Annotated in this window: 43 protein-coding genes (1 of these 43 running past the window's edge); 23 read left to right on the top strand and 20 right to left on the bottom strand. The window is 70.2% G+C overall.

Translation table 11 applies throughout. The features are described from left to right. Positions 1-144: 144 nt before the first annotated feature. From AB0F61_RS28475 to AB0F61_RS28505, 7 genes are all read right to left on the bottom strand, one after another. Positions 145-1,371, bottom strand: a complete 1,227-nt coding sequence (locus tag AB0F61_RS28475) for an iron-containing alcohol dehydrogenase (protein ID WP_357815712.1) — start codon at positions 1,369-1,371, stop codon at positions 145-147. Positions 1,372-1,428: 57 nt separating this feature from the next. Continuing rightward, a complete protein-coding gene (locus AB0F61_RS28480) occupies positions 1,429-2,889 on the bottom strand; it encodes an NAD-dependent succinate-semialdehyde dehydrogenase (protein ID WP_357815715.1) in 1,461 nt (486 codons plus the stop codon). A gap of 243 nt (positions 2,890-3,132) precedes the next feature. After that, entirely contained in the window at positions 3,133-4,209 is a 1,077-nt protein-coding gene (locus tag AB0F61_RS28485; RefSeq protein ID WP_357815717.1) for an ABC transporter ATP-binding protein, read from the bottom strand. Beyond that, complete coding sequence (locus AB0F61_RS28490; RefSeq protein ID WP_357815720.1) at positions 4,209-5,276, bottom strand: ATP-binding cassette domain-containing protein; 1,068 nt, start codon at positions 5,274-5,276, stop codon at positions 4,209-4,211. The genes AB0F61_RS28485 and AB0F61_RS28490 overlap by 1 nt, the downstream gene beginning before the upstream one ends. Continuing rightward, entirely contained in the window at positions 5,276-6,187 is a 912-nt protein-coding gene (locus tag AB0F61_RS28495; protein WP_357815723.1) for a carbohydrate ABC transporter permease, read from the bottom strand. Before AB0F61_RS28495 ends, AB0F61_RS28490 begins: the two co-directional genes overlap by 1 nt. Next, entirely contained in the window at positions 6,187-7,032 is an 846-nt protein-coding gene (locus AB0F61_RS28500; protein WP_357815726.1) for a sugar ABC transporter permease, read from the bottom strand. The genes AB0F61_RS28495 and AB0F61_RS28500 overlap by 1 nt, the downstream gene beginning before the upstream one ends. Before the next feature lie 101 nt (positions 7,033-7,133). Beyond that, on the bottom strand, positions 7,134-8,519 hold the full coding sequence (locus AB0F61_RS28505) for an extracellular solute-binding protein (RefSeq protein WP_357815729.1): 1,386 nt from the start codon (positions 8,517-8,519) through the stop codon (positions 7,134-7,136). A 436-nt stretch (positions 8,520-8,955) separates the two neighbouring features. On the opposite strand from AB0F61_RS28505, the gene AB0F61_RS28510 reads away from it, so the two are divergent. The 3 genes from AB0F61_RS28510 to AB0F61_RS28520 all read left to right on the top strand — a co-directional run bounded on the left by AB0F61_RS28510 (position 8,956) and on the right by AB0F61_RS28520 (position 11,189). Further along, a complete protein-coding gene (locus AB0F61_RS28510) occupies positions 8,956-9,699 on the top strand; it encodes a GntR family transcriptional regulator (RefSeq protein WP_357815732.1) in 744 nt (247 codons plus the stop codon). An 85-nt stretch (positions 9,700-9,784) separates the two neighbouring features. Next, complete coding sequence (locus tag AB0F61_RS28515; RefSeq protein WP_357815735.1) at positions 9,785-10,348, top strand: DJ-1/PfpI family protein; 564 nt, start codon at positions 9,785-9,787, stop codon at positions 10,346-10,348. Between the two features lie 19 nt (positions 10,349-10,367). Continuing rightward, positions 10,368-11,189 carry an alpha/beta hydrolase gene (locus AB0F61_RS28520; protein WP_357815737.1) on the top strand — a complete coding sequence of 274 codons (822 nt, stop codon included), beginning with the start codon at positions 10,368-10,370 and terminating at the stop codon, positions 11,187-11,189. A 52-nt stretch (positions 11,190-11,241) separates the two neighbouring features. On the opposite strand, the gene AB0F61_RS28525 is transcribed toward AB0F61_RS28520, so the two are convergent. From AB0F61_RS28525 to AB0F61_RS28535, 3 genes are all read right to left on the bottom strand, one after another. Then, positions 11,242-12,447, bottom strand: a complete 1,206-nt coding sequence (locus tag AB0F61_RS28525) for an esterase-like activity of phytase family protein (protein WP_357815739.1) — start codon at positions 12,445-12,447, stop codon at positions 11,242-11,244. Positions 12,448-12,695: 248 nt separating this feature from the next. Next, a complete protein-coding gene (locus AB0F61_RS28530) occupies positions 12,696-14,033 on the bottom strand; it encodes a M1 family metallopeptidase (protein WP_357815742.1) in 1,338 nt (445 codons plus the stop codon). Then, positions 14,030-17,887 carry a Pls/PosA family non-ribosomal peptide synthetase gene (locus AB0F61_RS28535; protein WP_357815834.1) on the bottom strand — a complete coding sequence of 1,286 codons (3,858 nt, stop codon included), beginning with the start codon at positions 17,885-17,887 and terminating at the stop codon, positions 14,030-14,032. Before AB0F61_RS28535 ends, AB0F61_RS28530 begins: the two co-directional genes overlap by 4 nt. Positions 17,888-18,410: 523 nt before the next feature. Between AB0F61_RS28535 and AB0F61_RS28540 the strand changes: the two genes are divergently transcribed. From AB0F61_RS28540 to AB0F61_RS28585, 10 genes are all read left to right on the top strand, one after another. Further along, positions 18,411-25,352 carry an amino acid adenylation domain-containing protein gene (locus tag AB0F61_RS28540; protein WP_357815745.1) on the top strand — a complete coding sequence of 2,314 codons (6,942 nt, stop codon included), beginning with the start codon at positions 18,411-18,413 and terminating at the stop codon, positions 25,350-25,352. 26 nt (positions 25,353-25,378) lie between these two features. Beyond that, entirely contained in the window at positions 25,379-26,290 is a 912-nt protein-coding gene (locus AB0F61_RS28545; RefSeq protein WP_357815748.1) for a pyridoxal-phosphate dependent enzyme, read from the top strand. A gap of 30 nt (positions 26,291-26,320) precedes the next feature. After that, positions 26,321-27,256 carry a fatty acid desaturase gene (locus tag AB0F61_RS28550; protein WP_357815750.1) on the top strand — a complete coding sequence of 312 codons (936 nt, stop codon included), beginning with the start codon at positions 26,321-26,323 and terminating at the stop codon, positions 27,254-27,256. A gap of 256 nt (positions 27,257-27,512) precedes the next feature. Continuing rightward, positions 27,513-28,067 (top strand): RNA polymerase sigma factor, encoded by a 555-nt coding sequence (locus tag AB0F61_RS28555; RefSeq protein WP_357815753.1) that lies wholly within the window; start codon positions 27,513-27,515, stop codon positions 28,065-28,067. After that, complete coding sequence (locus AB0F61_RS28560; RefSeq protein WP_357815755.1) at positions 28,064-28,801, top strand: hypothetical protein; 738 nt, start codon at positions 28,064-28,066, stop codon at positions 28,799-28,801. The genes AB0F61_RS28555 and AB0F61_RS28560 overlap by 4 nt, the downstream gene beginning before the upstream one ends. Before the next feature lie 62 nt (positions 28,802-28,863). Next, complete coding sequence (locus tag AB0F61_RS28565) at positions 28,864-29,544, top strand: ATP-binding cassette domain-containing protein (RefSeq protein WP_357815837.1); 681 nt, start codon at positions 28,864-28,866, stop codon at positions 29,542-29,544. A 17-nt stretch (positions 29,545-29,561) separates the two neighbouring features. Continuing rightward, complete coding sequence (locus tag AB0F61_RS28570; protein ID WP_357815758.1) at positions 29,562-30,998, top strand: hypothetical protein; 1,437 nt, start codon at positions 29,562-29,564, stop codon at positions 30,996-30,998. Next, complete coding sequence (locus tag AB0F61_RS28575) at positions 30,995-31,672, top strand: hypothetical protein (RefSeq protein ID WP_357815761.1); 678 nt, start codon at positions 30,995-30,997, stop codon at positions 31,670-31,672. Before AB0F61_RS28570 ends, AB0F61_RS28575 begins: the two co-directional genes overlap by 4 nt. Before the next feature lie 297 nt (positions 31,673-31,969). Further along, entirely contained in the window at positions 31,970-32,776 is an 807-nt protein-coding gene (locus tag AB0F61_RS28580; protein WP_357815764.1) for an alpha/beta hydrolase, read from the top strand. An 83-nt stretch (positions 32,777-32,859) separates the two neighbouring features. Beyond that, complete coding sequence (locus AB0F61_RS28585) at positions 32,860-34,020, top strand: SpoIIE family protein phosphatase (RefSeq protein ID WP_357815767.1); 1,161 nt, start codon at positions 32,860-32,862, stop codon at positions 34,018-34,020. A gap of 11 nt (positions 34,021-34,031) precedes the next feature. On the opposite strand, the gene AB0F61_RS28590 is transcribed toward AB0F61_RS28585, so the two are convergent. Further along, positions 34,032-34,523, bottom strand: coding sequence for a MarR family transcriptional regulator (locus tag AB0F61_RS28590; protein ID WP_357815770.1), 492 nt, complete (start codon positions 34,521-34,523; stop codon positions 34,032-34,034). A 39-nt stretch (positions 34,524-34,562) separates the two neighbouring features. Between AB0F61_RS28590 and AB0F61_RS28595 the strand changes: the two genes are divergently transcribed. After that, positions 34,563-35,183, top strand: a complete 621-nt coding sequence (locus AB0F61_RS28595; RefSeq protein WP_357815772.1) for a disulfide bond formation protein DsbA — start codon at positions 34,563-34,565, stop codon at positions 35,181-35,183. Between the two features lie 39 nt (positions 35,184-35,222). Here the strand turns inward: AB0F61_RS28595 and AB0F61_RS28600 are convergent, their stop codons facing one another. After that, entirely contained in the window at positions 35,223-35,783 is a 561-nt protein-coding gene (locus AB0F61_RS28600; RefSeq protein ID WP_357815775.1) for a hypothetical protein, read from the bottom strand. Then, entirely contained in the window at positions 35,744-36,460 is a 717-nt protein-coding gene (locus tag AB0F61_RS28605) for a DUF899 family protein (RefSeq protein ID WP_357815778.1), read from the bottom strand. The genes AB0F61_RS28600 and AB0F61_RS28605 overlap by 40 nt, the downstream gene beginning before the upstream one ends. Before the next feature lie 137 nt (positions 36,461-36,597). Between AB0F61_RS28605 and AB0F61_RS28610 the strand changes: the two genes are divergently transcribed. Then, positions 36,598-37,518, top strand: coding sequence for an RNA polymerase subunit sigma-70 (locus AB0F61_RS28610; RefSeq protein WP_357815782.1), 921 nt, complete (start codon positions 36,598-36,600; stop codon positions 37,516-37,518). Between the two features lie 513 nt (positions 37,519-38,031). Then, entirely contained in the window at positions 38,032-38,100 is a 69-nt protein-coding gene (locus tag AB0F61_RS28615; RefSeq protein WP_357815839.1) for a hypothetical protein, read from the top strand. Positions 38,101-38,153: 53 nt separating this feature from the next. On the opposite strand, the gene AB0F61_RS28620 is transcribed toward AB0F61_RS28615, so the two are convergent. Next, positions 38,154-38,474, bottom strand: coding sequence for an STAS domain-containing protein (locus AB0F61_RS28620; RefSeq protein WP_357815785.1), 321 nt, complete (start codon positions 38,472-38,474; stop codon positions 38,154-38,156). A gap of 345 nt (positions 38,475-38,819) precedes the next feature. Between AB0F61_RS28620 and AB0F61_RS28625 the strand changes: the two genes are divergently transcribed. Further along, positions 38,820-39,263 (top strand): DUF6766 family protein, encoded by a 444-nt coding sequence (locus tag AB0F61_RS28625; protein WP_357815788.1) that lies wholly within the window; start codon positions 38,820-38,822, stop codon positions 39,261-39,263. Positions 39,264-39,626: 363 nt separating this feature from the next. Here the strand turns inward: AB0F61_RS28625 and AB0F61_RS28630 are convergent, their stop codons facing one another. Then, positions 39,627-40,847: a GAF domain-containing SpoIIE family protein phosphatase gene (locus tag AB0F61_RS28630; protein WP_357815791.1), complete on the bottom strand. Its 1,221-nt coding sequence runs from the start codon at positions 40,845-40,847 to the stop codon at positions 39,627-39,629. A gap of 196 nt (positions 40,848-41,043) precedes the next feature. On the opposite strand from AB0F61_RS28630, the gene AB0F61_RS28635 reads away from it, so the two are divergent. The 4 genes from AB0F61_RS28635 to AB0F61_RS28650 all read left to right on the top strand — a co-directional run bounded on the left by AB0F61_RS28635 (position 41,044) and on the right by AB0F61_RS28650 (position 51,028). After that, the gene (locus AB0F61_RS28635) at positions 41,044-41,478 is read left to right on the top strand and encodes an ATP-binding protein (protein WP_357815794.1); all 435 of its coding nucleotides are present in this window, start codon (positions 41,044-41,046) and stop codon (positions 41,476-41,478) included. 165 nt (positions 41,479-41,643) lie between these two features. After that, entirely contained in the window at positions 41,644-44,598 is a 2,955-nt protein-coding gene (locus AB0F61_RS28640; RefSeq protein ID WP_357815796.1) for an AAA family ATPase, read from the top strand. An 80-nt stretch (positions 44,599-44,678) separates the two neighbouring features. Next, positions 44,679-44,831, top strand: a complete 153-nt coding sequence (locus AB0F61_RS28645; protein ID WP_357815798.1) for a hypothetical protein — start codon at positions 44,679-44,681, stop codon at positions 44,829-44,831. A gap of 14 nt (positions 44,832-44,845) precedes the next feature. After that, complete coding sequence (locus tag AB0F61_RS28650; protein ID WP_357815801.1) at positions 44,846-51,028, top strand: S8 family serine peptidase; 6,183 nt, start codon at positions 44,846-44,848, stop codon at positions 51,026-51,028. A gap of 174 nt (positions 51,029-51,202) precedes the next feature. Here the strand turns inward: AB0F61_RS28650 and AB0F61_RS28655 are convergent, their stop codons facing one another. Next, positions 51,203-51,991 (bottom strand): AraC family transcriptional regulator, encoded by a 789-nt coding sequence (locus AB0F61_RS28655; RefSeq protein WP_357815804.1) that lies wholly within the window; start codon positions 51,989-51,991, stop codon positions 51,203-51,205. 118 nt (positions 51,992-52,109) lie between these two features. Here AB0F61_RS28655 and AB0F61_RS28660 point away from each other — a divergent pair, with 118 nt between their 5' ends. After that, a complete protein-coding gene (locus tag AB0F61_RS28660; RefSeq protein ID WP_357815806.1) occupies positions 52,110-52,571 on the top strand; it encodes a cupin domain-containing protein in 462 nt (153 codons plus the stop codon). Between the two features lie 199 nt (positions 52,572-52,770). On the opposite strand, the gene AB0F61_RS28665 is transcribed toward AB0F61_RS28660, so the two are convergent. The 3 genes from AB0F61_RS28665 to AB0F61_RS28675 form a co-directional block, all read right to left on the bottom strand. Next, complete coding sequence (locus AB0F61_RS28665) at positions 52,771-54,111, bottom strand: glycosyl hydrolase family 18 protein (RefSeq protein ID WP_357815809.1); 1,341 nt, start codon at positions 54,109-54,111, stop codon at positions 52,771-52,773. Positions 54,112-54,229: 118 nt separating this feature from the next. Continuing rightward, positions 54,230-55,237, bottom strand: coding sequence for a zinc-dependent alcohol dehydrogenase family protein (locus AB0F61_RS28670; protein WP_357815811.1), 1,008 nt, complete (start codon positions 55,235-55,237; stop codon positions 54,230-54,232). A 126-nt stretch (positions 55,238-55,363) separates the two neighbouring features. After that, entirely contained in the window at positions 55,364-55,714 is a 351-nt protein-coding gene (locus AB0F61_RS28675) for a helix-turn-helix domain-containing protein (RefSeq protein WP_357815814.1), read from the bottom strand. 142 nt (positions 55,715-55,856) lie between these two features. On the opposite strand from AB0F61_RS28675, the gene AB0F61_RS28680 reads away from it, so the two are divergent. Next, a complete protein-coding gene (locus AB0F61_RS28680; RefSeq protein WP_357815817.1) occupies positions 55,857-56,438 on the top strand; it encodes a carboxymuconolactone decarboxylase family protein in 582 nt (193 codons plus the stop codon). Between the two features lie 128 nt (positions 56,439-56,566). On the opposite strand, the gene AB0F61_RS28685 is transcribed toward AB0F61_RS28680, so the two are convergent. Next, positions 56,567-57,671: the 3' portion of a ricin-type beta-trefoil lectin domain protein gene (locus AB0F61_RS28685; RefSeq protein ID WP_357815820.1), read on the bottom strand. The gene runs 293 nt beyond the window's last position; only the last 1,105 of its 1,398 coding nucleotides appear in the window; its start codon lies off the right edge, out of view; the stop codon is at positions 56,567-56,569.

The following is a 57,671-nucleotide window of genomic DNA, read 5'->3' on the forward strand; positions in this document are numbered from 1 at the left end:
TACACCGCCCCCGCGGCAAACCCCCCCGCCCCCCCCGGCGCGGCTCTCAACCCCTCGGGCCCCACCCTCCCCCCCCCCCCCGAGACGTGAGCGTCCGTTCGGGAGTGCCGCATGCGGCACTCCCGAACGGACGGGAGAGGCCTGTCACTGTCTCCGCGCGGAGCCAGCCCGGTCCCCGGTCCAGGCCGCTTCGAGGATCGCGGTCAGGCTGGCGGTGTCGGTCGGGCCCGGATGGTTCTGGATCAGGCGGGTGACGCCACCTGCCATCTCCGCGAAGCGCGGGAGGTCGGCGCGTGCCACGCCGATGTCCGCCAAGGTGGCAGGGATGCCGATGTCGGCAAGGAGCACGTCGAGCCAGGTGAGGAACGTATCTGCGGCCTCGGCCTCCGAGGCGTCGGTCACGTCGAGCCCACACACCCCGGCGAGGACGGCCAACCGGTCGCCGATGGCATCCCTGGCCGCGTCCAACGCGTAGGGCAGTAGCAGCCCGACACCCAGGCCGTGCGGTGTGTGCGTGGCCGCGCCGATGGGGTACTGGAGAGCGTGCGGGGCAGCGTTGCCCGCGTGGGAAAACGCGAGCCCGGCGAGCATGGACCCATAGGACATGTCCGCGCGCGCGTCGGTGTCGCCTCCGTCCCTGACAGCACGACGCAGGCTACGGGCGATCCGCTCCGCGGCCCGGAGCGCGTAGTGGTCGGTGATCGGGTTGCGGCCGAGGAACACCTGCTCCACCGGGTCGCGCGGTCCGTGGGCCCGGGGTCGCGCGGTGTAGCTCTCCACCGCGTGACAGAACGCGTCGATGCCGGAGTGGGCGGTGACAGTCGCCGGGCAGGTGTAGGTGAGTTCGGGGTCGACGATGGCGAAGTCGGGCACGATGTGGACGCTTGACACCCCCACCTTCAGCTCGCGGTCCGGGTCGGTCAGCACCGACACGGGCGTCAGCTCGGAGCCGGTGCCTGACGTCGTCGGGACCGCGATGAGAGGCATCGTCGGCCCCGGCACCTTCGACTCGCCGTAGAAGTCGCGCGGCGTCCCACCGTGGCGCCGGATGACGCCGACGATCTTGGCGAGGTCGATCACCGTGCCACCCCCGATGGCGAGGAGCACGTCGGCGTCCACCTCGGCGGCGGCCGAGACGGCCAGGGCGACATCGGCGAGTGGCACGTCCGGAGTCGCGTCGGAGAACACCTCGACGACCTGGACCTTCTCCCGCACGGCGGCCACGATCTCGGCCACGCCCGGCTGCCGCAGGAGAACCTTGTCGGTCACGATGAGGACTCGCGAGCCACTCTCGGCCACCACTCGTGGGATGTTCTGCGCGACCCCCTCGCCGACGATGAGCTGGCGTGGTCCGCGGACGGTCTCAAGCATGTCGGTGCCTCTCCGGAACGTCGGCGGCGATGCTGGGCGGACGGAGCAGCAGGCCGGTCACGGTAGGTCGATCGCCGCGTAGGTGACGTCGAGGTATTCGAGAATGCCCTCGTGCGACCCCTCCTTGCCGATCCCGGACTGCTTCACGCCGCCGAACGGAGCTGACGGGTCCGATATCAGGCCACGGTTGATGCCGAGCATCCCGGTGTCCAGCCCCTCGGTGAACCGGAGCGCCCGCTGGAGGTCCCGGGTGAAGATGTATCCGACCAGGCCGTACTCGGTGTCGTTGGCCTTCGCCAGCACCTCGTCGTCGGACGTGAACGAGATGATCGGCGCCACCGGGCCGAAGATCTCCGTCTCCAGCATCCGCGCATCGTCGGGCACGTCGACGAGGACGGTGGGCGGGTAGAAGTGGCCGGGCCCAGCCGGACGCTCACCGCCCACCAGGACCCGGGCGCCGCGATCGACAGCGTCGGTGACGAGCTCGTCGATCTTGGCGACGGAGGCCTCGTCGATCAACGCCCCGACGTCCACGCCGTGGTCGAGACCATGGCCCATCGAGAGCGCGCCCATCCGCTCGGCGAAGCGCGCCGTGAACTCCTCGTGCACCGGCTCCTCGACGTAGATCCGGTTGGCCGCGATGCAGGATTCCCCGATGTTGCGCATCTTGGCCACCATGGCACCGTCGAGCGCGACGTCCAGGTCAGCGTCCGCACACACGATCAGGGCCGCGTTGCCGCCCAGCTCCATGGACGTACGCAGCACGTTGTCCGCGGCCTGTCGGAGCAGCACGCGCCCGACCTCGGTGGACCCGGTGAACGAGAGCTTGCGGGTCCGCCTGTCGGCCAGCAGTGCCGAGACGACCGTGCCGGAACGCTTGGTGGTCACCACGTTGACGACACCCGGGGGAACGCCGACCTCCTCCATGATGCGGGCCAGGAGCAGCATGGTGAGTGGCGTCTGGCCGGCTGGCTTGGTGATCGTCGTGCAGCCCGCGGCCAGCGCAGGAGCGATCTTGCGAGCGCCCATGGCCAACGGAAAGTTCCAGGGCGTCACGAAGACGCAGGGTCCGACCGGCTTCGGCACGGTGAGGATGCGATATCCACCCGTGGGAGCGGTGCTGTAGCGCCCCTCGACGCGCACCGCCTCCTCGGCGAACCAACGGAAGAACTCGGCGCCGTAGCCCACCTCTGCCCGAGCCTCGGCGAGCGGCTTGCCCATCTCGAGCGTTATCAGCCGGGCGACCTCCTCGGATCGCTCGGTCAGTGCCCGGTACGTCGCGGTCAACAACTCTGACCGTTTCCGCGGCGGGGTCGCCGCCCACTGCGCCATTGCCGTGCTCGCCGCGTCCAGAGCGGCGAGCCCGTCGACGACGTCGGCGTCCGCCACCTCGGCGATGGTCTTGCCGGTGGCCGGGTCCTCGACGGCAAAGGTGGCTCCGCTCGCGGCGTCGCGCCAGGCGTCGCCGATCCGGAGCCGCCGGTGTTCGGGGGCCAGGACGTTCATCGGGTCACTCATTGCGTCGCCTCCGTGATCTTCTTGGTGCTGTCCGGGGTGCCTCAGCGGTCGCGCTGTGCGCGTAGCCGGACGGTTCACCCGCCCTCGTCGGGGGCGAGGTTGTTCGCAGCGCGATGCCCCGTGCCACCGCCGCCCTCTCGGGCCGCGGCCGTCTGAGCGTCGTCAGGCCGTGCTCACCGGTGCTGGTCCGCCGAGGGTCGATTGCCGCGTGCGGGCGCATGGTGCCGTCGCCGCCCGCCGCGGTTACCGCCCGGCCTCGGACAGCGACAGCCCGGTGCCCGCATCGAACAGGTGCGCACGGTCCAGGTCGACGGTGACACTCAGTCGTTCGCCAGGCGTACCGGTGACGGTGGGTCGTGCCTTGACCTTGAGGATCTCCGTCCCCACCCGGACGTCGACCACCGTTCGGTCACCGAGCGGCTCAAGCCCGTACAGCTCCCCGGACAACGACGCGTCCCCTCGCTGCTCGACGGACAGGTCCTCCGCGCGCAGGCCCAGCAGCAGCGCACGACCGTCCTCAGCCGTGGTCCAGCGGGGCCGCGGCAGTGTCCAGCCGTCCGTACCGACCAGACGATCTCCCTCGGCCCGGCAGGCGAGCAGGCTGATCGGCGGGCTCCCGACGAATCCGGCGACCCACTGGTTGGCTGGACGCTCGTACACCTCGGTCGGCGTTCCGACCTGTTGCACCTTCCCCTCCTTGAGGACCGCGACCTGGTCGGCCATGGACAGGGCCTCGACCTGGTCGTTTGTCACGTAGACGAAGGTCGCTCCGAGGCTCCGGTGGATGCGGGTGAGCTCGGTGCGCATCTCGACGCGGAGCTTGAGGTCGAGGTTCGTCAGCGGCTCGTCCATGAGGAACGCGCGCGGGCGACGGACCAGCGCCCGGGCCAGGGCGACACGCTGCATCTCACCGCCCGACAACTGCGCGGGACGACGCTGGAGCAGACGTTCGATGTGCAGCAGGTTCGACATCTGCTCGACGGCAGCGGCGATCTCACTCGACGAACAGCGGCGTGCCCGCAGCGGCGAAGCGATGTTCTCGTACACGGTGTGTCGCGGGTAGAGGGCGTAGCTCTGGAAGACCATGGCCAGGTCGCGTGCGGCCGGGGTGTCCGCGGTCGCGTCCCTGCCATCCAGACGCACCGACCCGGCGTCGAGCTTGTCGAGGCCGGCGATCGCTCGCAGGGTCGTCGTCTTGCCGGCCCCGGAGGGTCCGAGCACGACGAAGAACGAGCCGTCCGGCACGTCCAGCGTCACCCCGTCCAGGGCCTGGACCTTGCCGAAGGACTTGCGTAGCCCCTGCACTGCCACGGTTCCCATCAGGCCACCAGCTCTTCCGTGCTCACGTCGTAGACCGCCGGGGTCCCGCCGGTGTGCCGCAGCCCGACCTTCGCGTCAGCGGCGAAACGGACAGTCGGTGGCATCCGAACCCGTACGTCGCGCTTGCCGCTGTGGTCGACCACGTAGATGATTTCGTCGCCCAGCCACTCCGCCGAGACCACGCGGGCCGGGACCGAGTCTTCCGCCCCGGGTGCTGTGACCTCCAGCGCCTCCGGCCGGACGCCTGCGACCAGGCCACGGTCGCGCGGCAGGCCGGGCGGTGGGGTGAGGACCAGTCCGCCCTGACCGCGCAGCTTCCCGTCGGCCACCTCCACCTCGATCAGGTTCATGGGCGGGGAGCCGATGAACGCGGCGCAGAAAAGACTCGCCGGGCGGTTGTAGACCTCCAGCGGCGTGCCGATCTGCTCGACGCGGCCCTTGTTGAGGATGGCGATTCGGTGACCGAGCGACATCGCCTCGACCTGGTCGTGGGTGACGTAGACCATCGTCGCCCCCAGTTCCCCCTGCAGGTGCTTGATCTCCGTGCGCATGTCCGCCCTCAGCTCCGCGTCCAGATTGGTGAGAGGTTCGTCCATGAGGAAGGCGCGCGGTCGTCGCACCAGGGCGCGGGCGAGCGCGACGCGCTGCTGCTCGCCGCCGGACAGCTGGCGCGGTCGCCGGTTCAGGAGCGGACCGAGCCGCATCAGCCGGGCCGCCTCGGTGACCCGCTCGTGCACCTCCGGCTTGGGCAGTCCCTCGGCGCGCAGTGGGAACGCCAGGTTGTCGCGGATTCTCAGATGCGGGTAGAGAGCGTAGAACTGGAACACCATGGCGATGTCGCGCTCGGCGGGCGGCAGGTCGTTGACGAGCGTGTCGCCGATGCGGATGTCGCCAGTCGTCTGCCGCTCCAGGCCGGCGATGGCCCGCAGCGTGGTCGTCTTGCCGCAACCAGAGGGACCGAGCATCACGAACAGTTCGCCGTCGCCGATGGACAGGTCGACGTGCTCGACCGCGACAGTCCCGTCCGGGTAGCGCTTGTGCAACGAAGTCACCTCGATGCCCGCCATCAGCGTCGCACCGCCCCGAGCGTCACGCCGGCGATGAGGTGCTTGCGCACCAGATAGGCGAAGACGAGCACCGGTAGGGCGAACACCACGGAGGCGGCGGCCACGAGACCCCAGTCCGTGGTGGTGCCACCGATCAGGCCGGCGATGGCGGGTGGGGCTGTCCGCACGCTGTCGCTTGAGGTGAGGAAGGTGGCGAACACGAACTCGTTCCACGAGAAGATGAGTGCGAAGACCGCCGTCGCGGCGATGCCGGGCAGGAGCAGGGGAAGGGTGAATTTCCGGAACGCCTGCAGACGGGTGTAGCCGTCGAGCATGGCGGCGTCCTCGTACTCCGCGGGCACCTCGTCGACGAATCCCTTGATCATCCAGATCGTGAACGGGACGTTGAACGCGGTGTAGATGAGGATCAGGCCGAGCTTGCTGTCGAACAATCCGATCTGGCGGTACATGAGGAAGATCGGGATCACGACCACCACTGGCGGCATGAAGCGGGTGGACAGGATGAAGAACAGTTGGTCCTTCTTGGCCTTCACGGCGAAGCGTGAGTAGGCCCAGGCCGCCGGAACCCCCAGCGCGGTGGCCAGCAGCGTGGAGACCCCGGCGACCACTACGGAGTTGAGGAACGAGACGGACAGGGCCGAGCGACCGCCGCCGGGGGCGACGAACACGTCCCTGAAATGCTGCAGGGTGACAGTGAAGTCGAAGAACTTGGCCGGGATGGCGTAGACGTCCCGGTTCTCCTTGATGGACGTCTCGATCATCCACAGCACGGGAAAGAGCATCACGACGGCCAGCACGGTCAGCAGCGCGACCTCCAGCACCGAGCGGCCCCGGCCGCCAAAGCGGCGCGCGGGCGGTGCGTGATCCCGGGCAGGACCTGTGGACACGGCCTCGTCGACGGAGACGGCCATCAGCCCTCCTTGAGCTTGTTCAGATAGCGCAGGTAGAGCTGCGTGAGGACGATGACGACGAGGACCATGAGGATCCCGTACGCCGAGGCGGTTCCGGTGTTGAAGCCCAGGAACGCGACCTTGTAGACGTGGAACGACAACGTCTCGGTGGAGACCCCCGGACCACCGTTGGTGAGGATGTAGACGAGGTCGAACAGCCGGAAGGCCTCGATGGCCCTGAACAACACGGCGATGAGGAGCAGCGGCCACACAAGCGGAAGAGTGATGGTGCGGAACCGGAACCACTCGGACGCCCGGTCGATCGAGGCTGCCTCGTACAGGTACTTGGGGACCGCGGTAAGGCCCGCGAGTGCGATGAGCATGATGAACGGCGTCCACTGCCAGGTGTCGACCACGATCAGGGAGACAAGTGCCGTTCGCTGCCGGGTGAGCCACTCCACCTGTCCCAGGCCGATCGAGCCGAGCATGCTGTTGATCACGCCGAACTGCGCGTCGAGCATGAACCGCCAGAACAGCCCGACCACGACCGGCGACAGCATCATCGGGACGAGGAACAGAGTCGTCAGCAGCCCTCGCCCGTGCGTGCGCCGTGAGATCAGGTAGGCGATGCCGAAACCGAGCACGGTCTGCAGGCCGACCGCGCCGACCACGTAGATCAACGTGGTCAGGGCCCTCGTGTGGACCTGCGCCGAGGTCAGGATGGCGGTGTAGTTCCCGAACCCGATGAAGTCGGCGGGCCCCCCGCGGGTGGCCGAGTAGTCGGTGAAGGACAGGTACAACGCCCAGAGCAACGGGAACACCGACATGGCGAGCAACAGCAGCAGCGCGGGGGAGATGAATGCCACGGCGAGCCCGCGGTCGCTCAGCCCGCGGGACCGACCCGGTGCAGGTGGCGTCGCGGACGCCACCTGCCCGGGGTGGTCGGTTTTCAGAGGGAGGGGGCCACTCACAGTCCGCCGCCGCCCTTGCGGTTGCTGGAGTCGAGCACGCCCTGCTGCTCCTTGGCGATGTCGTCGAGCGCGTCCTTCGGCTTCTTCGCGCCGTTGAGAGCCGCGTTCACGTTGGTGTTCTCGATGTCGACGAGGCGCGCGTACTCGGGCACGTTCCACATGTCCCGCATCCGCGGAACCGAGTCGGTGTACACCTGGTTGAACGGCCCGGCGTTGAGGAACTCGGGCGACTGCAGGGCGTCCGTACGCGATGGCACGCCACCCGCCGCTGCCCACTTCTTCTGGATGTCAGCCCGCTCGAACCACTTCATGAAGTTCAGAGCCTCGGCCTGGTTGGCCTTGGAGGAGTAGGCCGACACGTGCATCCCCATACCGCCGAGAGGGACCAGGTTCGTCTTCTGGCTCGGCAGGGTGGCGAAACCAAGCTTGTCGAGAATCTGCTTCCGCGTGGTGCCGAGCGTCGACTGCTTCGGATCAAGCAGGCCGCCGCTCGCGGCGATCCAGTTGAACGCGATGCAAGCCTTGCCCTGGGCGACCGCCGCGTTCACCTCGTCGATGAACCAGTTGCCGGAGCCCTTGGCGGTCAGCGGCTTCATCTTGTTGACCAGGACGTCCATCGCCTCCTGGCCCGCGGCGTCGTTGATGACGCCCTCGATCTTGCGCGTCTTGGAGTCCCAGAGGTTGCCGCCGTAGATGCCGTTGACCGTGTTGTAGGTGACGGCCGCCGCGTCGGAGCCGTTGGCCTGGTGGAAAGCCAGCCCGCTGACGCCGGGGTTTTCCGACTGGCACTTCTCGGCGGCTGAGATCATCTGGTCCCAGGTCTGCGGTGGCTTGTCGCCGATCAGGTCCTTGCGGTAGATCATCGTCCAGGTGTCGCCGAGCAGTGGCAGCCCGTACAGGCTGGCGTTCTCGTCGCGCTTGCCGGTCTCCGCCTGGGGGAACTGGCCGTAGGCCGCCAGGAGGTACGGGTTGTAGGCCGCGACGTCGATGTTGCTCTTGACGAAGTCGGTGATGTCGAGGATGTTGCCGTTCGTCACGGCCTCGCCGATGTGTTGCGAGTCCAGGATCGCGATGTCGAAGTCGGTCTTGTGCGCGGCGAACTGGGTGAACATCGCGTCGTGCCAGTTCGCGTTCGGCACGGTGTTGACCTTGATGGTCGCGTTCGGCCGTTCCTTCTTGTACTCCGCGTTCGCGAAGGTCTCCAGTGCCTGGGCGGGAGGCCAGTCGAACCAGATGAAGCTGAGGGTCAGCGGGTCCTTGGTGAGCTCCGGGATGGTCGCCGGTGCCTTGGGGGCGCTCGCCTTCGTGCCGTCGTCCTTGCCGTCACCGCAAGCCGCCACGGTCGTGGCCATGAGCAGCATGGCCGCCGCCGCGAGCTGCACCTTTCGCCCGGGAACGGATATTCGTCCTGTTCGCTGTGGATGCCGCATCTTCTCGCCTGCTTTCTGGATGGGGACTTCTAGAGCCTCGCTATGTGCTTCGCCGAGCAGTTGCTTGGTTGTTCAGGTGTGCTGCCGAGCGATCGCGGGGGTCGACCCGCGGACCGGCGTCACGAGTACGGGCGACCTACCGGGTCTTCCTGCCGTCGAGAAGCCCTCCGGACCGGCTGCGACCCGATGACGAGCCGAGCAGGACGTCGAGCATGCTCATGGAACTTCAGGTGATCGAAGTGGAGCGGTGGTGGCCGGTTCCGCCATGGTCAGAACGGCGGTCGTCCGTCACTTTTCCTATACGATCGAGTGGGGGCGTCAGCATGTCGCAGCGTTGTGATTGATGTCAACAGGTTCCCGAAGACGCAAGAAAGGACCTCACGTCACGATGGACGACGATGCGATGACCGCGCGGGGCCGGAGGGCCGTGACGGGCGGAGCGCCGCCGGGAAGATCTGGCGGTCGGCTTGCCGACGAGGTGTACGACACGCTGCTCGGACAGCTCATGTCGCTACGGATCGAGCCTGGCTCCCGCGTCACGATCGACGTCCTGGCGCGAGAGCTGGGCGTCTCGCAGACGCCGATCCGAGACGCTCTGAACCGTATGGAGGCCGAGGGTCTGGTCGTGCGGGTGCCCCATGCCGGCTACCGCATTCCCCCGCAGATCACCCGTCACCGATTCGAGGACATGCTCGAGGTTCGCCTGCTCCTCGAGCCGGCAGCGGCGCGCAGATCCGCCGAACGCGCGTCCTCGGAGCAGGTGGCCGGCCTGCAACGGATGCTCGAGGAGATGGCGGAGCTGGAGGGGGGCAACGGGCTCATGGCCTACGGCGCCTTCGGGCTACGCGACGCCGCTTTCCACGATCTCGTCGCCCTGAGCGCGGAGAACCAGGTCATCCGCGAAGCGTTGGCTCGCCTGCACAGCCACGTGCACCTCTTCCGGCTTCACCACGACACCCAGGTCACCCACCTGGCCATGGCCGAGCACGAGGAAGTGGTGGCCGCGATCGCCGCGCGTGACCCCGACGCCGCCGCCTACGCGATGCGTCGACACATCCTGCGGTCCGGCGAGCGTTTCCGGCGATTGTTCGACGAGGTCAAGGACGCGGACGGAATGGCGGTAGAGGCTTGACGGGCGGGCTGGGCCGAGGAATGCTATCAATCGATCGGATCGGATTGGATCCACCTCATCCACCCCCAGACGCGAGGAGAAGCAGGTGCCCAGAGCGCTGCTCCTGACCGGCGACGCCGCCGAGGAGCTCGACACCATGTATCCCTACTATCGCGTGCAGGAGGGCGGCTGGGACGTCGACGTCTCGTCACGGACGCTGCGTGACGTGCAACTGGTCATCCACGAGTTCGACCCCAACTCCGACGCCTATGTGGAGAAGGACGGCCGGAAGCTGCCGGTCGACGTGCCCTGGGCCGAGGTCGACGTCGAGCGCTATGACGCCCTCATCATTCCCGGGGGACGTGCCCCCGAATGGATCCGGGTCGACGCCGACGTCAGGCGCATCACCGAGCACTTCTTCGCGCGCAACCTCCCCATCGCGCTGGTCTGCCACGGCGCGCAGGTACCCGCGGTGTACGGGCTGCTGAAGGGCCGAAAGACGGCGTGTTTCCCACCCATCACCGGTGACATGGAGAACGCGGGCGCGACGGTCATCGACGCCCCCGACGTCGTGGACGGCAACCTCGTCTCCTGCCGGGGGTGGCCCGACATGCCGCAGTTCGGCAGGGCGATGATGGAGGTCTTCTCGAAGTCCGTCGCCTCGGCATGAGCACGCCTGGCCGGCCCCGGTGACGGCACTTCGGACCGTCACCGTCGACGGCTCACCCGTCCACGTCCTGGAGAGCGGCACCGGGCCCGCGGTGCTGATGCTGCACGGCTCCGGACCCGGCACGACCGGGTCCGGCGCCTGGGCGGAGACGGCGCAGGCGCTGGGCACGTTCTGGCACCTGGTGGCTCCTGACCAGGCGGGGTTCGGCCGTACACCCGTCCCGACGGGCTCCAGGGGTGGGCTCCGGCTGTGGACGGAGCAGGCCGCGGGCCTGATGGATGCTCTCGGTATCGAGCACTACGCCGTGGTGGGTCACTCCATGGGTGGTGCCGTGGCGCTGGCGTTGGCGGCCGCGCGCCCCCGGCAGGTCACCCGGGTCGTGGCGGTCTCGACGATGGGCGCCCCCGGGGCGCCGCTGTCCGCCGAACTCGACGCGGTGTGGGCCGCCCCCGCCGGGCCGCTCGGGGCACGAGACATGCTGAGTCGCCTCGTCCTCGACCAGGCGCTGGTGACCGATTCGGCAGTCGATGCCCGTGCGGCCGCGATGCGAGCGGGGGAGGCCGCCTTCGCGTCGTTGTTCCCGCCACCCAGGGCACGATGGGTCGACGACCTCACCCTCTCGGCACAGACGCTTGCAGCGATCCGTGTGCCCGTGCTGCTCGTGCACGGCGCCGAGGACCGGGTCACCCCGCTCGCGACGGCAGCCCAGCCCCTGCTCGACCACCTGGCCGATGTCCGTCTGCACGTGTTCGGCAGGTGCGGGCACGTGCCGGCGATCGAGCACCCGCACGAGTTCCGGCAACTGCTGTCGTGCTTCCTCCGCCCGGACCGAGGCCACTGACCTGGTCGGGGGTGGGCGGCGTTTCAGGCCACCCACCCCCTCGGTGTCCGGGTCAGTAGCGGCGAAGGATGCGCTTGTCGGCATCCAGGCCGTGGTCCAGCTTGAGCACGATGAACTCGTTGTCGTCCGCCTGGCCGGCCGTGCGGCCCGAGGAGGACGGGAAGTTGTTGTCGTTGAGGACGGCGATCGTACGGTCGTCGAGGATCACCACGTCCTCGATGGTCTGGAACGGGAACGTGAAGGTGCTGCCGAACCCGCCGACGTGCCGCGGGTTGGCGATGTTCATCAGGTCGGCGACGAGCGTCTTGTCGAGGCGTCCGTCCCGGTTCCGGTCGCGCTTGTCGGCCAGGTAGATCCGCTTCACCTTCGCCGTCTCACCCTGACCGTTGTCCCGTTCGATGATCAGGAAGCGGTCACGGTCGACCATGATCGCGTCACCGATCGAGTGGTCGGCGGCGTCGAGCGCGTAGGTCCAGCGTCGACCGGTGTAGGTGTTGGTCCTGACGTCGAACTCGTTGAGCCGCAGTGTGCCGGTCGGGTCGCCCGCGACCGTGCCTTCGAGCAGCGGATAGAGGGTGGTGCCGTCCGGTGACTGGGCCATGCCCTCGAAGCCCTTGCTGCTGGCGAGGTTGGCCGCTGTCGTACCGCGGGTCGGGTTCTCGGGAGCGAACACGCCCGGCAGTTGCACCGGCGCCTGCAGTAGGCGGCCCGCGCGGTCGAAGTGCAGCAGGTACGGACCGAACTCGTCACCGATCCAGTACGTGCCGTCGGCCGTGCGGGTGATCGACTCGACGTCGAAGTCGGCGCCGGTGAGCACCCGGTCGGCGCGGGTGAGAGCGAACGGAACCTTGCCGTACGGGTCGGTCAGGTTGATGCCGCCGACAACGTCGACGGCGCCGCCGGCGAAGCCGGGCGCGAGCCGCTGGACACGCAGCAGGAAGTCGGCACTGTTGGCCTTGTTGCCGAAACCGTTGTCGGACAACACGTCGAAGGTGCCGTCGGTGTTGCGGAGGACACCGCTGAACCCCTGGACCGGTTGGTCGACGAACGGCGGGATGATGCCGTTGATCGGGGCGGTGCCAAGTGCCGAGCCGGACGGTTCGCTGCCGGGGACGAAGGTCGCCGCCGGCAGCACGGCGAACGCGCTCAGCTCAGCCCGGTTCCACGTGCTGTGCTCGGCCGCGGACGCGGCGCCCGGAAGCGTCAGGATCAGCGCGGCCACCGCGGCACCCAGGCCCACCCGCTTGCTCACTGCCATCAATCCTCATCTCGTCGGGAACGAAGGACCAGACACGTCTCGGTAGTGATCCGAGGGCAAGGTAGAGAGACGCGGTGAACTCGGACTGGACAAAGGGAATCCGCGCCCGAACCGTGCGGTGACCTTCACGGCGACCTCGGCCTGCCCGACGACTGCGCGATCTGTGCCGTCTCCGGGCAGCTCCGGCGGGGCACGGCGGCCGGGCCCGGAGGCCAACCGGACCACCGCGGCGATCACCGCGTCAGTGGTCAGCGGGGCAACGGGGGCAGCGTCGGGTTGTCGAGCCAGGCGGTGAACAGGCCGTCCAGGGGCTCGCGGGCGAAGCGTTGGGCGTGCAGCCGGAACTGCTCGGTCGTGACTGTCGCGTGTGGGTTCTCGGCGACCCACGCTCGCAGGAGCGCGAAGAACGACTCGTCACCCACCCTCTTGCGGAGGGCGTGCACCGTGAGCGCGCCACGCTTGTAGACAAGCGGGTCGAACATCCGGTCGACGCCGGGATCGGCGACCATGACGTTTCGCGGGCGATCCGCGATCCACGCGTACCACTGCGCGGCCAGGGCGTCTGTCGGCAGGTCGCCGCAGACGCCCGACCACAGCCACTCGGCGTACGTGGCGAAGCCCTCGTTGAGCCAGATGTGCCGCCAGTCGGCCACCGTGAGGCTGTTGCCGAACCACTGGTGGGCCAGTTCGTGCACGACAAGCCGCTCGTGGGTGCGCCGCCCGTCGACGTGGTTTCGTCCGAAGACCGCCATGCCCTGCGCTTCGACGGGATCGTCGAGGTCGTCGTCGGCGACCACGACGACGTACTCCCGGAAGGGGTAGGGCCCGAAGAGTCGTTGCAGCGCCGACATGATCTGGCCGTGCCGGCCGAAGTCGTGGGCGGCGTTCCGGCGCAGCGCGGGCGGAACCGCGGCGCGCTGCACCACCTCACCGACAGCCAGGTCCACCAGCTCGTAGCGTCCGATCTGGACGCTCATCAGGTACGGCGAGGTGGGCTCGCGCCGCTCGTACACCCAGGTCGTGTTGCCCGCGCCCCGGCGCTGGCGCACCGGATCACCTGTCACCAGGACCGTGTACGGGGAGGCGGTCGTGACCGCCACCCGGAAGGTGGCCTTGGCGGCGGGCTGGTCGTCGCACGGAAACCACGACGGCGATCCGTTCGGCTGGCTGGCCACGAGCGCCCCATCGGTGAGTTCCTCCCACCCCAGCTCGCCCCACCTGCCGGAGATGGGCACCGGCTTTCCCGCGTACCGGATCTCCACCCGGAACGTGTCGCCGGCGTCGATCGGCCGGTCGGGTTTGATCTGCAGTTTGTCCTGGCGGTGCAGGTACTTCGCCGGGCGCCCGTCCACCCGGACGTCCTGGACGCGGAGCCGACCGAGATCGAGAGTGAACCGCGAGAGCGCCTGTACGGCCACCGCGGTGATGTCGGCCCGGCCGGCGAGCCGGTTCGACACGACCCGGTAGTCGAGGTCGAGGTCGTAGTGCCGCACCCGGTAGCCGCCGTTGCCGTGCTCGGGCAGGTAGGAGTCACCGGAGCGGCTGGCGCCGGGCGTCGCGCCGCCCGACGCCGCCTTCGGATTCACGCCGACCGTGCCGGTGGCGCCGGCCAGGTGGTGATCGGGTTACCCAACCATCGGCTGTCGGACGGCACGGCGTCGCCGCGGGTCACCAGCGATCCGGGCCCGACCGTGGTCCGCGCCCCGATGCTCGCGCCCGGCAGGACGATGCCGTGCGGGCCCAGCGCGGCTCCCGCGCCGAGTGTCACCTCGTCCATGCTCATCACACGATCATGGAACAGGTGGGTCTGCACCACACAACCGCGGTTCACCGTCGCACCGTCGCCGAGCCGCACCAGGTCGTACTCGGGCAGCCAGTAGGTCTCCAGCCAGACGCCCTGGCCGATCTTCGCACCGAGCGTGCGCAGCCATGCCGTCAGCAGAGGCGTGCCGGTCGCGAAACGGGCCAGCCACGGCGCGGCGAGGACCTCGACGAATGTGTCCGCGAGTTCGTTGCGCCACACGAAGGAGGTCCACAGCGCCCGCTCGGCGACCCGGAAGCGCCCGACCAGCAGCCACTTCGCGGCCGTCGCGATGGCGGCGGCGACGATCGCCGCACCCAGCAGCACCGGCCCGGCGGTGAGCGCCGCCGCCCACCACCCGGCAGCCCGCCACACGACCGCGAGCACGGCCAGGACGCCGACCGCCAGGGCGCCGGCGCACATCACCGGAACGATCCGGCACAGCTCGATCGCGGCGCGGGCCAGCTTCAGCCGCAGTGGCGGGTCGAAGGTGCGGCTGGTGTCGGCGGCTTCCACGGTCCGGCGCAGCGGCATCGGCGGCGCGCCGAGCCACGACGAGCCCTTCTTCGCCTTGAACGGCGCCGACGACAACACGCCGACAAGCCCGCGCTTGGGCACCGAACGCCCCGGTGCCGCCATTCCCGAGTTGCCGAGGAATGCCTGCTTACCGATGCGGGCCGGGGCGACGCGCAACCACCCGTGGCTCAGCTCGTAGGTGGCGACCATGGTGTCGTCGGCCAGGAAGGCCCCGTCGGCGACAGTGGTCATCGCCGGCAGTGCCAGCACGGTGGATGCCTCCACGCCGCGCCCCACCTTGGCGCCCAGCAGCCGCAACCACACGGGTGTGAAGAGACTGGCGTAGAGCGGGAACAACCCGACCCGTGCCATCCCCATCAGCCGCTCGGTCGTCCAGACCTGCCACGCCACCCGCCCCTGCACGGGGTGGTACCCGGCGTGCAGGCCGACGCTGAGCGCCCGGACGGCCCCGAGGATCAGCAGCGCATAACCCACCACGTAGGCGACTGTCGCCACCGCGACGGCGGCCAGCACCGCGCCGACCGTCGGTCGGACGGCGAGCGTCCAGCCGAGCAGGGCGACTGCCGGCAGGGCGGCCACGACCGGGACCAGCCCCAGCAGTTGGGCGGTCAGCGCGTACCCGATCGGCCAGCCACGGGACCGAAGTCGCGTTCGCGGGGGCCGCTGACCGGGCCATTCGGCGCGATCCTTGGCAGCGGGTGCGGCAGGTGAGCCGGCCCAGCGCTGATTCGCCGGTACGGCACCGGTCACGGTCGAGCCGGCGGCGATGCGCGCGCCCTTGCCGATCCGGGCGCCGGGCATCAGGGTGCTGCGCGAACCCACCCGGGCGCCCGCGCCGACGCGGACCCTACCGACATGGACGACGTCGCCGTCGACCCAGTGGCCGGCCAGATCGACCTCTGGCTCGATCGCCGCGCCGCGGCCCAGTTTCAGCAGGCCGGTGACCGGCGGCGCGGAGTGCAGGTCGACATCGGGAGCGACAGACGCGCCCAGCGCCCGGGCGTAGGTGGTCATCCAGGAAGCTCCGGCGACGCTTGTGGCGCCGCTCAGCTCGGCGAGGCGTTCGGCGGCCCACAGCCGCAGGTGCACCCCGCCACCGCGCGGGTAGCTGCCGGGGCGTACCCCGCGCAGCAGCAGTCGCGCTCCGGCGGCGGCCACTGCGATCCGGCCCAGCGGGCTGAACAGCAGAAGCCAGCCCAGCGCCACCCACCACCAGGACACGACAGGTGCCCAGGGTGCCGGCGCGAGCAGGACGAGGACGTTGCCGAGGGCGGCCAGTACGGTCAGCCAGCGCAGCCCGACAAGCGCGAGCATCGGCACCATCATCGCGGCCTGGATCAGCCCGGCGCGCCTCGGCGTCGGCCGGACCTCCCGGCGCGTCGCGGCCGTCGTGTCGAGCGCGTCGAGCACGGCCGCGAGCCGCGACAGTTTCGGGTGGAGGTAGATGTCGGCCACCGACACACTCGGGTGCCGGCGCCGGATCCACGCCACCAGTTGCGCCGCGTTCAGGCTGCCGCCGCCGTGGGTGAAGAAGTCCGCGTCCGCCTCGGTGGGGCGTACGCCCAGGATTTCCGCCCAACCGCCGGCGAGCCACTCCTCCGTCGCGGTCAGCTCGCCCGCGGTGTCCTGCGGGGTCGCCAGCGGCCAGGGCAGCGCGGCCCGATCCACCTTGCCGGATGTCCGGGTCGGCAACGCGTCCACCACGGCCAGCAGCGGTACGAGCGCGGCCGGTAGCTGTTCACGGATCCGCAGCGCCGCCGTCGCGGCGTCGAAGGTGACGGCGTCGTGCGGAACCACGTACCCCACCAACAGCTGGTTGCCCGCGGCGGTGCGCCGCACGGCCGCGGCGGCACCGGCGACGTCGGGCAGCGCCTGCAGTGCGGCGTCGATCTCACCCAGCTCGATCCGGCGTCCGCCCAGCTTCACCTGCTCGTCACCGCGGCCGATGAACAGGAGCCCTTCGGGCTCCGCCCGGACGATGTCACCGCTGCGGTACGCCCGCTGCCAGCCGAGCGCGGGCAGCGCCGCGAACTTCTCGGCGTCCTTGGCCGGGTCCAGGTAGCGGGCGAGTCCCACCCCGCCGATCACCAGCTCGCCGGTCTCACCCATCGCCACCGGAGCGCCGGAGGCGTCGAGCACGGCGAGTTCCCAGCCGGCCAGCGGCAGCCCGATGCGTACCGGTCCCTCGCCGGTCATCCGCGCGGCGCAGGCGACCACTGTCGCCTCGGTCGGCCCGTAGGTGTTCCAGACCTCGCGGCCCTCGACCGCCAGGCGCTGCGCGAGCTCCGGTGGGCAGGCCTCGCCACCGAAGATCAGCAGCCGGACCTCCTCCAGCGCCTCGACCGGCCACAGGGCGGCGAGCGTCGGGACCGTCGACACCACCGAGATGCGCTGCTCGGCCAGCCACGGGCCGAGGTCGACACCGCTGCGGACGAGCGACCGCGCGGCCGGCACCAGACAGGCGCCGTGCCGCCACGCCAGCCACATCTCCTCGCAGGACGCGTCGAACGCCACCGACAGCCCGGCCAGGACCCGGTCCTGCGGGCCGATCGCCTCGTTGGCCTCGTCGGCGAGGAACAACTGCGCCTCGGCGTCCACGAAGGCCGCCGCCGCGCCGTGGCTGACCGCCACCCCCTTCGGGGTGCCCGTCGAGCCGGAGGTGAAGATGATCCAGGCGTCGTCGTCCGGGCTGGGCCGGCCGATCCGACCTGCGGGGGTACGGCGCGGCGACACCGCCAACCCGTCACCGAGCACCGCGACCACCCCCGCCTCGGCGAAGACGAGCTCGGCGCGTTCCTCGGGATCATCGGCGTCGACCGGCACGTAGGCCGCGCCCGCCGCGAGAACGCCGAGGATCGCCAGGTACAGCTCGGCCGTACCGGAGGAGATCCGGACGCCCACGCGGTCGCCGACACCGATGCCGTGTCCGGCGAGCAACCTCCGGACGGCCTCGACCTCGTCGGCCAGGTCGCGGTACGTCAGTGCCGTGGCACCGCTGTCGAGCGCACCCGCGTCGGCGTAGGCGCGCACGGAGTCGTCGAGGATGTCGACAAGCGTGCGGCGGACCGAGGACGGGGAGGATCGGAACACCGCAGGGATCATCGGTGCGGCAGCGATCGGCGACTGCGCGACCACCTGAAGTTCACTCGTCACGGGCACCCGGCGTTCACCATTCTCGTCCTGCGGATCGGCGTCGACCAGGCGCGCGGCATGCGGACCGCCCTGGGCAGCCCTCAACGCTACGTCGCACCCGGCCGGAAGTGACGGTCAAACAACGGCTTCGTGTCCACCACCACAGCGACCCGTTGCGCGAACGATCGACGGTGACCTGCCGCCCGGCCGATCACGAGGGCCGTGGTGAACGTTCGCACCGGCGCTCGAATCGGTCATGCGACTCCTCCTGCGCCGGCGAGTTCACGCGCAGTTCATCGCAACCGGTCCACGTCACCGGTGTTCCCGCAGGCGGCGGCAGCGTTGGCCGGTGGGCCGTGGCGTTCACCAGGTGAACGCGCCCGTGATCAAGGTCCTTCCGGGCGTCGGCCGGTGTTCATCCGCGAACCTCAATTGGTCCCTAGGGTCTTGCGCCGGCACGCCTTTCGCTGTCTGCGACACCCGGGAGCCCTTCATGAGTCAGGCCATCGACATCCGCACCTCGCCGGTGGGGGAGGGTCCACTGTGGCAGGCGATCGTCGCGCAGGCCCGGCGTCGGCCGGCGGCTGCGGCGGTGGTCGACGGCGCGGGTGACCTGACCTACGGGGAGCTGGTTGCCCGCGTCGAGGAGCGGGCCGCGGAGTTGACGGTGGCCGGGGTGTCGGGCGGCGACCTGGTGGGGCTGTGTATGCCGCGCAGCCGGGACGCGGTCGTGGCGATGCTGGCGGTCCTGCGGGTGGGCGCGGGCTATGTGCCAGTCGACCCGGCCTATCCGGCGGCGCGTCAGGAGCTCATCCTCGCCGACGCGAGGCCCCGGGCGGTCATCACCCCGGACGGCGTCGCCGCGACGGACCCCCTGCTCGCAACGGAAGCACCCGAAGCGGCTGGCGCGGGAGCGGCGTACGTCGTGTACACGTCCGGGTCGACCGGGCGGCCCAAGGGCGTGGTCGTGCCGATGTCCGCGCTCACCGCGTTCTGCGCCGCCGCCCGGCAGCGCTACCAGCTCACCGCCGCCGACCGCGTCCTGCAGTTCGCGTCGCTGAGCTTCGACGCCAGCGTCGAGGAGATCTTCCCGGCGCTCACCTGCGGGGCGGCCGTCGTGCTGCGCGACGATGACATGATCAGTCGCCCCGACCTGTTCCTGGACCGCTGCGCGGGGCTCGGCATCACCGTGCTGGACCTGCCGACCGCGTACTGGCACGACCTGGTCGCCGCCCTGGACCGCGCCGAGGCGACAGTGCCCGCCACGGTCCGGCTGGCGATCATCGGGGGTGAGGCCGCGCGGCCCGACGCGGTGCGCCGGTGGCAGCGCGCCGCCGGCCCCGGGGTACGGCTGCTCAACACCTACGGGCCGACCGAGGCCACAGTCGTCGCCACCGTCGCCGACCTGACCGGCTGGTCCGGCGACGCGGTCCCGATCGGGCACCCACTGCCCGGCGTCACCTGTCGCGTACTGGCGGCTGACGGTGCCGAGACCGCCGACGGTGAAGCCGGGGAGTTGGCGATCAGCGGGGCCCAGGTCGCCACCGGGTACCTGCGCCGGCCGGACCTGACCACCGGGCGGTTCCGGCCGGGGCCCACCGGCCGCGAGTACCGCACCGGGGACCGGGTGCGCCGAGCCGCGGACGGGTCGCTGGAATTCCTGGGCCGCCTCGACGAGCAGGTGAAGATCCGTGGTTTCCGGGTGGAGCCGGGGGAGATCGAGGCGGCGCTGCGGACCGCGCCGGGCATCGGGGACGCCGTCGTGGTGCTCGGTGAGCGGGGCGGCCAGGCGCGGCTGACCGGGCACGTGGTGGCCGCCCGCGGGATCGACCTGACCGCGGTCCGCGCCGCCCTCGCCGAGGTGCTTCCCGCGTACCTGGTCCCGGCGGCTCTGGTGCGCCACGACCGCCTGCCGCTCACCGTGCAGGGCAAGGTCGATCGACGGGCGCTGGCCGCGGTTGTCCCGGACGGTCCGGTCGTGGACACCGGCCTCACCCCGGCACAGCGCGCGGTGGCCCGGATCTGGACGGCGGTGCTCGGCATCCCACAGGTACGCCAGGACGACGACTTTCTCGCGCTCGGCGGCGACTCGCTCGACGCCGTACGGATGATCAGCGCCCTGCGGCACGAGCACGGCGTGGAGCTGACGCTGAGCCGGCTGTACGCGGCGCCCACCCTGGCGGAGGTCGCGAACCTCGTCCCGAGCGCCGGCACCGGCGGGGCGGCCGAGACGGTCGCCGTGGCCGAGGGCGCCGCGGTGGCGCTGAGTTCACTGCAACGGGACTTCTGGGTCGCCGAGCAGGTCTGCGCCGACCTGCCCGCGCACACCCTGGGCATCCGCTACCGCTTCGCCGAGCCGGTCGACCCCGCCGCGCTGGCCCGAGCCCTCACCGCGCTGGCTCGCCGACACCCACTGCTGCGCGCCCGGTTTCCCGACGACGGTGCCGAGCCGCGAATGGTGATCGGCTCCGAGGCCCTGCTCGAGCTGGTGCAGGGGGAGCCGGTCACGGCGACGTTCGACCTCGCCGCCGGGCCGCTGGCGCGGGCGTACCTGGGCACCGACGGTACGGAGCTGGTTCTGGTCGTGCACCATCTGGTGTTCGACGGCTGGTCCGCCACTGTCGTCGGGGAGGAGTTGGCCGCGCTGTACCGGGCCGCCCGTACCGGTGCGGAGCCCGACCTGGCCCCTGCCGTCGCGCTTCCCGATCTGGCGGCGCGGAACGCGGCCGCCCGCTCCGACGTCGAGCTGCGGGAGTACTGGCGACAGCGGTTCGTCGACGCGGACCTCGACCTGGAACTGCCCGCCGACCGGCCGCGCCCGGTGGCCCGGTCCTTCGCCGCCGCGCGGCTGACCCGTCACGTCGACCCCGCGCTACTGGAGCGGCTGCGCGCCTACGGGCGAGGCGAGCGGGCGAGCCTGTTCATGGTGGTGCTGGCCGGGATGCAGGCGGTCCTCGCCCGCTACACCGGCCGAACCGACGTGACAGTGCTGACTCCGGTCGCCGGGCGCACCGGAGCGGGCGAGGACGCCCTGGTCGGGCCGCTGCTCAACATCCTGCCCCTGCGCGGCGACGTGGCCGGCGCACCGACGTTCGCCCAGCTCGTCGCGCGGGCCCGCGACGCCGTCCTGGCCGACCTCGACCACCAGACGCTCGCCCTGCCCGACCTGGTTGACGCGTTGGCGCGCCCCGCCAGCGGCAACCGGAACCGGGTCAGCCCGGTGATGCTCACCGTGCACAACACGCCGGCGCCGCGCGACGCGGCCATCAGGTACACCGGGGAGCTCGCGCCCGCCGCCACCATGGTGGACCTCGCCGTCGGCCTGGACTTCCCGGCCGACGGACCGCTGCTGACCATCGACTACGCCACCGAACTGTTCGACGAGGCACGGGTGGCGGCGCTGGCCGACCATCTGCTCACCCTGCTGGCCGCCGCCGCGAGCGACCCGGGCACCGAGGTGCTCCGCCTGCCGCTGCTGACCGCCGAGGAGCGGCACCGGATCCTGCACGACTGGAACGACGTCGCGGCACCCGTGCCGGACGCGACGACGATCCACGAGCTGTTCGAACGGCACGCCGCGGCCACCCCCGACGCGCCGGCGCTGACGTTCCGCGGCGACACGATGAGCTACGGCGACGTGAACACGCAGGCCAACCGCATCGCCCGGCGATTGCGGGCCGCAGGTGTCCAACCCGGCGACCGGGTGGCGATCTGCCTGGACCGGGGCCTCGACCTGTTCGTCGCCATGTGGGGCGTGCTCAAGGCGGGCGCGGCCTACGTGCCGCTCGACCCCGCCTACCCGCGCGAACGGCTCGACTACATGCTCGCCGACAGCGGCGCAGCCGTGCTCGTCGACGCCGCGTACCTGCGGGACCCGCTGCCGCAGGACGGCAGCGACCTGCCGCCGGCCGCCGCGGCGGACGACCCGGCGTACGTCATCTACACCTCCGGCTCCACCGGCAAGGCCAAGGGCGTCGTCGTGACCCACCGCAACCTGGTGCACGCCGCCGACATGTGGCAGCGCGCCTACGACCTGCGTCCGGAATGGACGTACCAGCAGGCGGCCAGCTTCTCCTTCGACATGTTCGTCGGGGAGACGCTGCGGGCCCACACCACCGGCGGGCGGCTGGTCGTCGTGCCCCGGGAGACGCTGCTCGACCCGGCCGAGCTGTACGAGCTGATGCGCACCGAACGGGTCGAGTGCACCGAACTGGTCCCGGCCGTGCTGCGCGGGCTGCTCGCGCACGCCGACCGCACCGGCGCCGGCCTTGCCTGGCTGCGGATGCTCATCGGCGGCGGCGAGAAGTGGCACGTGCACGAGTACGAGCTGGCCCGCCGACTGGTCGGGCCGCACGGCCGGGTGGTGAACGCGTACGGCGTCACCGAGGTGACAGTCGACAACGTCTGGTTCGACGGCTCGGCGGCGCACCTGCCCGCCGAGGCGCCGCTGCCGATCGGGCGCCCGTTTCCCCGCAACCGCGTGTACGTGCTGGACGCCCACGGCGAGCCCGTACCCGCAGGTGTCGTCGGCGAGCTGTACCTGGGTGGAGCCGGTGTCGCCCCCGGATACCACAGCCGACCCGAGCTGACCGCCGAACGTTTCGTCGACGACCCGTACGCCCCCGAACCCGGGGCCCGCATGTACCGCACCGGCGACGCGGCCCGCTTCCACGCCGACGGCACCGTCGACTTCCTCGGCCGCCTCGACGACCAGGTCAAGGTCAACGGTTACCGGATCGAGCTGGGTGAGGTGGAGGCCGCGCTGGGCGCCCTGCCGGGCGTCGCGTCGTGCGCGGTAGCCGTGCACACCCCGACCTCGGGTGTCGCCCGGCTGATCGGATACGTGGTCACGGCGACCGGAGAGGAGGCCGAGGAGGCCGCGCTCCGCGACGCGCTGGGCCGTACCCTGCCCGTGCACATGGTCCCCGCCCGCGTGCTGACCCTGAGCGCGCTGCCGTTGACACCCAACGGCAAACTCGACAGGCGCCGTCTGCCCGCGCCGCCGCAGACCGGTGCCACCGCGACCGGCCCCGCGCCGGGGACACCACGGGAGAGGGCGATCGCCGAGGCGTGGTCCGCCGTGCTCGGTGTCGCCGACATCGGTCTTGACGACAGCTTCTTCGCCCTCGGCGGGGACTCGTTCGCGGCGCTGAAGGTGGTCCGGCAGATCACGCCCGCGCCCACGCTGCTCGACCTCTACCAGCAACCGACCGTACGTCGACTCGCGGCACTGCTCGACAGCCGCGCGGAGAGCCCGCCCGCCGAGCGGCGGATGCTGCACCGGCTCACCCCACGCGACGCGGACCTCGCCGCCGGTGGCATGACCGTCGTCGCCGTCCCGTACTCCGGTGGCAGCGCGGTCGCCTACCAGCCGCTTGCCGACGCGCTGCCATCCGCCTGGGCACTGCTGGCCGTCGAGCTGCCCGGGCACGACTACGCCCGCCCCGACGAGCCGCTGCTGCCCTCGGCCGAGGTTGCCGAGCGGGTGCTCGTCGAGCTACAGGAGATCAGCGGACCGGTGCTGCTGTACGGCCACTGCCTCGGCGTCGCCGTCACCATGCAGATCGCGCGGCGCGCCGAGGAGGCGGGCGTCGAGCTCGCCGGTGTGGCGCTCGGTGCGGGCTTCCCGACAGCCCGGCTGCCGGGACGGCTCTTCGACTTGTTCTACCGGTTCGTGCCGGCCGACGCGTTCACCTCGGACCGCGAGTACCTGGCCTACCTGCGGGGCCGCGGCGGCTTCACCGATGTGGACGACCCGCAGCAGCAGGCGTTCGTACTGCGCAACGTCCGGCACGACGCCCGCGACGCCGAGGAGTTCTTCACCGCCGCCTACGGGGGGCAGGCCGCCAAACTGAAGGCTCCCGTACTGGCCGTCGTGGGCTCGCGCGACCGGGTGACCGAGCACTACCAGGAGCGCTTCCACGAGTGGGAGCACTTCGGAGCGGGCGGTGTGCGCCTCGCGGTCCTGCCCAAGGCCGGCCACTTCTTCGTCAAGTCGCACGCGCGGCCGCTGGCCGCCGAACTCGTGGCGTTCGCGGGCGGCGCGACGACCGAACCGGTGCACCAGAACCACCAGGCGGGGCCGGCGCCCAGTCTCGCGCGCTTCGCGACGGTCGCCGCCGGTCAGTTCCTGTCGATGATCGGCAGTGGGCTCAGCGCTCTCGTGCTCAGCATCTGGGTATTCCAACGCACCGGATCCCTCACCGACTTCGCCGTCGTCAACGCGATCGGCCTGCTGCCCGGCATCCTCGTCGGGCCGGTCGCCGGCGCGGTCGCCGACCGCTGGGACCGGCGACGGGTGATGCTCGCCAGCGACACCGTCGCGGGCCTGTCCATGGTGCTGCTGGCCCTGGTGGTGTTCGCCGGTGGCGGCCTGCAACTCTGGCAGATCTACCTGGCGGTGTCGGTCACCTCGATGGCTGGCGCGTTCCAACGGCCCGCCTACCTCGCGGCCGTCGCCCAACTGGTGCCCAAGCGGTTCCTCGGGCACGCCACAGGCATCAACCAGCTCGGTGTCTCGGTCGGCACCGTGTTCGCCCCGCTGCTCGGCGCCGGCCTGATCGCCACCGTCGGCGTTTCCGGCGTGCTGCTCATCGACACCGCCACCTTCGCCGCCGGGGTGCTGTCCCTCCTGCTCGTACGGTTCCCGAACCTGATGTTCCGCCGGCGGGAGGAGACGTTCCGCACCGAGATCGCCAACGGCTGGCGCTACATCGTCCGCCGCCCCGGCCTGCGGGCCGCACTGCGGTTCTTCATCGTCGACCATGCCTTCTACACGCTCGGCTTCGCCGTCATCACCCCGATGCTGCTCATCGAGCAGAGCCCGGCGGTGCTCGGTCTGGCCCTGGGCGCCGGGGGCGTCGGGGGGCTCGCCGGCAGTGTCGTCATGGGCGTCTGGGGCGGAACCGTCCGCCGCGCCCACGGCCTCATCCTCTTCATGGGCCTGGCGAGCATCGCGATGACAGTCGTCGGGCTCGGCGCCGGCCCGGCCTGGGTGATCGTGGGCATGTTCCTGCTGACCTTCGGCGAGTCGCTCGCCGAGGGTCACTGGATAGCCGTCGTGCAGACGAAGGTCGGCTTCGAGTTGCAGGGCCGCATCCTGTCGATCTTCATCTCGCTGATGATGCTCACCATGCCGGTCGGTTACCTAGTGGTCGGCCCTCTCGCCGAACGGTACGTCCAGCCGCTGCTCGAACCCGGCGGCGCTCTGGCCGGCAGCGTCGGTCAGGTGCTCGGTACCGGCCCCGGCCGCGGACTCGCGCTGCTGGTGACCGTCAGTGGCCTGCTGCAACTCGCGTGGGCCGTGCGGGGCTGGCTCGACCGCCGGCTGCGCCTGCTCGAGGACGACCTGCCCGACGCCCTGCCACCCGCCGAGATCGGCTCCCGCGACGACCTGCAGCGCGCGGCCGACGCCGCCCTGCCCACCGCCCGCTGACACCCTCCCTCGCGAAAGGCCGCCACGTGTCCGTCGACACCCACATCGAGCATCCCATCGATGCGTACGGGACCCCCCTGATCGACGCGCGGGACCTCGTACCCGGCGCCCGGATCCTCGTCAAGGACGAGACCCGGTACGCGTCCGGAAGCCACAAGGAACCGGCGGCACGCCAGGTCGTCGCCCGGGCGATCGCCGAAGGTCGACGGCGCATCGTCATCGCCACCTGCGGCAACTACGGGCGCGCGATGGCCATGGCCTGCGGTGCCATCGGCATGCCCTGCACCGTGGTGCTGCCCGCCGGCTGGAGCGACGGCGGCGCCTTCATGCGCTCGGCCGGCGCGGACGTGCACCTGATCGACGGCAGCTACGAGGACGCGGTCGACGAGTCCAGGCGACTGGCCGCCCTCGACGGCGCGATCGACGGCAACGTCGACGGACCCTACGTCGAGGCGGTGTTCACCGGCCACGGCACCGTCGCCCACGCCCTGCACGCCGAGCTTGACGAACCGCCGGCGGCGCTGTGGATCCCGGTCGGCAACGGCACCACAATCATCGCCGTACACAGGGCGCTGGGTCAGCTCGGGTGGGACGTGCCGCTGCACGGCGTCGGCTCGGCCGGCAACAACCCGCTGGTGACGAGTTGGCCGGGACCGTACCGGATGCTCGACCCGGACGGCGTCACCACGACCGACCACAACCAGCCGCTCGTCAACTGGCACGCCCTACAGGGCCCCGAGGCCCTCGACGCGATCAGAGCCAGCGGCGGTGCCGTGCACGCGGCCACGGACGACGAACTGCTCACCGCGCGGCACCTGCTCGCCGGGTACGGAGCCCAACCCACCGCCGCCGGCTCGGTGGCCCTGGCCGGGCTGCTCGCCCACGCCCGCGGCACCGCGTTGACCGGAACCCACGTCGTCCTGCTCAGCGGCCGCTGATCCCGCCCACACCGCCTGCGAGGAAGAACCATGACGCTCACCGTCGCGCCCGCGTCCGTCCCCACCCCCGCGCCCACCCTGCTGTTCGCCCGCGCCCGCACCACCGGCGCCGACGAGCGTGTCTTCCTCGGCAAGCTCGGCGTCCTGGCCCTGATCACCGCGGCCGGGGTCACCCTCGCCCTGCGCCCGGAGCCGGTCGCGGTCGTCGCAGGCGTGCTGCTGCTGGCCGCCATGTACACCCACGCGGTCGAGCTCCAACACCAGGTGCTGCACCACTCCGCGTTCCGCAGGGCCTGGCCCCACCGCCTGGTCGGGGTGCCACTCGGCCTCCCACTGTTCGTCGTCTACAGCCACTACCGGGTACGGCATCTGCAGCACCACCGCTATCTGGGCACCCCGCACGACACCGAGTTCTTCGGGTTCGACACGCGCCGACCGCTGACGCTCGCCACGCTGCTGCGCGGTTCGTTCGACTACCACCGCGTCCTGGTCGTGCTACGCGACGTCGTCCGCAGCGCGGCCGGCCGGTGGAACTACGAGTTCGGTGACATCAGCCCGAAGATGCGGCGGCACGTCGTGCAGGAGCACCTGCTCCTGGGCGTCGCGGTTCTCGCCGCCGCCGGTCTGGCCCTCGCCGGTCTCGGCGAGTACGTGCTGCTGCTCTGGGTGCTGCCGGTCGTCGCCGCCGTGCCGATGCACTTTCTCGTCGAACTGCCCGAGCACATTCTCTGCGACACCGAGACGACGAACGTGCTCCACAACACCCGTTCGATCCGGGGTAGCTGGTTGAGCACCTGGTACACCAACGGCAACAACCTGCACATCGAGCACCATGCCGCGATGAGCGTACCCATCAACCAGCTCCCCGCCCGGCACGAGGAAACGAGGCGGCTCGCCACACACGTCGAGCGGACGTACGCCGACTTCTACCGCAAGCTGTGGCAGGCGCTTCGCGCCCCCGAGTAGCGGCGAAACGCGGCCGACGCTCGACCTGGCACCGACGGAAGATCCCGGTCCCGAGCACCGCCGCTGTCACCACCACCAGTGATCACGACGAACGCCCGGGTCCGACGATCAGCGACAGCGCCTGCCGGACACCCGCACCCCGGCCCTCAACACACCGCGACGGGGGTGACAGCACCCCGGGAGGGTCGGGTCCCGGTTCCCACATCGCCTGGATGGTCAGTGAACCGATCCGCGCCGAAGCGCAACAGTAGTGGCGATGGAGAATGACGATCTGATCGCTGCGATGGCCGGCGGTGACGACAGCGCGCTGCGGGAGCTGTTCGCGCGGCACGCCCCGTGGCTTGCTGTTCGGCTGCGCGCGGCGCTGCCACCTCCCGACGTGGAGGACGTCCTGCAGGAGACCTTTCTGGCCGCCTGGCGGGGAGCCGCGGCGTACCGAGGGGAGGGTGCCGGCGGTTGGCTGTGGGGGATAGCCCGCCGACAGGCCGCGCTGTGGCTGCGCCGACGAGGGCGACCCGAACTGCTGCTCGCCGCCCTGGCTGACACCGATGACCGACACGTCGCGGACCCGGCTGACGCGGCGCTGTCCAGGGTCGAGCTCGCCGACGCGGTGAAGGTGTTGGGGCCGGCGGGCAGCCTGCAACGCGAAACCTGGCGGCTGATGTACGTCGAGGACAGGTCCGTGGCTGAGGTGGCCGAGTTGATGGGTGTTCCCGCGGGGACGGTGAAGAGCCGCGCGTACCAGATTCGCCGGTTGATGCGCGCCGCTCTGCGGCGCCACGAGCCGGCCCGCGACGGAGGTGGGCAATGACCAGCGGTGACGGGACGCGCCAGGCCCAGGAGCGCCGGGAACGGAGCACTGTGCCAGACGACGTCGATTTCGCTCGGGTCTGGGTCGGGGTTGCCGCGCAGGTGTGGCGTCGCCGTCCCGGGTTGGTGGAGCGGCTTGCGGGGCATCTGCTGCGCTCGCCGGGCCTGGCCCGGGCGTTGGTGACGACGCCGTCCCTGCTGCTCGGGTGGGTCATCGCGACGGCAGTGGTGCTGCTCGCCGGACTGCTCGCCACGTTGAGCACCGGAACGCCGTACGTGGCCCTCCTCGCTCCCGCGGTCGCCGCCGTGGGCATCGCCTTCGCCTACGGCCCGGGGATCGACCCCGCGTGGGAGCTGTCGTGCAGCATGGCGGTCAGCGATCGCATGGTGCTGCTGGTCCGGGCGCTGGCGGTGTTCGGTGTGAACGCGGCGCTCGGGCTGGCCGCCTCGGCCGCCTCGGGATCGGCCACGACGGTCACGCTCGGCTGGCTGGTCCCGATGACCGCGGTGTGCGCGCTGGCCCTCGCCGCCGCGACCGTCGCCCGGTCGGCGAACGTGGGCGTGGCCGCGGGGCTGCTCGGCTGGACGGTCACCGTCCTGTCCGGGCAGGTGGCCGCCGGCCGACTCACCACCGCGGTCACCGACACCGCGCTGTGGCCTGCCTACCTGGCGTTCGCCTCCTGCTGTGCGGCGATCGTCGTCTACTCGACCCGGACACCGAGAGGAACGTCATGAACGTCGAGATCGAGGATCTCACCCGGCGCTTCGGCCGCACCGAGGCCGTGGCCGGCGTGACGATGCGGACCGGCCCGGGGGTGTTCGGCCTGTTGGGACCGAACGGGGCGGGAAAGACATCGCTGTTACGGATGATGGCCACGGTGATCTCACCGACCTCGGGTCGGATCCGGTTGCTCGGCCGCGACCCCGGCCAGTACGGGCAGCGCCGGGAGATCCGGCGCCGGCTCGGCTACGTGCCACAGCACCTCGGCTACTACCCGCGGTTCACAGTCGTGGAGTTCGTCGAGTATTTCGCACTGCTCAAGGAGATGCCGCCGACGCGCGTGCACCACGCGGTCGCCGCCGCGGTCGAGCGCGTGGGCCTGGGCGACAAGGCGACGGCGAAGCTACGTACGCTCTCCGGTGGGATGCTGCGCCGAGTGGGGATCGCGCAGGCCATCGTCAACGATCCCGAACTACTCCTGCTCGACGAGCCGACCGCCGGCCTGGATCCCGAGCAGCGGGTGGCGTTCCGGGCTCTGCTGCGCGACCTGGGGCAGCGCGCCACCGTCATGGTCAGCACGCACCTCGTCGAGGATGTCGGTGCCGCATGCACCGAGGTAGCGCTGATGGACCGGGGAAAGATCGTCTTCCAGGGCACGCCGGAGGAGTTGGCCGCGCGCGCCGAGGGAACCACCGCGGCCGGCGATGCTCCTCTTGAGCGCGGCTACAGCGCGGTGCTGGCGCAGGCGCGCACATGAGCACCGGATCGGTAGTCGTGCCAGTGCCGGACGAAACGACCCGCCGTACGCTCCCGGCGCTCACCGCGACGAGTGGGCTGCTGCGGCTGGAAATGCGCCGCAGCGTGATGCTGTGGATGCTGCCGCTGGTCGCCACGCTGTTCTGGTTCATCACGTACCGGCCGAGCATGGCGTACCCGCCGCTGTGGAACGTCCGGGCCATGTCCATGCAGACGACCGCCCTGTCGGTCTTCGCACCGACGGTGGTCGGCGCCGCCGCCTGGCTGGGCTGGAGGGAGCGCCGCCACGGCATGACCGACCTGCTGATCGGTACGGCCCGGCCTCGGTGGTCGCGCCAGCTCGCGACCTGGGCCGCGACCACCTGCTGGGCGATCGTGGCCTACCTGGGCTGCGGGGGTGTCCTGTACGGGGTGACCGCGTGGCAGGGCGCCTGGGGCGGGCCGTTGTGGTGGCCGGCCGTGGTGGGCGTCGTGAGCATGCCGGCGTTCGCCGCGCTCGGGTTCGCGGCCGGGGTGCTCCGCCCCAGCCGGTTCACCGCCCCGCTGGTCGCGATCGGCGTGTTCCTCGCGCTGCAGATCAGCCTGCAGTTCATTCACGGCGACGACTCGTACTGGCAGATCTCGCCGCTGGTGGCCGGCCCCTGGGAGATCGGGCCCGACACAGGTGTGGCGACCTTCTACCGCTACCTGCCCGACCTTCCCATCGCGCAGGTGCTGTTCCTCGCCGGCCTGACCGCGGCGCTGCTGGGCACCCTCGGCCTACCCGGCGACGCCGGCGGACGACGGCTACGTCGGTGCGCGGCTGTCGTCACCGCGGCCGGGCTGCTGACGACCACAACCGCGGTTGCGCTGGCGGGCACCGGCCGGCTCGACGCCCACGGCATGATCGCCATCCCGCTACTGCACGACGAAGGCGACGACCGTCCGCTGCGCTACACGCCGGTCTGCAACCACACCCCGATCCCGGTCTGTCTGCACCCCGCCTCCGCCGGCTACCTGCCCTCCGTGACGGCAGCCCTCGAACCGGTGCTCACCGAACTGGCGGGCCTGCCCGGCGCGCCGGTGCGGATCAGCCAGGCCGCCGCGAGATACGAACAGGGGCCCGACAACCGCGTCAGCATCAGTCGGGCTGGGCCTCCCACGAGTGGCACACCACAGGTGTTCCACCTGCTCCTGCCTCACCAGACGGCCACCGCCGAATTTGTTGCCGAGCTACGTGTGGACGCCCTCCAGAGCATCGTGAACAGCGTCGTCGGCGGTGGCCGCAACGCGAGTCCCGCGCAGCAGGCGGTCACGGAGGCCATCCTCGGCACCTCCACCCTGGCGCCCGGTAGTCCCGCCGCCGCGGCGGCACAGCGGCTCGCCGCGCTGCCGGCCGCTGCTCGGCACGCGTGGCTCGTGGAGCACGTCGCGGCGCTGCGAGCGGGCCAGCTCACCCTGGAGCAACTGCCGTGACCGGGGGCGAAACCCGTCATCGCCCGTACGTGGTGGCGCCGGGTGGGGCGATGCGGGCGGCGCTGCGGTTGGCTCGCCTGCACCTGGACAGTCGCCGCGTCCCGGCGGCCTTGGCGGTGGTGGCGGCCTGCGCCGTCGGACTGCGGGTAGCCCTGCGGTGGCAGTGGGAGGCGTACGGAGCGCTGCAGTTGCCGCTGATCTTCGAGACCGGTTGCGCCGTGGCCATCGCGGTTACCGCCACCAGTCTGCTCGGCGAGCCGGAACGCGTCACCGGACGCTGGCTACCGTTGCTGCGGCTGTCCACCACGCTGGCGCTGACCGTCGCCGCCGTCGGTGCCCTGGCCGTCGCTGGAGCCGGTGCACACCTGGCCGGCGGCACGGTAGAGGTGCTGCGCAACCTGGCCGGGCTGGTCGGCATCGGCTTGCTGTGCGCCGCCCTGCTCGGCGGTGCCCAGGCATGGGCCGGCCCTACCACCTACCTCGTGATCTCCCTCTACGCGCTGTACACGCAGTGGCACGGGCCGGCGCTGACCACGCCGTGGCTGTGGCCCGCTCGACCGCCGTACGACCTCGGCGCGGCCGTCTGCGCGGCCCTGGTGTTCAGCGCCGGAGTGGCGCTCATCGCGGTCCGTGGAGCCCGTGACACCGGTCCGGAGACCGCACGCAGCGGATGATCGGGAGAGTGAGCGGGGGTCCCGCAGGACGTCGTTGAAGCCCGTGGTCCGGGTCTGGTGACCTTGGGCTGATCGGGTTCCATCCGGTGCGCGCGGGCGTGGTCGCGACGGCTGCGGTGCCGCTGATGTACGCGACGGCGATGGCCGCCGGTGCGCTCATCCGGGCTCTCGTCGCAGAAGCTATCCGAGGGCGCGACCCGCCCCTCGGCGGGTTCGCCCGACCGTCCGTGTCACCCGGCGATCACCCGGCTGAGCTGGCGCTTGGTTCCCGAGGTGCGGGTGGTGGAGGATAGGTGAATGCGTGTGTGGGACCGCAACAATGTGAGGCTGGCCGGTCGTGCGGAGGGCCCTACCGTCGTGCTCGCGCACGGCTTCGGTTGTGATCAGCACATGTGGCGTCACGTCGTCAGCGAGATCGGCCAGTGGGCCCGGGTGGTGTTGTTCGATCACGTCGGATCCGGCAAGGCTGACCCGGCCGCCTGGGACGCCGACCGGTACGCCTCCCTGGACGGATACGCCGATGACGTGCTCAGCATCTGCCGGGACCTGGACCTCCAGCAGCCGATCTTCGTCGGGCACTCGGTCAGTTCCAGCATCGGGGTCCTCGCGGCGAACCGCGAACCGGATCGCTTCTCCGGGCTGGTCCTGGTCACCCCGTCACCGTGCTACATCGACGACGAGACCTACCGGGGCGGTTTCACCCGCGACGACATCGACGACCTGCTGGAGTCACTCGACAGCAACTACCTCGGCTGGTCGTCGAGCATGGCGCCGCTGATCATGGGCAATCCGGAGCGGCCCGAGTTGGGCGAGGAGCTGACGGCCAGTTTCTGCCGGACGGATCCCGCGATGGCGCAGGTCTTCGCCCGTGCCACGTTCCTGTCCGACAACCGTGCGGACCTCGCCGCGGTGAGCGTTCCGACTCTGATTCTGCAGTGTGCTCAGGACGCCATCGCGCCGCCCGAGGTCGGTGCGTTCGTGCACGCGCAGATCGCCGGTAGTCAGCTCGTCACACTGGATGCGACGGGGCACTGCCCGCAGTTGAGCGCGCCGGAAGCGACGGCTGCGGCGATCACGTCGTTTGTCAGGGCCGCCTACCGATGACCGCCACTGGGGGGCGTGATCCGCACGGCCCCGGTCCCAGCGATGACGGAAGCGCCCGACCGAGCGAGGTGGGGTTCTCTGCGTTGCTGGAAGACGACCCCGAAGACCTGTACGAGAATGCGCCCTGCGGGCACCTGTCCACCCGCCTGGACGGCACCATCGCGAAGATCAACGGCACGCTGCTGGCCTGGCTCGGCTACCGACGTGAGGAACTCGTCGGTCGGCGCCGTTTCAGCGACCTGCTCACCGGCGGGGGCCGGATCTACCACGAGACTCACTTCGCGCCGATGCTTGCCATGCGGGGCGAGATCGGCGGTGTCGCCCTCGACCTTCGCACGAAGGACGGCGCTCGCATGCCGGTCCTCGTCACCTCCGTCGTCAAGGCTGGCAGCGAAGGGCAACCGCAGCTCATCCGGACGGCCATCTTCGACGCCACGATGCGCCGCTCCTACGAACGAGAGCTCCTCAATGCCCGCAGGGCCGCGGAACGCGAGGACGAACGGCTACGACAACTCGTCGGCAAACTGCAGCGCAGCCTCCTCCCGGCCGTGCTGCAAACCCCGCCGGGGCTGGAGAGCGCCGCGTACTACCGGGCGGCCTCCACCGACGAAGTCGGCGGCGACTTCTACGACCTGTTTCCCCTTGAGGATGGCCGCTGGGGCTTCTTCCTGGGCGATGTCAGCGGCAAAGGCGTGGAAGCGGCAGCCGTCACCGCCCTGGCCCGCTACACGTTGCGGGCCGCGACCGTCTACAACCCCGACCCCGCCGCCGCGCTGCGCAACCTCAACACCGTGCTCTGGCAGGAGTACCGCCAGGACGCGCGTTACTGCACCGTTGTCTCAGGCATCCTCACACCCACGCCGACCGTTGGCGGGTTCACCGCCGTCATCGCCAGCGGTGGGCACCCCGAACCACTGTTGTTGAAGGCCGACGGCTCGGTCCACTACCACCCCACGAAGGGCCGTATCGTCGGGGCCTTTCCGAACTCCCGATACACGAACGCAACCGTCGTGGCGAACCCCGGTGACACGTTGCTTCTCTACAGCGACGGACTCACCGAGGCTCGTTCCGCCACCAGCGAGACTGCCGATGGCCGCTACGGAACGGCGGCCCTCGCCCGATTCGCCCACTCCATCGCGCCCACCAACGCCACCACCGCCGTCGCCGCGGTCACCGAGCTGCTCGGCACCTTCGGCGCCGGTCTGACCGACGACACCGCCATCCTGGCCATCAGCGCACCCTGAGCAAGGATGACTCAGGCACCCACGGCGCGGGTCAACGTCGCCAGTAGGCGCTCGAGCGCCGCGCGGTCGCTGTCGGTGAGGCCACGCAGGATGCTCGCCTCGTTGCCCAGATGCTCCTCGATCAGCCGGTCGATCAACGTCATTCCGGCGGGGGTCAACGCCACCACTCTGCCGCGCGCGTCGGATTCGACCACCGAGCGTGACACGAGCCCTCGGGCGACCAACCGGTCCACCCGTTTTGTCACGGCCCCGGTGGTGACGAGCATCCGTTGGCTGAGCTGCCCGGCCGTGAGCGCGTACGGCTCACCCTCCCGACGCAGCGCCGCGAGCACGTCGAACTCACCGTTGCCGAGGTCGGCGGCGGCGAACGGCGGCCGCAGGGCCGTGTCGAGGAGGGCGGCAAGCTGCTGGATCCGGCCGATGATCAGCAGCGGGCTGGGGTCGAGGTCCGGTCGCTCACGTCGCCACTGACAAACGATCTGGGTGATCCGGTCGCCATCCACTGTTGCATCTTACCTTCCACGGAAGGTAAGTTTTCTTCCATGGAAGATAAATTCGACGGTGGGTTGGTGGTCACGGCGTACGTGGACCCGTCCTGCCCGTTCGCCTGGATCACCTCGCGCTGGCTGGTGGAGGTGGCGCGGATGCGTCCGATCGATCTGCGGTTCGAGGTGATGAGCCTCGCGGTGATCAACGAGCATCGCGAGCTGGAGCCCTGGTACCGCGAATTCAACGACCGGGCGTGGGGGCCGGCGCGGGTGTGCACGGCGGTATCCGCCGAACACGGTCCCACCGCCCTGGCGAATCTGTACGCGGCGCTCGGCCGCCGGATCCACGACGAGGGCGACAAGGATTTCGACGCCGTCATCCCGGCGGCCCTGGCCGAGGCGGGCCTACCCGCCGATCTGGCCGGGGCCGCCCAGCGCGGCGACGTCGACGCGCGGATGCGGGCGAGCACCGCCCGCGCACAGCAACTCGTGGGCGAGGACCTCGGCACCCCGACGGTCGTGGTCGACGACGTGGCGTTCTTCGGCCCCGTGCTGACCTCGATCCCGCGCGGGGACGAAGCTCTGCGCGTCTTCGACGGCGCCCGTCTGCTCGCCGCCTGCGGAGCCTTCTCCGAACTCAAACGCGTCCGGGCCGAGGGCCTCAGTTTCGCCTAGCACTCCAACGTCACTTGATCTGCCGGCTGGCTTACTCGGCTAGCTCATGAAGAAGATCATGGCCGCGACGCTTGCCCCCATGGTCAGGTGCTCCCAACGGAGCAGGTCCGTGATCGGTCGATTGCGCAGCCGGACGAGTGCGGCCGCCATCCAGCAGAGGTAAGCCGCCGTGGCGGCGCGTAGCAACACGAGCGCCGCGTCATGGCCGGTGACGGTGCCGTGGTCCATCCGGGGCCCGGCGGCCATGTGGTGGATAGCCATCGACCCGCCGTGTTGATGCATCAGCACGGCGAGCGCCATGAGCACGGCCCCGGCCGTACGGTGCCACTCCACCTCCGAGCCGCGCTCGGTCGGACCGCTGGTGACGAGTGCCACCGCGAAGGCGAGGAGCAGCAGCGCGCCCGCGTACTGCACAACCGGTGCGGCGTCGAGGGTCACCGCGACCATGACAGCCACCATCGCACCCGCGAGCATCCGGGCCCTGCGGGACGCGCCCGCCCGCGGCACGACGCAGCAGCAGGCCGACACCGCGGCCGACCCGAGCATGATCATCTCGAGCGTCAGGACGTCACCGCCGTCGTAACGCCGGGGCGTGACCATTGGGCGGTGGGGCGGCCGTTGAGCCGCCACGGGTGACCACTGACCCGCGGCCAACCTTGGGGTGAGTTTTCCCAGTTCTCTTGCCGGCCGTACACCGTGAGGTCCAAGGCGTGGTAGCTGGTCGTCAACGCCTCCACGCCCCGCCCGGTGGTCCAGTAGGTTTCGTAGACCTGGTCGCCGTCGCGCAGGTAGCAGGCGATGAACCCGAAGTCGCGACCGTCGGCCAGAGCCGGGTCGGAGTCTTTCGCCGAATACCAGGGGAACGGGTAGCCCATGAACTCCGCGAACGGGGCACTTTCGTCGTAGGGGCCCTGGCAGAACACGGCGTAGGTGACGTCCCGGGCATGCAGGTAGTCCAGCATCTGCATGTGACAGGTGCAGAAGGTGCACCCCTCACACTGATCCCCGTACGGTTTGCCGTCGTGCCACATGTGGAAGTAGGCGATGAGCATCCGGCGGCCCTCGAAAACCTCCACCAGCGGGGTGTCCCCGCCGGGGCCCTGGACCGTCACCGTCGGCATCAAGGTCATCGGCAGCTGACGACGAGCGGCTGCGATCGCGTCTCCTTCGCGGGTATGGGCCTTCTCCCGGACCAGCAGTTCGTTGCGCTCGCGCAGCCAGGTCTCCCGGTCGACGACCGGGGGCGTGGCTGCGCTGGACGCGGGGGTTGCCGTCATGGCTGTCTCCTTCGTGGGGTGGGGATTGGTCACAGGTACAGACGACCGAGTCGGCGATCGTCATCGGTGACCGATGACGGATGGGGTCCGCGGTCGTCAGTACGGTTGTGAGGACCACTCAGCCCCGGGGAGATCACATGTCCGACTCGCCTGACGAGCAGGCGGTCTGGCTGCAGCGCGCTTTCGACGAGCACCGGCGCGAGCTACACGTGCACTGCTACCGCCTCGCAGGGAACGTCACCGACGCGGACGACCTGGTGCAGGAGGCCTTCCTGCGTGCCTGGCGGGCTCGCGACCGCTTCGAGGGTCGGGCGTCGGCGCGCACCTGGTTCTACCGGATCGCCACGAACGTCTTCCTCGACAGCCGCAAGGCGGCCGGTCACCGGACGGTTCCGTATGGTGACCCGCTGGAGTGGTCCACCGAGCTCGGTCCCTATCCAGACGCCCTGTTGGCCGACGATCCGCAGACCGATCTCGCCGCCCGGGAGACCGTCGAGCTGGCCCTGATCGCAGCGCTCATGTACCTGCCGCCGCGGCAGCGGGCGGCCTTCGTGCTGCGCGACGTCTACGGCTGGACGCCGCAGGAGATCGCCGGCGCGCTCGACACCGCCGTAGCGGCCGTCAACAGCCTCCTCCAGCGGGCCCGCCACACCCTCCGGCGGCGCGCTCCGTCGGACCCACAGGACTGGCGCCGCCCGCAGCTCACCAGCGAGGACGAAGAGATCCTGCGCCGCTACGCCAACGCGAAGGACCCGGAGACGGTCCGGGCACTGCTCGCCGAGGACGTACGGATCACGATGCCGCCCGAGCCGCCGGTCGTCGGGATCGACGCGGCCGCGGAGTTCCTCGGCCGACCGCTCGACTGGCGTACCTTCCCCACCTCGGCCAACGGGCGCCCGGCACTGATCAACTATCTCCGCCGGCCCGGGAGCCCGCACTATGAGGCGCTGGTCGTCGACGTACTCCGGATCGAGAACGGGAAGATCGTAGAGAGCAACGCCTTCATCGGTGCCCGCCACGTCGCCGCCTTCAGCATGCCCGCCACGCTCGAGCCCTAGACGAGTAAGTCTCAAGTTAAGTGGCCGAGTCTGCGCTGGTAGTGGGATCGCCGGGCTCGGGCTTGGGATGTTCGTCGCCAGGTGGACCAGTGCAGGGTGTGCGCTGGGGGTAGTGGCAGGGCGAGGACGAAGGCGTTGAGGAGTCGACGGATCTCGGCGACGGTCAACGCGATGATCTCCGGGTCGGGGTCGGGCTGCTGCGCAGTGGTGGCGGCGAGGATGGTCAGGACGGCCAGGGCGAGCATGGCCAGGGTGATGAACCGGTGCCAGCCGGTCCAGCCGCGGACCTGGTAGTGGTCAAGGCCGACCTGGCCTTTGCCGGTTTGGAACAACTCCTCGACGCTCCAGCGGGATCCGGCGACGGTCACGAGGGTGTGCAGCGGCACCAGGCGAGGTGACCAGCACAGGTAGAAGGCCAGCTCGCCGGTGGTTCGGTTGCGGCGGATGAGCAGCCACCGGTGACACGTAGGCCAGGAACACCGCGACCTGGCCGCGCAGATCGGGGTGTCACAGATGCACGTCTCCCGGCTGCGGACCCGCGCGCTGGCCAAGCTGAGGAAGCAGTTCTCGGTCACCCCTTGAGGGGTGGGCCGGTGCCCTGCGGCCGGAGGGCCATCACCGGTGTCCTGGCGACATCAGGTGGTGTCGCCAACCCCGCTGAACCGGAAACTCCGCAGGGCGCCGGTCGTGGCGAGGATGTAGGTGACGCACGGCGCGGGGTCACGCAGGAGGACAGCAGCCCTGGCTTCGGTGGCGATGTCCTGGGCCTGAAGCAGCGCGCTCACGCCGTGTGCGCCGAAGAACCTCACCGCGGACAGGTCCAACGCGATCACCGGCACAGACTGGCGGCACACGAACCCCACCAGCTCGGTGAGCAGGTGTGCGTTGCTCATGTCGACCTCACCCGAGACGGTGATCAGTTTGGCCGAGCCGTCGTCGGTCAAGGCCAACGACATGATCGGCTCACGGAGCCTGTCGCGGTCCACCGCGGTGGCAGGTCGGGGCGTTCGACCGGTGCGAGATATGTCGTCGGTCAACATGGCGCCTCCGCTTCCGTGGGGCTGCCCGCCGTCGCGTGTGAATCCGCGTGAGGCAGCCGTTGGAGGGCGCGTGTCTTGACCCGGGATGGTCCCTACCCTCACGAACCTGCGGTACACGTCCCAGTTGTCGCGGGTTGCGATGTCCGAGCCGATGGCCGCGCTGCATCGACGCAGCCGTGCGGGCCTCCGGCCGCGTCGGTTTGGTACCTGGTGCTCGTGGGCACGTTCGTGGGCGTTGACCTGTAGAAATGGGGGTTTGTCATGAGCGCAGGAGGCACGACCACCGGGACACATTCGTCGGACGGCACGGCTGGGCAGAACGGCCGGCGCTCCATCCGGCGTGGCCGCCCCGAGGGGCCGCCATTTCGTAAGCCGAGATGGCCGAAGGCGTACGCGTTCGCGCTTGTCACCGGCGCGCTGTTCCTCCTGTCCTGGGTCGGCCAGTTCTTCTTCCAGATGACCGTGGAGAGTAACGAGGCCACCCAGCACGGGCAGGCGTTCTCGTGGGGCGAGTTCCTTCCCCAGTTCTTGTCGTCGACGCTTGAGAATTGGCAGTCTGAGTTCCTCCAGTTGATCTGGCAGGCCGCCGGTCTGGCTCTCTTCTACTACTGGGGCTCGTCGCAGTCGCGGGAGTCGGACGAGCGGATCGAGGCCAAGCTCGACGCCCTGCTCCGCGAGCGGAACCTGGACCCGCAGAACCCGTGACGGCCCGGGTACCGTGCTGCGGCACTTCCGTCAGGACTGCCACAAGCCGACCGCCTTTTCCCCCGCAATCCCGGCAGCCAGGTGGGGGTGAGCAGCTGGCGCTGGATGTGTCGCCACCGCGTTGGCCGGCCGTGCGACGGTGACCTTGACGCCATAGCCTGGGGCCAAGCTGGGGCGCGGTTCGCGACAAACGTCCCGGTCAGGCCCCGGCCGGTAAAAAGATCCCGGCCGGGGCCGCCCCGCCCGCCTGGTTGTGGGAGCAGCGGGATGGCCGTCAGCGACAGGGATCGGGCGCCAGCGAGCCGCAGCCCGCGGAGGTGGACGATCTCGCGGCGAAGCTGAGTGATCTGGCCCGGACGTTGGTCAATCCGATGGTGATCGACGGCGGATGACGAGCAGGGCGATGTCGTCGTTGGGATGCTCCTCGGCGGTGGTGGCCATGATGTGGTCGCACAACGCCTCGGCTGGCCCGGACCGCACGGCGTCGGCGAGGCGCTCGATGCCGGTGTCGATCAGTTCGCTGCGACGTTCGACAAGCCCGTCGGTGTAGAGGACGAGCGCCGCGCCCGGCGGTAGGTCCAGGACGGTGGTGCGGCGACTGGCTGATGGTCGGCCCACGCCGAGTGGCCGGTCCACGGTCAGGTCGACGGGCCGGGTGGGATGGCCGGGGATGGCCAGCAGTGGTGGTAGATGGCCTGCGGAGGAGAGGTACACCGTCGCGCGGTCGGGTGTGATGAGGGCGTAGACGGCGGTGGTGAGGGTGCCCGCTTCGAAGTGGTAGATCTTGCGGTCGAGGGAGGTGAGCGCCTGGGCGGGGTCCTCGGAGTCGAGGGCGTAGGCGCGTAGCGCGCTGCGGATGCGTCCCATGACGACGGCGGATGGCAGGCCGTGGCCGGAGACGTCGCCGATGACGGCGCCGAGCCAGCCCGAGGGCAACGTGAACACGTCGTACCAGTCGCCGCCGATGCCCAGGTCGTGGCCGGGGATGTACCGGGCGGCCAGGTCCAGGCCGGGGATGTCGGGTAGCCGGCCTGGTAGCAGGCTGTGTTGCAGGGCCAGCGCTGCCTGCCGGTCGAGGACCTGCGCGTGGGCCCGACCCGCGAGGCTGGCGCGATCGGCGACGAGCTGCAACAGCCGCACGTCGTCGGGACCGAACTGACGCAGGGCCAGGGAACCGACGTGCAGCACGCCGACGAGGTTGCCGTTGACGAGCATGGGCACGCCCAGCAGTGCTCGAATGCCGGTGGCGAGCAGGATGGGATTGACCACGTCGTCGGGCGTCACGTCGTGGATCGTGACCGGCGCGCGCGTCGCCGCCACCCGCCCGGCGAAGCCGCGTCCCACCCGGATGCGGAAACCGCGGCGGACCTCCTCCTCCAGGCCCTTGGCCGCTGTCGCGACGAGCTCGCCGGTGTGGTCGTCCAGCAGCAGGATGGTCGCGGTATCGACCTTGAGTAGGTCCCGGACCCGTTCGAGTAGCTCGTCGAGCAGCTCGGTGATGTTCATCCCCGACAGGGCGGCATCGGTGATCGCCTCGATACGTCGCAGCCGCTCGTCGTTGGTCACCAGTTCGGCATCGGGCACCCAGGCAGCCTAGACGCTGGCACGCCACCGATGGCACGTCAGGAGCGAGATCAACAGTGTCGTGCCCTCGAGGTGGGGTAACTCTCGTGTCATGCTGACGCCTTGGTCGGCCGGTGAATCCGATCCGGAGAGCTATCCTCCCTCGTGCCACCGTCACGGTCACCGGCTCCACGTCCGACAGGGAGGGGAAGCAGTAGTGCATCCACCGCTCGACCAGCATGCCCCTACCGTCGGCAAGCCCTTGTTCTCCACGTCGTTCACCCTCGCGAACCTGACCGGTGTCCGTCGCGAGGTCGAGGCCGTCAGTCGCAGGTGCGGTCTTGACCACGACGAGATCGAGAACTGGGTCATCGCAATCAACGAACTGATGATCAACGTGATTCGGCACGGCGGTGGCAGAGGCGCTGTACGCCTGCTCCTGAACGGTCAGCTGACCTGTGAAGTCGCCGACCAGGGGAGGGGCTTCAACACTGCGCACTACGTTCCGCGCACCGAGCGACCGCCCCTGTCCGAAACGGGAGGAATGGGCCTCTGGGTGGTCGGGCGGATGGCCGACTACGTCCTCGTCGACAGCGGGCCCGCCGGCACGACCATCCGCATCGCGGCACGCACCAGCGACACCCGCGGCTAGCCGTCGCCGGCCGACCTTCGGCGTTGCGGTGGCTCCCCGAAGAGGGATCGGCGCACGCTGCCGTCACCAGGAGCGTGGGCGCGTCGCGCACGCCGGCTGAGGGTCCCGCAAGGCGAGTCGCCACCGGTACTTGCGCCCGAGCAGCGAAAAGCGAGATCATCACGCATGCTCGACCCCTCGCCCGAGGACGACGGAACCTCACCCACGGTTTCCACGCCGGATTTCGTGGGTCGTGATCGGGAGATGGCGGCGCTCCGCAGCGCGCTGGCGCGGCCACCGGCGATCGTGCTGGTGGAGGGCGAGGCCGGCATCGGGAAGAGCCGACTGCTGCGCGAGTGGCTGGCGGCGCCGGACCAGCGCACCGCCCTGGTCTCGGTGTGCCCACCGCTGCGCGAGTCGCTGACCCTGGGGCCGATCGTCGACGCGTTCCGGGGGATCGACCGCCCGGTGTCGCAGTTGCCGCTCACCGCGCTCGCGGGCGCGTTACGGCCCCTGTTCCCTGAGTGGTCCTCGGACCTGCCGCCCGCGCTGCAGCCCTTGGAGGATGCGAAGGCGGCGCGGCATCGCCTGTTCCGCGCCCTGGAGGAGCTGCTGCGGGCTCTGCGTGTCGACGTTCTCGTGCTGGAGGACGCCCACTGGGCCGATGAGATGACCTTGGAGTTCCTGCTGTTCGTCACCTCCCGGCAGCACTCGGACGGGCCGAGCCTGGTGATCTCCTATCGGCCCGAGGAGGTGGACGACGGGTCGCTGTTGCTGCGGCTGACGTCCCGGTTGCCCGCCGGCGTGACCCAACTGAGGATCGCCCTGGCGCCGATGCGACCCGACGACACGGCGGCACTGGTGTCCTCGATGCTTGACGGCAACCCGATATCGCAGGAGTTCGCGACGTTCATGCACGAGCGGACCGGTGGCGTTCCGCTGGCGCTCGAGGAGTCGGTTCGCCTCATGTGCGACCGCGCCGACCTCGTCTTCCGCGACGGGCAGTGGGTCCGGCTGAAGCTGCGCGAGCTACGGGTGCCGCCGACGGTGCGTGACTCCACCCGGGAGCGGGTGGGCCGTCTGTCGCCGCCGGCGCAGCAGGTGTTGCGTGCCGCGGCCACATTGGCCGAGCGGTCATCGGTCGACACGATCGCGGTGACCGCCGGTCTGGCACCCGCCGCGTGTCGAGGCGCCATCGCGGAAGCGGCAGACGCCGGCGTCCTCGACGCGGACGACCGCGACCAGTGGCGATTCCGGCACGTGCTGGCCGCCACTGCTGTCTACGAAGCGATCCCGTTGACCGACCGCAGGCACCTGCACCTGCTGGCCGGCCGTGCCCTGGAGAACATCCACCCGCCGCCTGTCGCACGCCTGGCCCACCACTTCCGTGAGGCGGGCGAGACGCAGCCCTGGGCGCGATACGCCGAGCAGGGTGCCGAGTTGGCGATGGCATCGGGTGACCACACCAGGGCTGTCGACATGCTTGTCGAGCTGTTGTCGTGGGCCGTGCTGCCACCGGCGGACCGGGCACGAGTAGCGCGCATCGCCGGAGTAGCCGCACTGGGCCGCCGCGAACCTGTCGATGAGGTCCACCACCGGGTGATCCGTACCCTGCGCTCGGTGCTGGAGACCCCCGGCCTCTCCGCCCGCCAGCAGGCCGAGATCCGCAACCCCCTGGGTCGGCTCCTGATCACCGGGGGTGAGGCGCAGGCCGCGCTCGGCGAGCTCGAGCAGGCGGTGGTCAACCTCGATCATGACCCGGTCGAGGCGGCCCGGGCGATGACCTACCTCGGTTGGGCCTATGCGGGGCCGTGGCCGGCGTCGACCCATCGGCGGTGGCTGGATCGCGCCGCTGAACTCACCACCGAATTCGCCTCCCCCGCGGAGCGGCTGAACCTGGCCGGCAACCGGGCCGCGGCGTTGCTCATGCTCGGTGAGGAGGAGGCGTGGGCCGTCGTCGCCGGTCTGCCCATCGACGGCGCGACCTCTGCGGAGCGTCTCGACGTGGCCCGCATCCACGCGAACGTCGGGACCGGCGCGGTGATCTGGGGCCGGTACGCGGATGCGGACACACACCTCGGCGTGGCCATGCGCCTCGCCGAGGTCGAGCAGGCGTCCCGGTTGCACCACAACGTCCGACTCGAACAGGCCAACCTGGCGTGGCTCACCGGCCGGTGGGAGGGTCTCGCCGAACAGGGCGCGGCACTGGCCGACGCCGACCGCGACCGGCCGGCGCACTACCTCGGCAGCATCCGGCTCGCGGCCCGGCTGGCAGCCGCAGCCGGACGGCGGCGCGCCGCGGAGGAGCAGTTCCGTCTGGTTCTCGAGGAGTCGGCCCGTCTCGGCGCCGTCGACGACACGATGGAGGCCGCCGCCGCGCTGGCCAGACTGTGGCTGGCGGACGGAAACAGTGGCCGCGCGTTGCAGATCACGAACGAGCCGATGGAGACCGTCCGGAGGAAGGGCATCTGGATCTGGGCGACGGACCTCGTCCCCGCCCGGATCGAGGCGCACCTCGCGGCGGGCGACCTCAAGGCCGCGACACGCCTGAGCGACCAGCTCGCCAGAGGACTGCGTGGCCGTACGGCGCCTGCGCCCCGCGCCGCGCTCGCCGGGTGCCGTGCCCTGCTGCTGGCCGCGGCCGGAGACCACGCCCGCGCGGCGACGGCATACGGTCGGGCGGCGCGCGCCTGGAGCGCGTTGCCGCGCCCCTACGACGCCATGCTGGCCCGCGAGCGTCAAGCCGAGGCGCTCATCGCGCACGGTCGGATCGAGCACGGCCGGGAGTTGCTTGCCGCACAGTACGAGCACCTGTTCCGGCTCGGAGCACGCGGCGACGCGGACCGTGTCGCACAGCGGCTTCGCGAACACGGTGCCGAGGTGCCGCGACTGTGGCGCGGCGGCCGACGAGGGTACGGCGACCAGCTCTCGCCGCGCGAGCTCGACGTGGTCCAACTGGTTGTCGCCGGCAAGACCAACCGGGAGATCAGCCGAATTCTGGCCAAGTCGCCGGCCACTGTGGATCAGCAGTTACGTGCGGCGATGCGCAAGTTGAAGGTGACCTCCCGGACCGCGCTCGCCGTCAAGGCGGTGGAGGCCGGAGTGTTCGCGGAAGAGGACTCCCTCGACGTCCCGTCGTGAAAATTGACGTATCCGCTGGATAGCGACGGCCACTCGCCCCGCCGAGCATGACTCCATGATTCATAGCCCTTGGGCGATGCGTGTCTGAGCGACAAGTCGCGCGTGACGACGCCGCCATCGAGCACCCGCCACCGCCTGAGCTGCCCCGCGAGCCGCTCGTCAGCGCCCCCGCCGTCCGTGACCCCGACGGTGGCGACGACCACAAGAACCACGACCCCTACCAACCCCTGTAGGTCGAAGGACTCTCATGAAACTCAAAGCCCTCGCGGCTTCGCTTGCCGCAGCGGTCGGCCTGAGCATGATCCAGGCACCACCGGCGTCCGCCGCTGAGCCGGATCCGGGCGCCGCCGCCAACAAGATCGCCGCGAACCTGAAGGACCGCTTTCGCACGGCCCCGGCGTCCGACTTCTGGATCACGTTCGACACCGGTGCGGACCTCGCGCCGACGAAGAAGATCACCGACTGGACAGCTCGCGGTCAGTTCGTCTACGACGCGCTGACCGCGGCGGCGAAGAAGTCCCTGGCATCCGTCTCCGGCGAACTGGACCGGGCCGGCGTCAAATACACCTCCTACCCGATCGCCAACACGGTGCTCGTCAAGGGAGGCAACGAAAAGCTCGCCCTCAACGTGGCCGCGAAGGCGCAGGTCGCCGAGATCCACGCGACGCCGCAGGTCGCGCTGGTCAAGCCCGTCGACGAGAAGGTTCCCGCCGACCGGGCGGCCCGCCCCGCCGCCCCGAAGACCGCCGAGGCCGGCACGTCCACGTGGGGTCTGGACGCCATCCACGCCCCCGAAGCCTGGGCCATGGGCGCCACCGGTGCGGGCATCACCGTGTCCAACCTCGACTCGGGCGTCCAGTTCGACCACCCCGCCCTGATGCACAAGTACCGCGGCACGAAGCCCGACGGCACTGTCGACCACAACTACAACTGGATGGCCGCCCGGGGCACGTGCGTGGACGCGCCGTGCGACGACAACGGACACGGCACGCACACCATGGGCACCATGGTCGGCGACGACGGCACCAACCACGTCGGCGTCGCCCCGGACGCGCAGTGGATCGCGACGAACGGATGCTGCGACAGCACCGGCGTCGAGTCGCTGCTCCGGTCCGGCTGGTGGCTGCTCGCCCCGACCGACGTCCACGGGAACAACCCCGACCCGTCCAAGCGCCCCCACGTCATCAACAACTCGTGGGGGCAGACCGAGGAGCACAGCTTCAACGACTTCTTCCAAGCCATCGACGACGCCTGGAGCGCCGCGGGCATCTTCAGCGTCTGGTCATCGGGCAACACCACGCCGTACGCGGCCTGCGACACCGTCTCCTCGCCCGGCTCCGCCGAGAGTGCCTACTCCGTCGGCGCGTACGACTCGGACGGCACGCTCGCGTCGTTCTCCCGCAAGGGCGAGGGTGAAGGCGGCCGGATCAAACCCGAGATCTCCGCTCCGGGCGTCGCCGTCCGTTCGTCCTACCCGAACAACAGTTACGTCGAGATGGCCGGCACGTCGATGGCGGCTCCCCACGTCGCCGGCGCCGTCGCCGACCTGTGGAGCTACGACCCGACCCTCATCGGGCAGGTCGAGGAGACCCGCCGCCTGCTCGCCGAGTCGGCCGTCGACGTCGACGACACCGAGTGCGGCGGCACCGCGGACGTCAACAACAAGTACGGCGAAGGCCGGCTCGACCTCGTCCGCCTGCTCGAGCTCGCGCCCCGCAAGGGCGGCACCCTCACCGGCGTCGTCACCGCCAACGGCGCCCCGGTCCCCGCCGCCGACGTGACGATCAGCGGACCGTTCAGCCGGTCGATCGGCACCGACAAGGACGGCCGGTTCACCACGAACCTGCCGGTCGGCGACTACCAACTCAGCACCAAGATCTTCGGCTACCTGACCGCGACCGCCAACGTCACGATCACCCTCGGCCAGGACACCTCCGTCAAGCTGCCGCTCACGGCCGCCGCGAGGCACGACATCAGCGGCAGGGTCGTCGACGACAAGAAACAGCCCGTCCCGAACGCCGACGTCTCCGTCAAGGACACGCCGCTCAAGCCGGTACGCACCGACGCCAACGGCGCGTTCACGATCAGCGCTGTCCCCGAGGGCGGGTACACGCTCACCGTCACGCCGAACGCCTGCTTCTCGCCCACGACCCTCCCGCTGACCGTCGGCGCGCAGAACGAGTCGCGCGAGATCCCCGTCGGGCTCGTCGTCGACAAGGGCGGCTACAGCTGCGCCGTCTCCGACGGCGAGTACCTGCGTGGCACCGACCCGGTCGCGTACCCAAGCGGCGTGTGGGCGACTGTGAAGCTGCCGTTCCCGATCGCGCTCTACAACGGCAGCCACGACACCCTCGGTATCAGCCTGCGCGGCGTGATCTCCCCGGACACCGGCACCGGACCGGGCAGCGGCGGTGCGGGCATCTTCCCGTTCTACGTCCAGACCCCCGTCGAGTTCGCCCCCGGCGGAGGCGTCTTCACGGCAGCCACCAAGTTCAACGGCGAGGACGCGTTCGTCGTCGAGTTCCGCAAGGCAAAACTCTGGGCCTATCCGGACCGGTCGGAGTACACGGAGCCGGTCAGTTACTCGGCCACGCTCACCCGCTCCGGCACCGTGATCTTCGGGTACGGCGACGGCGTCGGATCCGACGACCCGGTGACCGCCGGCGCGCACGCCGTCACCGGCATCCAGGGCTGGGCCGGCGTCGACGGCATCCGGTTCTCCGACAGCGCCCCGGTGCTGCGCGACGGGATGGTCGTCACCTACCACATGCCTGACTTCGGGTACCTCGACGCGACAGTCGTCGACAAGAACGACGGGCTGCCGGTGGCCGGGGCCAAGGTCTCCTTCACGAACAAGTCGGGGCTCGTCGAGGCGGTCACGACCAACGGGACGGGCATCGTGCATCGCCAGCTTCCGGTCGGCGACTACACCATGACTGTCGACGCGCCGAACTACACGACCGCGGCGTACCCCTTCTCCCTCGACAAGCTCTACGCGAGCGCCAAGATCGACGCGCGTCTGACCACGGGCGCCGCCGGCCTGAAGGCCGACGGCCTCAACGCCCTGCTGGGCACCGGCCAGAACGGTGTGGGCTCGCTGACACTCACCAACAACGGTTCCGCCCCACTGACGTACAACCTGGGCGAGGCCGCGCGCCACCCCGACCTTGACGCTGCCGGCGCCACCACGCGGACCGGGAAGGGTGCGAACAGCACGATCGACCTCACCGCGTGGAAGGCCGGCGCGAGCGGCATGAAGCCGTCGAACGTCGACGGCAAGGCGGCGACGGCGAAGGCCGCGGAAGCACAGGCGGCCGGCGAGGTCGGCGCGACCTCCGGCGGTGACGTCATCACCCGGATCGCCATCCCGGGCACGATCGCGGAGAAGGAGCCCTCCGGCGTCGGGTACGACGGCGACGTCTGGGTCCACGACTACAACAAGCGGACCAACACCGCCTACGCGGTGACGGGCAAGCCGACCGGAAAGGTCTTCGACGCGTCGTGGAACCCCGCGTACCGGGCGTTCGACATGGCGCTCGACACCAAGACCGGTGACATGTGCCAGATGGAGGACAGCCCGGCCAGCTACATCCACTGCTTCGACAGGACGACCGGGAAGGAGACCCGGCAGGTCAAGGGTGACTGGTCGACGCTGCAGTTGACCGGACTCGCCTACAACCCGACGGACGACGTCTTCTACGTCGGCGGCCGGGCGAACGGCATGATCGGCACCGTCGCCGGGACGTCGCACGACAACCCGGGTGCGCTGCTGTCCTTCTGCGCCCCGCCGCTGCCTGAGGTGATGGGCCTGGCCTACAACCAGGCGTCCGACACCATCTGGTACACCGACCTCACCTCGAACCGGCCCACCCGCCTGTTGCAGGTCGACCCCGACGACTGCTCGCTGGTGAACGCGTGGTGGTTCCCCGGCCAGAAGGCGGGGCAGGGTGGCGGCCTCGAGACCGACTCGACCGGTGCGCTGTGGGCGGCGGACCAGGTCGCCGACGACGTCGTACTTGTCGACGTCGAGGACGACCTGATCACCGACCTGCCGTGGCTGTCGCTCTCCTCGACCGGCGGCACCCTCGCCCCGGGCGAGTCGACGACCGTCAAGGTCTCGCTCTCCTCGAAGGACACCAAGCCCGGGGTCCTCGGCGCGAACATCGTGGTGAGGTCCGACTCCGGACGCCAGTCCAAGACCTACGTCCCGGTGACGCTCACGACCACGAAGTACCAGGTCGGCGTCAACGCCGGTGGCCCATCGGTCACCGACGGCTCCGGCTTCACCTGGTCCGGCGACCAGGCCGCCGGGAAGGCGTGGGGCTACGAGGGCAAGACGGCTGTCGCCTCCACGAAGGCCGACATCAACGGTACGACGGACGACGCCCTCTTCCAGTCGCAGCGCACCACGCATGACAAGGGACTGTTCTACCGCTTCCCCGACGCGCCGAAGGGCACCTACGCGATCGACCTCGGGTTCGCCGAGATCGAGAAGGCGGCGAAGGGCAAGCGGGTGTTCGACGTCGTCGTGGACGGTTCGCTTGTGGAGTACGCGTACGACGCGGCCGCGGCCGTGGGACCGAACACCGCCGACTGGCGGACCGCCGTGGTGACGCACGAGGGCGGGCCGCTGACCGTGGAGCTGCGGGGCTCGAAGGGCCTGAAGGCCCCGACCATCGCCGCGCTGCGGGTGACGCTCGACCCGCGCGCAGACGCGGCGGAGCCGGAGCCGCAGCCCGAGCAGCCGGAGCCGGGCCCCGTGCCGGTGGCCCCCGCCGGCCGCTCGTACTCGATGAAGGTGACCGACGGGCTCTACCGCCAGGGCACGGAGGAGTCCGGGTGGCACGGCGATGACCTCTGCGGCGTGCTGTGGTTCGACTCCAGCTTCCTGGCGCCGTTCTACGACACGGCCTGGGACGGCGTGTGCGTGACGACGAACGGCACGCTGACCTTCGACCGCGCCAGCACGCTGGGGAACAACACGGCACTGCCGTCGGCGTACCCGATCGACGCGATCTATCCGCTCTGGGACGACCTCATCGTCGACGACGAGGCAGGCATCTACTTCGGCACGACCGAGGTGGACGGGCTGGCCGCGCAGGTCATCGAGTGGCGCAACGTCGCCTTCTACAGCGACCCGACGGCTCGCGTGAGCTTCTCGGTCACCCTGATCGCGGACGGACGGATCCAGATCGGGTACGGCGACGGCATCGGCGGCGACAACCCCCTCACCCGAGGGTCGTCGGCGACCGTCGGTCTGGAGAGCCTGACCCGCAACCCCGCGAGCCAGTACTCCTTCGACCAGGCTGTCCTGAAGGCCGGCCTGGGGCTGGAGTACACCCTCCCGGCCGCGGGCACGATCGAGGGAACGGTCACCGACAAGAACGACGGCAAGCCGATCGCGGGCGCGATCGTCACGCTCAGCGGGCCGAACGGTGAACGGGTCATCACCGCCGACGAGAAGGGCCGGTGGAAGGCCCAGGCGCTGGTCGGCGAGAACACCGTGCAGGTCTCGTCGCCGAACTACGTCACCGCCAGCCGCCCCGTGACCATCGCCAGGAAGGATCAGGCCGAGGTGGTCGACGCGGCGTTGACCACGGGCATCGCCACCGTCACCGGAGGTGACCTCGACTGGCTCCTCGACAAGGACCAGAAGGCGACGGCCGACGTGACCGTGACCAACAGCGGCTCCGCCCCGATGGAGGTGCGGATCAGCGAGCAGAAGCGCACCGACGACGGTGGGCACGAGGCCGCCGACCTTCCGTGGCTGACCCTCACGGGCGCGGCCGCGACCGGCACGGTAACGCTCGCGGTCGGCGAGTCCACCACTGTCACGGCGACGGCGGACAACGCCGGCGTCCAGCCGGGCGTGCTCGTCGGGGACGTCCTCGTGGCGTCGAACGCCGGCAAGGGTGAGGCCCAGATCAAGCCGGTCCGCCTGGCGACCTCTGCCTACTGGAAGGGCGTCGACGTCGGCGGATCCGGGTACGTGGGCACCGACGGCTTCGTCTGGTCGCCCGACCAGGCGCTCGGCTCGCAGCCGTGGGGCTACGTCGGCGGCAAGGCGCGTGCCACCAGGGCCGACATCGCCGGCACCGAGGACGACGCGCTGTTCCGAACCCAGCGGACCGGCGAGACGTTCAGCTACGTGTTCAAGAACGCCCCCGCCGGGACGTACCGGATCGCCCTCGACTTCGCCGAGATCGAGAAGGTCAAGGCCGGCAAGCGTACCTTCGATGTGCTGGCCGACGGCAAGGTCGCGCTCTACGACCACGACGTGCAGGCGAAGGTGGGTGCGCTGACCGCGGACACGAACATGGTCACCGTCGAGCACGCCGGTGGCGATCTGAAGATCGAGCTTCGCCGCGACAAGGGCGAGGATGACCCGATCCTCAACGCTCTCAAGGTCCAGCAGGACCCGCGCCTGTGAGATAGCCACACCTGTTCGGAAACACCTGTCAGAGCCTCCTCGGCACGGATTGCCGGGGAGGCTCTGACAGGTGTGGCAAGGCGTTGGCGGCCCGCGCAACTCTTCGGTCAGCGGTGAGGGCTACGAGGCGTTTACAGACGGGGCACCGGCCCTTGCTGGTGCTGCTGCGTTGGCTCATCGCAGGCGGCGCGTCGGTGGTCGGGCAGGGCCTCCCGGCACGTCATCGTGCTCGGCGGAGGCGTACCGGGCTGGCGTGGTGGAGGTGTGTCGGCGGAAATGCCGGGTCAGGTGGGCCTGGTCGCAGAAGCCGACGGTGGTCGCCACGTCGGCCGGTGGGATGCCGGCGAGGAGCAGCTTGCGGGCGGCCTCGATCCGTCGCCCGATGATGTACGCGTGCGGACTGATCCCAAAAGCCTGGCCGAAGCTGCGGACCAGGTGCGGTACCGACCGGTCCAGGAGGCGAGCGGCGGCGGCAAGGCTGACAGCGTGCACCGTGTGCTCGTCGAGCAGCGCCCTCAGCGCGCGGGCGGCCTGCGGCTCCGGCCGGGTAGGCGCAGAGGGCGTGGTGGCCAGGTGGTCGGTGAGTCGTCGCTCGATCATGGACAGCCGGGCCTCGGCGTCAAGCGGGTCCTCGTCCGCCCCGAGGACCTGGTGGAGGCTGGCGAGGGCTTGGCGCAGCGGGGCGTCGCGGAGGGTGGTGTGGTCGACGGCGGAGCCGATCAGGCTGGCGGGTAGGAAGGTCGGGTCGAGGTACAGGTTGCGTTTGCGGAAGCCGGGCGCGTTCGCGGGGCGGCCGTCGTGCACCACTCCGGGTGGCAGAACAGCAACATTGTCGGCGCCGCTGACTCCACAGTGGCGGCTGTCGAGGTCGTAACGTATGGCGCCGGCATCGAGGATCAGCACCGTCCAGGTGTCGTGGGCGTGCAGCGGGTAGGCGTAGTCGACGATCTGGGCGTGGAACACCTCGCTGATCCCTGGGACCGGTGGCCGCCAGGCCCGGACTCGGCAACCGGGCGGTCGTGTGCCGTCGGCGTCAAGAACGTCCAAGACCGGTGCGGTGGCCCTGGTGGAGGCTCGGCTCATGTCGATCACTCCCGTCAACCTGACCGCCGTGAACCTGTCCGAGGCGCTCGCGTCGTTCGACGACATCTACAGCCCGCGAATCGTGGCCCGGATAAACGATTATGACGTGCGGATCGCCCACACCCGGGGCGAGCACGTCTGGCACACCCACGAGGACACCGATGAGTTCTTCCTGGTCCTGGACGGCCGGTTCGATGTCGCCTACCGCGACGCGGCCGGGCAGGAACACACGGTCGTCCTGCGCCAGGGTGACACGTTCGTGGTTCCCAGAGGCACCGAACACAAGCCGTCCTCGCCGGGCGGCTCGATTCTGATGTTCGAGCCGACCGGGACCTCCACCACCGGCGATCACCAGGGTGCGGTTCCTGATCACGTGGACAGCACCACGGGGCATGCGCTGGCGACTCCGGAGCGGGTGCCCACCTCCAACCCCCGTGGCGCTGCTCGCCACGACCGCTGAGCATCCACGCTGGTGACGGCCCGTCTCGTCGTCGGCGCAGCGGTGGCACGGGCGCAGCCGCAGCCACGGCGCGTGCCGGCGACCGGAACGCCCCGAACGCGTTCCGGTCGCCACCTGCGGTCAGGGCCAGGAGTTCGGCGTCCTCCTGGGCGGTCATGCCTACCTATCGCGGCGGCACCGGGTTTCGGTTGGATACCCGTCAGCGGCCCTGCAGGCGTTTCACGTTGTCGCCGAAGGTCCACCCCTTCGACCCGTCCCAGTTCGCCGACCAGGTCATCAGGCCCTTCAGGCCGGGCACCGAGTTCCAGGCCTGGGTGACAAGCGACGTCGACAGGTAGCCGCCGCCCGCCCCGTTCTGCGCCGGCAGGCCGGGGACCTGCTTGTCGTACGGCACACGGATGGTGGTGCCCTGGATGGTGAGGCCGTTGTTGAGGCACTGCGTCTGCACCGTGAAGCCCTGCACGGTGCCCGCCGGGTACGAGTCGCCGGCGCAGCCGTACATGCTGCCGTTGTAGTACTGCATGTTCAGCCACCAGAGCCGGCCGTTGTCCACGTACTTCTTGATGATCGGCAGGTACGAGCCCCAGATCGAGCCGTAGACCACGCTGCCGCCGGTGACGTAGGCCGTTTCCGGTGCCATGGTCAGGCCGAAGTTCGACGGCATCCGGGCCAACACGCCGTCGATGATCCGGATCAGGTTGGCCTGCGACGTCGACAGGGTGTTGATGTTGCCGCTGCCGGTCAGGCCGGTCTCGATGTCGATGTCGATGCCGTCGAAGTGGTAGGCCGTCAGGATCGGCACGATCGTCGCGACGAACCGGTCGGCGACGGCGGTGGAGCTCAGGTCGATGCCCGCGGCGGCCCCACCGATCGACATCAGGATGGTGGCGCCTGCCGCTTTGGCCTGGCACATCTCGGCCGGGGTGGCGACCTTCACGCCGGCGTCCATGCCGTTCTCCCAGAGGACAGTGCCGTCCGAGCGGATCACCGGGAACGCCGCGTTGATCACGTTGTAGCCGTGCTGGTTGAGCCGGCTGTCGGTGATCGGGATCCAGCCGAGGCCGGGGTGTACGCCGTTGGACGCACCGTCCCAGTTCTCCCAGTAGCCCTGCAGGACCTTGCCGGTGGGCCGCGACTTCACCGCGCAGGTCCCGCCGGTTGGTGGCGGCGTGGTGGGGGGCGGCGTGGTCGCTGGTGGCGTGGTGGGCGGCGGGGTCGTCGGTGGTGGCGTGGTGGGCGGCGGAGTGCTTCCCGAGCATGCGCCCAGGTCACGCCACAGCGACGGGGTCGCGGCGGGGTTCCAGCCGGCACCGGGATACGCGGTGTGGGTGACGAGTGCCTGGTAGAGCCGGCCGCCGTAGGTGACCTGGGCGCCCGCCTGGTAGGTGGTGCCCTCGGCCCAGGCGGGGGCGGTGCAGGCGACCATCGGGACGGCGTCCGCCGAGGGCACGGCCGCCATGCTGCTGGGGACGAAGGCGACGGCGGCCGTGACGGTCATCGCCGCCCCGACCACCACTGCGAAAATTCGACTGCTCCTCATGGCTGACTCCCCAGGCTTCGGCGACCCGTGACCTCCACATATTGACGTTCGTGACGTTTAATATCAAGGGTTGTTTACAGATTCGCCCCGCCCCCTGGGGAAGGAGGCACCGCCGGGTTCAGGCCGTGGCGTCGTCGTGGGTGACGGTGACGACGATCTTGCCGACCTGGCCGTTGGCCTCCATGTAGCGGTGGGCCTCGGCGATCTCGGTGAGATCGAAGGTGCGATCGATGACCGGGGTGAGGGAGCCCGAGGCGAGCCCGGCGTTGACGAACGCGACGGCGCGCCGCAGGCGCTCCGGGTTCATGGTGATCTCGAAGAGGGTGTAGGTGCTGCTGTTGAGCGCCGGGTAGGACTGTGCGTTGGGTAGCGGGGTGAGGCGCTGGTCGAGGGCTCCGTAGACCACCAGGAACCCGCCGGCGGCGATGCCCTGCGCGAGGGTCTCGACGCCGGGGCCGGCGATCGGATCGAAGGCCAGGCGGACGCCTTCGCCGCCGGTGATTTCCCCGACCCGGGCGGGGAGGTCCTCGTCGGCGGTGACGATGACGTGGGCTGCGCCGGCGTCCAGCAGGCGCTGCTTCTTGTCGGCGCCGCGCGTGGTGGCGATCGGGATCGCACCGATGTGGTTGGCGAGCTGGATGGCGGCCAGGCCGACGCTGCTGGAGGCTGCCGTGATCAGCACGTGGTCGCCAGGACGCACCTTTCCGGACTCGATGAGGGGTCCGTAGGCGGTGATGTAGGCCATCCACACCGCTGCCGCCCGCGTGGGGTCGAGGTGGGCGGGGCGAGGCACCACGGCCGAGGCCGGGACGATGACGTGGGTGCCGTACGTGCCGTACCTGCTCTGCAGGAACGCCGGTACGACTGCGACCGGGTCGCCCGTGGCGAGGCCGTCCACGCCCTGGCCGACCGCATCGATCACGCCGGCGGCCTCGTAGCCGGCCGTGGAGGGGAACACGGGCTGGTCGAAGTAGACGCCGCTGCGGTACATGATTTCGGCCCGGTTCAGGCCGATGGCGTCGACGCGGATCCGGACCTCGCCCGCGCCCGGTGCGACCACCTCGACGTCGCGCACTGTGAGAACCTCGGGGCCGCCGAGCTGGTCGAACTGTACGAGCTGTGCCATGGCGCATCAGTCCTAGCGATGGGAGTCACGGGAGTGGCGCCGAACCAACGCGGCGCTGGCAGTCACGCTACCCTTAATCTCGACAGCGATCAAACTTCGACCGCTATCGGAACAGTGGTCGCGTGCTCAGGCCGACCCGGTCCGGGTCTCGACGCTGGCGGCGGTGACCACCGCCGGGAGCAGGCCGGGAAAGCGGCGTTCGATCTCCTCCGCTCGCAGCGCGTTCATCTTGGCTGTCCCCACGTAGTACTGACGGATCAGGCCGGCCTCGCGCAGGGTGTTGAAGTGGTGCGTCAGCGTCGACACCGAAACGGGCGTCTCGAACGCGCCGCAGCTCATGTCCTCGCCTCTGCCGGCCAACTGGGACACCACCGCTCGCCGCACCGGATCCGCAAGCGCCTCCATGACCTGCTGCAGGGAAACCTCGGACACGTCGGGGTGCGCCACGATCCGGGCGGCACTGCGGGGGCGGGGCACGGCAACTCCTTGGAACGGGCGCAGCACAATCCACCCATCGTACGGCGCTGATCGAAGTAAGCCGGACGGATCGGACCCGGACTCCGGCAGCGGTATCCCCGAGTGGATCGCCGGCGAGCACGACGGCGATCGGATATGTTCCGTGACGCCCGATTTGCCAATTGTGATGGGGAAAATCGTGAGTCGCCTACCCTACGTCAACCCTGCCGACGCCCCAGCGCCGGTCCGCGAGGCGCTGCAGGCCGCGCAACCCCTGAATTTCTTCCGCATCATGGCCCACGCCGAGACGGCGTTTCCGGACTGGATGCGCTGGGGAGGCACCCTGCTCAAGGACCTGGCCCTCGACCCGCTGCTCCGCGAAATCGCGATCCTGCGCGTTGCCCGGCTGAGCGACGTCAGGTACGAGTGGGTCCAGCACGCGCCGATCGCCCGCTCCGTCGGCGCTACCGACGAGATGATCCACGCGCTTGGGCGCGACCAGATCAATGCCGACTGTTTCTCGCCAGACCAGCGGACCGTCCTGCAGTTCACGACCGAGGTCGTCCGCGACGTTCGCCCGTCCGACGAGGCCGCCACCGCGCTGACCGGGCTGCTCTCGCCGCGCGAGGTGGTCGAACTCCTGATGGTGATAGGGCAGTACATGATGATCGCTCGGGTCGCCGCAGCAACGGATCTGGAACTCGACAAGCCGATGGGCGCCTCCGTTTACGGTACCGGCGGCTGAGTACGGACCAGGTCGGGCGGGCCCGGCGTGACGCCGAGCCCGCCCGTCTCAGGTGTGTGGGGTCTCGCCCCGGGGCTTGTCGATCCGCACACGCGGGAACAGGTTGTGCGCGGAGTCGACCGTGATGATCATGCGAGGGGCGCGAGCCGGAACTGCTGGTTGGTCTGCCCGTGGCAGTCGTACAACTGGATCTGGGCTCCGTTGGCCGTGCTCCAGACGTCCAGGCACCGTCCCGACTGGACGTTGCTGATGGTGCCGTTGGAGTTGACGTTCCACTGTTGGTTGGTCTGGCTGTGGCAGGTGTAGATCTGGACCGCCGCACCGTTGCCGGAGCCCGCCGCGTCCAGGCACATGTTGCCGTACACCTGGAGTTGTTTGCCTGCGGTGTATGTCCATGCCTGGTTGGACTGCTTGTTGCAGCCGTAGAGCTGAACCCGGGTGCCGTTGTTGTGCGAGGCGTTGGTCACGTCGACGCACCGGCCGGACTGGGTGCCGATGATCTCGCTTGCGGAGTTGGGTGGGACGGTAGGCGACGCGGTGGGGGTCGGCGTGTTGGTGGGGGTAGCCGTCGGGCTGGTCGGCGTCGAGGGCAGCAACGGGCAGGTGCTGCGGTAGGTGACCACGCCGCTGGAGTCCAGCAGCGGGCAGAGGAACTGGCTGTACCGGGCGTCGTTGTCGATGAACATCTTGACGAACGGCAGCATGGTCCGGACCATCACAGGGTTCGACCGTCCGACCATGAACCCATGGTCCGCGCCGGCCACCTCCAGGTAGACGCTCTCCGTGGTGGTCGGGATGCTGTTGTACAGGCCGGTGGCGTAGGACGGGGTGACCACCGTGTCCGCCTGCCCGGCGAAGATCATGGTGGGCACCCGGTCGTTTGCCAGGTTGGACGACGGCGAGTACGGCGCGATGCCGACCACTGCCTTCAACGACGGGCGCCGCATGGCCGCGCTCAGCGCGCCACCGCCGCCCATGGAGTGACCGGCGACCGCCAACCGGTTGGGGTCGACCCGGTCGCGTACCGGGCTCTGCTGTGTCAGGTAGTCGAGCGCGGCGAGCAACTGGGTGCCTCGGGCCGTGTCGAAGTCGTTGCGGCTGTTGGTCTCGATGCCGATCACGACGAAGCCGTGGGAGGCCAGCCACGGCCCCATCCAGGCGAGTTCGGCGGAGAACAACGCGGTGTAGCCAGGCGAGATCGCGATGGCCCCGAAGGTGCCCTGGCTGGTGTCG

The organism is Micromonospora sp. NPDC023888 (assembly GCF_040639415.1).
Lineage (GTDB): Bacteria > Actinomycetota > Actinomycetes > Mycobacteriales > Micromonosporaceae > Micromonospora.

Bases quoted from the DNA above. Each gene is read 5' to 3' on its own strand.
- AB0F61_RS28550 (WP_357815750.1), top strand. From the start codon at position 26,321: ATGACGCTCACCGTCGCGCCCGCGTCCGTCCCCACCCCCGCGCCCACC.
- AB0F61_RS28650 (WP_357815801.1), top strand. From the start codon at position 44,846: ATGAAACTCAAAGCCCTCGCGGCTTCGCTTGCCGCAGCGGTCGGCCTG.
- AB0F61_RS28670 (WP_357815811.1), bottom strand. From the start codon at position 55,237: ATGGCACAGCTCGTACAGTTCGACCAGCTCGGCGGCCCCGAGGTTCTC.
- AB0F61_RS28660 (WP_357815806.1), top strand. From the start codon at position 52,110: ATGTCGATCACTCCCGTCAACCTGACCGCCGTGAACCTGTCCGAGGCG.
- AB0F61_RS28475 (WP_357815712.1), bottom strand. From the start codon at position 1,371: ATGCTTGAGACCGTCCGCGGACCACGCCAGCTCATCGTCGGCGAGGGG.
- AB0F61_RS28485 (WP_357815717.1), bottom strand. From the start codon at position 4,209: ATGGGAACCGTGGCAGTGCAGGGGCTACGCAAGTCCTTCGGCAAGGTC.
- AB0F61_RS28535 (WP_357815834.1), bottom strand. From the start codon at position 17,887: ATGATCCCTGCGGTGTTCCGATCCTCCCCGTCCTCGGTCCGCCGCACG.
- AB0F61_RS28625 (WP_357815788.1), top strand. From the start codon at position 38,820: ATGAGCGCAGGAGGCACGACCACCGGGACACATTCGTCGGACGGCACG.
- AB0F61_RS28600 (WP_357815775.1), bottom strand. From the start codon at position 35,783: ATGGTCACGCCCCGGCGTTACGACGGCGGTGACGTCCTGACGCTCGAG.
- AB0F61_RS28540 (WP_357815745.1), top strand. From the start codon at position 18,411: ATGAGTCAGGCCATCGACATCCGCACCTCGCCGGTGGGGGAGGGTCCA.
- AB0F61_RS28580 (WP_357815764.1), top strand. From the start codon at position 31,970: ATGCGTGTGTGGGACCGCAACAATGTGAGGCTGGCCGGTCGTGCGGAG.
- AB0F61_RS28510 (WP_357815732.1), top strand. From the start codon at position 8,956: ATGGACGACGATGCGATGACCGCGCGGGGCCGGAGGGCCGTGACGGGC.
- AB0F61_RS28640 (WP_357815796.1), top strand. From the start codon at position 41,644: ATGCTCGACCCCTCGCCCGAGGACGACGGAACCTCACCCACGGTTTCC.
- AB0F61_RS28610 (WP_357815782.1), top strand. From the start codon at position 36,598: ATGTCCGACTCGCCTGACGAGCAGGCGGTCTGGCTGCAGCGCGCTTTC.
- AB0F61_RS28495 (WP_357815723.1), bottom strand. From the start codon at position 6,187: ATGGCCGTCTCCGTCGACGAGGCCGTGTCCACAGGTCCTGCCCGGGAT.
- AB0F61_RS28480 (WP_357815715.1), bottom strand. From the start codon at position 2,889: ATGAGTGACCCGATGAACGTCCTGGCCCCCGAACACCGGCGGCTCCGG.
- AB0F61_RS28595 (WP_357815772.1), top strand. From the start codon at position 34,563: ATGGAAGATAAATTCGACGGTGGGTTGGTGGTCACGGCGTACGTGGAC.
- AB0F61_RS28605 (WP_357815778.1), bottom strand. From the start codon at position 36,460: ATGACGGCAACCCCCGCGTCCAGCGCAGCCACGCCCCCGGTCGTCGAC.
- AB0F61_RS28555 (WP_357815753.1), top strand. From the start codon at position 27,513: ATGGAGAATGACGATCTGATCGCTGCGATGGCCGGCGGTGACGACAGC.
- AB0F61_RS28560 (WP_357815755.1), top strand. From the start codon at position 28,064: ATGACCAGCGGTGACGGGACGCGCCAGGCCCAGGAGCGCCGGGAACGG.
- AB0F61_RS28565 (WP_357815837.1), top strand. From the start codon at position 28,864: ATGCGGACCGGCCCGGGGGTGTTCGGCCTGTTGGGACCGAACGGGGCG.
- AB0F61_RS28665 (WP_357815809.1), bottom strand. From the start codon at position 54,111: ATGAGGAGCAGTCGAATTTTCGCAGTGGTGGTCGGGGCGGCGATGACC.
- AB0F61_RS28525 (WP_357815739.1), bottom strand. From the start codon at position 12,447: ATGGCAGTGAGCAAGCGGGTGGGCCTGGGTGCCGCGGTGGCCGCGCTG.
- AB0F61_RS28490 (WP_357815720.1), bottom strand. From the start codon at position 5,276: ATGGCGGGCATCGAGGTGACTTCGTTGCACAAGCGCTACCCGGACGGG.
- AB0F61_RS28620 (WP_357815785.1), bottom strand. From the start codon at position 38,474: ATGTCGTTGGCCTTGACCGACGACGGCTCGGCCAAACTGATCACCGTC.